The 55,423-nt window shown below is 71.9% G+C and carries 56 protein-coding genes (1 of these 56 running past the window's edge); 27 read left to right on the top strand and 29 right to left on the bottom strand.

Annotation, left to right across the window (positions count from 1 at the left end):
• Positions 1-2 precede the first annotated feature (2 nt).
• Positions 3-1,508, top strand: coding sequence for a tRNA (N6-isopentenyl adenosine(37)-C2)-methylthiotransferase MiaB (gene miaB / locus HN031_RS03925; protein ID WP_172266616.1), 1,506 nt, complete (start codon positions 3-5; stop codon positions 1,506-1,508).
• Positions 1,509-1,893: 385 nt separating this feature from the next.
• On the opposite strand, the gene HN031_RS03920 is transcribed toward miaB, so the two are convergent.
• The 10 genes from HN031_RS03920 to HN031_RS03875 all read right to left on the bottom strand — a co-directional run bounded on the left by HN031_RS03920 (position 1,894) and on the right by HN031_RS03875 (position 13,298).
• Positions 1,894-4,179: a PQQ-dependent sugar dehydrogenase gene (locus HN031_RS03920; protein WP_172266613.1), complete on the bottom strand. Its 2,286-nt coding sequence runs from the start codon at positions 4,177-4,179 to the stop codon at positions 1,894-1,896.
• Between the two features lie 122 nt (positions 4,180-4,301).
• Positions 4,302-5,003: a hypothetical protein gene (locus HN031_RS03915; RefSeq protein WP_216652043.1), complete on the bottom strand. Its 702-nt coding sequence runs from the start codon at positions 5,001-5,003 to the stop codon at positions 4,302-4,304.
• 55 nt (positions 5,004-5,058) lie between these two features.
• Positions 5,059-5,985, bottom strand: a complete 927-nt coding sequence (locus HN031_RS03910; RefSeq protein ID WP_172266607.1) for a sugar phosphate isomerase/epimerase — start codon at positions 5,983-5,985, stop codon at positions 5,059-5,061.
• Complete coding sequence (locus tag HN031_RS03905; RefSeq protein ID WP_172266604.1) at positions 5,982-7,145, bottom strand: dihydrodipicolinate synthase family protein; 1,164 nt, start codon at positions 7,143-7,145, stop codon at positions 5,982-5,984. Before HN031_RS03905 ends, HN031_RS03910 begins: the two co-directional genes overlap by 4 nt.
• Entirely contained in the window at positions 7,142-8,293 is a 1,152-nt protein-coding gene (locus HN031_RS03900; RefSeq protein WP_216652042.1) for a Gfo/Idh/MocA family protein, read from the bottom strand. The genes HN031_RS03905 and HN031_RS03900 overlap by 4 nt, the downstream gene beginning before the upstream one ends.
• A 43-nt stretch (positions 8,294-8,336) precedes the next feature.
• Positions 8,337-9,134 (bottom strand): ABC transporter ATP-binding protein, encoded by a 798-nt coding sequence (locus HN031_RS03895; RefSeq protein ID WP_172266601.1) that lies wholly within the window; start codon positions 9,132-9,134, stop codon positions 8,337-8,339.
• On the bottom strand, positions 9,124-9,903 hold the full coding sequence (locus tag HN031_RS03890) for an ABC transporter ATP-binding protein (protein ID WP_172266598.1): 780 nt from the start codon (positions 9,901-9,903) through the stop codon (positions 9,124-9,126). The genes HN031_RS03895 and HN031_RS03890 overlap by 11 nt, the downstream gene beginning before the upstream one ends.
• Positions 9,900-11,105, bottom strand: a complete 1,206-nt coding sequence (locus HN031_RS03885; RefSeq protein WP_367650642.1) for a branched-chain amino acid ABC transporter permease — start codon at positions 11,103-11,105, stop codon at positions 9,900-9,902. Before HN031_RS03885 ends, HN031_RS03890 begins: the two co-directional genes overlap by 4 nt.
• 10 nt (positions 11,106-11,115) lie before the next feature.
• Positions 11,116-11,994 carry a branched-chain amino acid ABC transporter permease gene (locus HN031_RS03880; protein WP_172266595.1) on the bottom strand — a complete coding sequence of 293 codons (879 nt, stop codon included), beginning with the start codon at positions 11,992-11,994 and terminating at the stop codon, positions 11,116-11,118.
• A gap of 74 nt (positions 11,995-12,068) precedes the next feature.
• On the bottom strand, positions 12,069-13,298 hold the full coding sequence (locus tag HN031_RS03875) for an amino acid ABC transporter substrate-binding protein (protein WP_216652041.1): 1,230 nt from the start codon (positions 13,296-13,298) through the stop codon (positions 12,069-12,071).
• A gap of 124 nt (positions 13,299-13,422) precedes the next feature.
• Here HN031_RS03875 and HN031_RS03870 point away from each other — a divergent pair, with 124 nt between their 5' ends.
• From HN031_RS03870 to HN031_RS03860, 3 genes are all read left to right on the top strand, one after another.
• Positions 13,423-14,457 carry a LacI family DNA-binding transcriptional regulator gene (locus tag HN031_RS03870; RefSeq protein WP_172266592.1) on the top strand — a complete coding sequence of 345 codons (1,035 nt, stop codon included), beginning with the start codon at positions 13,423-13,425 and terminating at the stop codon, positions 14,455-14,457.
• On the top strand, positions 14,454-15,545 hold the full coding sequence (locus HN031_RS03865) for a glycerate kinase (protein ID WP_172266589.1): 1,092 nt from the start codon (positions 14,454-14,456) through the stop codon (positions 15,543-15,545). The genes HN031_RS03870 and HN031_RS03865 overlap by 4 nt, the downstream gene beginning before the upstream one ends.
• 181 nt (positions 15,546-15,726) lie before the next feature.
• The gene (locus HN031_RS03860; protein ID WP_216652040.1) at positions 15,727-16,704 is read left to right on the top strand and encodes a type IV toxin-antitoxin system AbiEi family antitoxin domain-containing protein; all 978 of its coding nucleotides are present in this window, start codon (positions 15,727-15,729) and stop codon (positions 16,702-16,704) included.
• A 115-nt stretch (positions 16,705-16,819) separates the two neighbouring features.
• Here HN031_RS03860 and HN031_RS03855 read toward each other — a convergent pair whose 3' ends face one another.
• The 3 genes from HN031_RS03855 to HN031_RS03845 all read right to left on the bottom strand — a co-directional run bounded on the left by HN031_RS03855 (position 16,820) and on the right by HN031_RS03845 (position 17,926).
• Complete coding sequence (locus tag HN031_RS03855; protein ID WP_172266586.1) at positions 16,820-17,125, bottom strand: hypothetical protein; 306 nt, start codon at positions 17,123-17,125, stop codon at positions 16,820-16,822.
• An 82-nt stretch (positions 17,126-17,207) separates the two neighbouring features.
• Positions 17,208-17,675, bottom strand: coding sequence for an NUDIX domain-containing protein (locus HN031_RS03850; RefSeq protein ID WP_172266583.1), 468 nt, complete (start codon positions 17,673-17,675; stop codon positions 17,208-17,210).
• Positions 17,676-17,695: 20 nt separating this feature from the next.
• A complete protein-coding gene (locus HN031_RS03845; protein ID WP_172266580.1) occupies positions 17,696-17,926 on the bottom strand; it encodes an antitoxin in 231 nt (76 codons plus the stop codon).
• Positions 17,927-18,011: 85 nt separating this feature from the next.
• On the opposite strand from HN031_RS03845, the gene miaA reads away from it, so the two are divergent.
• Positions 18,012-18,923, top strand: coding sequence for a tRNA (adenosine(37)-N6)-dimethylallyltransferase MiaA (gene miaA / locus HN031_RS03840; RefSeq protein ID WP_172266577.1), 912 nt, complete (start codon positions 18,012-18,014; stop codon positions 18,921-18,923).
• Between the two features lie 7 nt (positions 18,924-18,930).
• Here miaA and HN031_RS03835 read toward each other — a convergent pair whose 3' ends face one another.
• Positions 18,931-19,545, bottom strand: a complete 615-nt coding sequence (locus tag HN031_RS03835; RefSeq protein ID WP_172266574.1) for an NAD(P)H-dependent oxidoreductase — start codon at positions 19,543-19,545, stop codon at positions 18,931-18,933.
• 71 nt (positions 19,546-19,616) lie between these two features.
• Here HN031_RS03835 and HN031_RS03830 point away from each other — a divergent pair, with 71 nt between their 5' ends.
• From HN031_RS03830 to hflX, 7 genes are all read left to right on the top strand, one after another.
• Complete coding sequence (locus HN031_RS03830; RefSeq protein ID WP_172266571.1) at positions 19,617-20,192, top strand: TetR/AcrR family transcriptional regulator; 576 nt, start codon at positions 19,617-19,619, stop codon at positions 20,190-20,192.
• 62 nt (positions 20,193-20,254) lie between these two features.
• The gene (locus HN031_RS03825; protein ID WP_172266568.1) at positions 20,255-20,773 is read left to right on the top strand and encodes a dihydrofolate reductase family protein; all 519 of its coding nucleotides are present in this window, start codon (positions 20,255-20,257) and stop codon (positions 20,771-20,773) included.
• Positions 20,774-20,879: 106 nt separating this feature from the next.
• Entirely contained in the window at positions 20,880-22,748 is a 1,869-nt protein-coding gene (ggt, locus tag HN031_RS03820; protein WP_172266565.1) for a gamma-glutamyltransferase, read from the top strand.
• An 88-nt stretch (positions 22,749-22,836) separates the two neighbouring features.
• Positions 22,837-23,646, top strand: a complete 810-nt coding sequence (dapF, locus tag HN031_RS03815; RefSeq protein WP_172266562.1) for a diaminopimelate epimerase — start codon at positions 22,837-22,839, stop codon at positions 23,644-23,646.
• A gap of 90 nt (positions 23,647-23,736) precedes the next feature.
• On the top strand, positions 23,737-24,513 hold the full coding sequence (locus HN031_RS03810) for an SDR family oxidoreductase (RefSeq protein ID WP_172266559.1): 777 nt from the start codon (positions 23,737-23,739) through the stop codon (positions 24,511-24,513).
• 141 nt (positions 24,514-24,654) lie between these two features.
• Positions 24,655-25,305, top strand: coding sequence for an NYN domain-containing protein (locus HN031_RS03805; RefSeq protein WP_172266556.1), 651 nt, complete (start codon positions 24,655-24,657; stop codon positions 25,303-25,305).
• Positions 25,306-25,380: 75 nt separating this feature from the next.
• The gene (gene hflX / locus HN031_RS03800; RefSeq protein ID WP_172266553.1) at positions 25,381-26,907 is read left to right on the top strand and encodes a GTPase HflX; all 1,527 of its coding nucleotides are present in this window, start codon (positions 25,381-25,383) and stop codon (positions 26,905-26,907) included.
• Between the two features lie 24 nt (positions 26,908-26,931).
• Here hflX and HN031_RS03795 read toward each other — a convergent pair whose 3' ends face one another.
• Positions 26,932-29,082 carry a M14 family zinc carboxypeptidase gene (locus HN031_RS03795; protein ID WP_172266550.1) on the bottom strand — a complete coding sequence of 717 codons (2,151 nt, stop codon included), beginning with the start codon at positions 29,080-29,082 and terminating at the stop codon, positions 26,932-26,934.
• Positions 29,083-29,272: 190 nt separating this feature from the next.
• Between HN031_RS03795 and secD the strand changes: the two genes are divergently transcribed.
• The 3 genes from secD (at position 29,273) to HN031_RS03785 (ending at position 33,903) form a co-directional block, all read left to right on the top strand.
• Entirely contained in the window at positions 29,273-31,558 is a 2,286-nt protein-coding gene (gene secD / locus HN031_RS03790) for a protein translocase subunit SecD (RefSeq protein ID WP_172266547.1), read from the top strand.
• A 138-nt stretch (positions 31,559-31,696) separates the two neighbouring features.
• Positions 31,697-31,828, top strand: coding sequence for a hypothetical protein (locus HN031_RS21825; protein ID WP_301539399.1), 132 nt, complete (start codon positions 31,697-31,699; stop codon positions 31,826-31,828).
• 68 nt (positions 31,829-31,896) lie between these two features.
• Positions 31,897-33,903, top strand: coding sequence for an ATP-dependent DNA helicase (locus HN031_RS03785; RefSeq protein WP_367650641.1), 2,007 nt, complete (start codon positions 31,897-31,899; stop codon positions 33,901-33,903).
• Between the two features lie 158 nt (positions 33,904-34,061).
• On the opposite strand, the gene HN031_RS03780 is transcribed toward HN031_RS03785, so the two are convergent.
• On the bottom strand, positions 34,062-34,793 hold the full coding sequence (locus HN031_RS03780; RefSeq protein ID WP_172266544.1) for a sulfotransferase family 2 domain-containing protein: 732 nt from the start codon (positions 34,791-34,793) through the stop codon (positions 34,062-34,064).
• Between the two features lie 37 nt (positions 34,794-34,830).
• A complete protein-coding gene (gene lexA / locus HN031_RS03775; RefSeq protein WP_172266541.1) occupies positions 34,831-35,553 on the bottom strand; it encodes a transcriptional repressor LexA in 723 nt (240 codons plus the stop codon).
• Between the two features lie 332 nt (positions 35,554-35,885).
• Between lexA and HN031_RS03770 the strand changes: the two genes are divergently transcribed.
• From HN031_RS03770 to HN031_RS03760, 3 genes are all read left to right on the top strand, one after another.
• Positions 35,886-36,239 carry a LysM peptidoglycan-binding domain-containing protein gene (locus tag HN031_RS03770; protein ID WP_172266538.1) on the top strand — a complete coding sequence of 118 codons (354 nt, stop codon included), beginning with the start codon at positions 35,886-35,888 and terminating at the stop codon, positions 36,237-36,239.
• Between the two features lie 256 nt (positions 36,240-36,495).
• A complete protein-coding gene (locus tag HN031_RS03765) occupies positions 36,496-37,083 on the top strand; it encodes a hypothetical protein (RefSeq protein ID WP_172266535.1) in 588 nt (195 codons plus the stop codon).
• A 266-nt stretch (positions 37,084-37,349) separates the two neighbouring features.
• Positions 37,350-37,847, top strand: coding sequence for a hypothetical protein (locus HN031_RS03760; protein ID WP_172266532.1), 498 nt, complete (start codon positions 37,350-37,352; stop codon positions 37,845-37,847).
• Positions 37,848-37,893: 46 nt separating this feature from the next.
• On the opposite strand, the gene HN031_RS03755 is transcribed toward HN031_RS03760, so the two are convergent.
• The gene (locus HN031_RS03755; RefSeq protein ID WP_172266529.1) at positions 37,894-38,226 is read right to left on the bottom strand and encodes a hypothetical protein; all 333 of its coding nucleotides are present in this window, start codon (positions 38,224-38,226) and stop codon (positions 37,894-37,896) included.
• Between the two features lie 347 nt (positions 38,227-38,573).
• Here HN031_RS03755 and nrdR point away from each other — a divergent pair, with 347 nt between their 5' ends.
• The 3 genes from nrdR (at position 38,574) to HN031_RS03740 (ending at position 42,667) form a co-directional block, all read left to right on the top strand.
• Complete coding sequence (gene nrdR / locus HN031_RS03750; RefSeq protein WP_172266526.1) at positions 38,574-39,050, top strand: transcriptional regulator NrdR; 477 nt, start codon at positions 38,574-38,576, stop codon at positions 39,048-39,050.
• Positions 39,051-39,186: 136 nt separating this feature from the next.
• Entirely contained in the window at positions 39,187-42,087 is a 2,901-nt protein-coding gene (locus HN031_RS03745) for a vitamin B12-dependent ribonucleotide reductase (protein WP_172266523.1), read from the top strand.
• 148 nt (positions 42,088-42,235) lie between these two features.
• On the top strand, positions 42,236-42,667 hold the full coding sequence (locus HN031_RS03740; protein WP_253943018.1) for an ATP-binding domain-containing protein: 432 nt from the start codon (positions 42,236-42,238) through the stop codon (positions 42,665-42,667).
• Positions 42,668-42,677: 10 nt separating this feature from the next.
• On the opposite strand, the gene HN031_RS03735 is transcribed toward HN031_RS03740, so the two are convergent.
• Positions 42,678-43,340 (bottom strand): endonuclease/exonuclease/phosphatase family protein, encoded by a 663-nt coding sequence (locus HN031_RS03735; RefSeq protein ID WP_172266517.1) that lies wholly within the window; start codon positions 43,338-43,340, stop codon positions 42,678-42,680.
• Positions 43,341-43,401: 61 nt separating this feature from the next.
• On the opposite strand from HN031_RS03735, the gene HN031_RS03730 reads away from it, so the two are divergent.
• Positions 43,402-44,226, top strand: a complete 825-nt coding sequence (locus HN031_RS03730; RefSeq protein WP_172266514.1) for a nuclease-related domain-containing protein — start codon at positions 43,402-43,404, stop codon at positions 44,224-44,226.
• An 11-nt stretch (positions 44,227-44,237) separates the two neighbouring features.
• Here HN031_RS03730 and HN031_RS03725 read toward each other — a convergent pair whose 3' ends face one another.
• Entirely contained in the window at positions 44,238-45,071 is an 834-nt protein-coding gene (locus HN031_RS03725; protein WP_172266511.1) for an alpha/beta hydrolase, read from the bottom strand.
• Between the two features lie 4 nt (positions 45,072-45,075).
• Complete coding sequence (locus HN031_RS03720) at positions 45,076-45,462, bottom strand: DUF2237 family protein (RefSeq protein WP_172266508.1); 387 nt, start codon at positions 45,460-45,462, stop codon at positions 45,076-45,078.
• Between the two features lie 100 nt (positions 45,463-45,562).
• Between HN031_RS03720 and HN031_RS03715 the strand changes: the two genes are divergently transcribed.
• Positions 45,563-46,543 (top strand): SPFH domain-containing protein, encoded by a 981-nt coding sequence (locus tag HN031_RS03715; protein WP_172266505.1) that lies wholly within the window; start codon positions 45,563-45,565, stop codon positions 46,541-46,543.
• Positions 46,544-46,556: 13 nt separating this feature from the next.
• Positions 46,557-46,814, top strand: coding sequence for a hypothetical protein (locus HN031_RS03710; protein WP_172266502.1), 258 nt, complete (start codon positions 46,557-46,559; stop codon positions 46,812-46,814).
• A 7-nt stretch (positions 46,815-46,821) separates the two neighbouring features.
• Here HN031_RS03710 and HN031_RS03705 read toward each other — a convergent pair whose 3' ends face one another.
• From HN031_RS03705 to HN031_RS03680, 6 genes are all read right to left on the bottom strand, one after another.
• Positions 46,822-47,412 (bottom strand): hypothetical protein, encoded by a 591-nt coding sequence (locus HN031_RS03705; protein WP_172266499.1) that lies wholly within the window; start codon positions 47,410-47,412, stop codon positions 46,822-46,824.
• Positions 47,412-48,308, bottom strand: a complete 897-nt coding sequence (locus tag HN031_RS03700; RefSeq protein ID WP_172266496.1) for a hypothetical protein — start codon at positions 48,306-48,308, stop codon at positions 47,412-47,414. The genes HN031_RS03705 and HN031_RS03700 overlap by 1 nt, the downstream gene beginning before the upstream one ends.
• Before the next feature lie 59 nt (positions 48,309-48,367).
• A complete protein-coding gene (locus HN031_RS03695; protein WP_172266493.1) occupies positions 48,368-49,237 on the bottom strand; it encodes an ATP-binding cassette domain-containing protein in 870 nt (289 codons plus the stop codon).
• Complete coding sequence (locus HN031_RS03690) at positions 49,234-50,058, bottom strand: zf-HC2 domain-containing protein (RefSeq protein WP_172266490.1); 825 nt, start codon at positions 50,056-50,058, stop codon at positions 49,234-49,236. Before HN031_RS03690 ends, HN031_RS03695 begins: the two co-directional genes overlap by 4 nt.
• A complete protein-coding gene (locus HN031_RS03685; RefSeq protein WP_172266489.1) occupies positions 50,055-50,627 on the bottom strand; it encodes an RNA polymerase sigma factor in 573 nt (190 codons plus the stop codon). Before HN031_RS03685 ends, HN031_RS03690 begins: the two co-directional genes overlap by 4 nt.
• A 90-nt stretch (positions 50,628-50,717) precedes the next feature.
• Positions 50,718-51,422: a hypothetical protein gene (locus HN031_RS03680; protein ID WP_172266487.1), complete on the bottom strand. Its 705-nt coding sequence runs from the start codon at positions 51,420-51,422 to the stop codon at positions 50,718-50,720.
• A gap of 135 nt (positions 51,423-51,557) precedes the next feature.
• Here HN031_RS03680 and HN031_RS03675 point away from each other — a divergent pair, with 135 nt between their 5' ends.
• On the top strand, positions 51,558-52,703 hold the full coding sequence (locus HN031_RS03675; RefSeq protein ID WP_172266485.1) for a sensor histidine kinase: 1,146 nt from the start codon (positions 51,558-51,560) through the stop codon (positions 52,701-52,703).
• Positions 52,700-53,362, top strand: coding sequence for a response regulator transcription factor (locus HN031_RS03670; protein ID WP_172266483.1), 663 nt, complete (start codon positions 52,700-52,702; stop codon positions 53,360-53,362). Before HN031_RS03675 ends, HN031_RS03670 begins: the two co-directional genes overlap by 4 nt.
• 31 nt (positions 53,363-53,393) lie before the next feature.
• Here HN031_RS03670 and HN031_RS03665 read toward each other — a convergent pair whose 3' ends face one another.
• Positions 53,394-54,038 (bottom strand): nucleoside/nucleotide kinase family protein, encoded by a 645-nt coding sequence (locus tag HN031_RS03665; RefSeq protein WP_367650640.1) that lies wholly within the window; start codon positions 54,036-54,038, stop codon positions 53,394-53,396.
• Positions 54,039-54,053: 15 nt separating this feature from the next.
• Positions 54,054-54,893: an oxidoreductase gene (locus tag HN031_RS03660; protein ID WP_172266481.1), complete on the bottom strand. Its 840-nt coding sequence runs from the start codon at positions 54,891-54,893 to the stop codon at positions 54,054-54,056.
• Between the two features lie 58 nt (positions 54,894-54,951).
• On the opposite strand from HN031_RS03660, the gene HN031_RS03655 reads away from it, so the two are divergent.
• On the top strand, positions 54,952-55,423 hold the 5' portion of the coding sequence (locus tag HN031_RS03655; protein ID WP_172266479.1) for a hypothetical protein. It continues 194 nt past the right edge of the window; only the first 472 of its 666 coding nucleotides appear in the window; it begins with the start codon at positions 54,952-54,954; its stop codon lies off the right edge, out of view.

Raw genomic sequence — 55,423 nt, 5'->3', positions numbered from 1 at the left:
TCATGAGCACCGCCACCGAGGCCCCCACGCGCACCTACCAGGTGAAGACGCACGGCTGCCAGATGAACGTCCACGACTCCGAGCGGCTGAGCGGGCTGCTGGAGGACGCGGGCTACGTCCGCGCGGGCACCGACCAGCAGGCCGACGTGGTCGTCTTCAACACGTGCGCGGTGCGGGAGAACGCCGACAACAAGCTCTACGGCAACCTCGGCCAGCTGGCGTCGGTCAAGGCGGTGACGCCCGGCATGCAGATCGCCGTCGGCGGCTGCCTGGCGCAGAAGGACCGCGAGACGATCACGACGAAGGCCCCGTGGGTCGACGTCGTCTTCGGCACCCACAACATCGGCTCGCTGCCGGTCCTGCTCGAGCGCGCGCGCGTGCAGGAGGAGGCCCAGGTCGAGATCCTGGAGTCGCTGTCGGTGTTCCCCTCGACGCTGCCGACCAAGCGCGAGTCGGCGTACGCCGCCTGGGTGTCGATCTCCGTCGGCTGCAACAACACCTGCACGTTCTGCATCGTCCCCGCGCTGCGCGGCAAGGAGAAGGACCGCCGCCCCGGCGAGATCCTCGCCGAGGTCGAGGCGCTGGTCGCCGAGGGCGTCACCGAGATCACCCTGCTCGGCCAGAACGTCAACGCCTACGGCGTCGAGTTCGGCGACCGCCAGGCGTTCTCCAAGCTGCTGCGCGCCTGCGGATCGGTCGAGGGCCTGGAGCGGGTGCGCTTCACCTCCCCGCACCCGGCTGAGTTCACCGACGACGTCATCGAGGCGATGGCCGAGACGCCCAACGTGATGCCGTCGCTGCACATGCCGCTGCAGTCGGGCTCGGACAAGGTGCTGCGCGACATGCGCCGGTCCTACCGCCGCTCGAAGTACCTCGGCATCATCCGGCGCGTCCGCGCCGCCATCCCCGACGCCGCGATCACCACCGACATCATCGTGGGGTTCCCCGGCGAGACCGAGGAGGACTTCCGGGCCACCCTCGACGTCGTCCGCGCCGCCCGCTTCTCCGCCGCCTTCACCTTCCAGTACTCCAAGCGCCCCGGCACCCCCGCCGCGGTCCTCGAGGACCAGGTGCCCCCGGACGTCGTCAAGGACCGCTACCTGCGCCTCGTCGAGGTCGTCGACGAGATCGCGTGGGCGGAGAGCAAGCGCCTCGTCGGCCGGACGCTCGAGCTGATGGTCGCCGAGGGCGAGGGCCGCAAGGACGCCGCGACCCACCGCCTCTCGGGCCGTGCCCGCGACAACCGGCTGGTGCACTTCGCCGCCGACTTCTCCGAGGTCGACGCCGACTCCGCGCGTCCCGGTGACATGGTGAGCGTCGACGTCACCTACGCCGCCCCCCACCACCTCGTCGCCGACGGCCCGGTCCGGTCCGTACGCCGCACGCGCGCCGGCGACGCCTGGGAGCGGCGTACGTCCGCCCCGCCCGCCGCCCCGGCCTCTGTGGGGCTCGGGATGCCGGCGATCGGCGTACCCGCGCCCCTGCCCCCCGCTCCTGCCTGCGGGTGAGGGTGGGGGTCGGGCCCTCGCCCACGGGGTGGCGGTGGCTGGAGTCCCCGGATATCCGGGGACCGCCGTGCCTACAGGTAGAGATCTCCACCTTTAAGTATGGATCTCGGGTGCAAAGCTCCGCTGCGAGGGCGCGAGGGGTCTCCTCGGGCCAGGCCGAGCCCCGGACGGTCGGGAGTCACCGGATATCCGGGGACTCCAGCAACAACGCGGAAGATCCGAGCCACCAGGTGACTTCGATCTTCCGCGATCCTCCGGAGCAGTCGTACGCCGGCGCCCGCCTGCCGGCCGTACGCCGGCCGCCCCCCGCCCCCGCCCCCACACCCCGAAGACCCCGACCACCAGCAGGTGGTCGGGGCCCTCGGTCGTGCGAGCCGGCTCCGCGTCAGCGGAGCAGGCGGCGGTACTGCCGGGCCACCTCGGACGCGGAGGCCGCGTCGTCGAGGAACATCAGGCCGTCCATGCGGCAGTTGCAGGGGTTGCGCTCGGTGCCGTCCTGCGGGAACGAGCCACCGATCTTGATGCCGCGCGGGTTGGTGGGCGAGGTGCCCGTCCCGTCGACGGCCCACGGGTCGTTGGGGTTGGTGTAGAACCCGTCGACCGCGCGCCCGTTGCGGTAGAGCGCCATCTTGCCCTTGGCGTAGTCGAACGTCGCCGCGAGGTGGACCCACTCACCGTCGGGCAGCAGCTGCTGCCACGGCGCCGAGGCCGCGAAGGTCTGCGACGCGCCGGTGTCGAGGCGGCGTCCCAGCGCGACGAGCTTGAGCTCGCCGTTGACCTGGATCAGCTCGAGGAGGGCGCGCACACCGTGCCCGTCGGAGTTGCCGGAGAGGATCCCGGCGAGGCCGATGGCGTTGTAGCCGGGCGTGGGGTTGGTGCCGTCCATCTTGAACCAGCCCATGACGGTGATGCCCTCGGCGCCGGCGAAGCGGGACAGCGAGGCCATGCCGTCGGCGTCGGCCTCGTAGATCCCGGCCTTCCACGGGGTGCCCGTGGGCGACTCCGCGGCGCTGTGCAGCTGCAGCGCGTTGTTGGAGCCCGGGTAGGCCCCGTCGTCGACGCGCATCTGGTCGCGACCGTTCACGAGGCGGATCAGCGTCCGGCTCGGGCCCTGGTCCTGCTCGTAGGAGTCGTCGGCCGCGAAGGGGTGCTCGAAGTCGTACGACGCCACGAGGTCGTCGGCGAGGGCGGGCTCGACGTCCTTCTCGACCGGCGCGCGCCGGGTGTCGACCACCTTCCAGATCTTCCCGTTGGCCTTGGCCAGCAGGTAGAGGCTGCGGTCGGAGTCGGTGCCGAAGCGGAGGTCGACGCGGCCGTCGCCGACGAAGTCCGACATCCGCATGCGGGTGCCCGAGGTGTCGTAGAGCTGGAGCTCGTGGACGGTCGCCTCGCGGTCGGACTCGTCGCGCAGCTCGCTGGCGGTGGCGTAGTAGACCTCGCCCTTGACCAGGTCGCCGAAGACGTACTTGCCCTTGAGGCCGTGCAGGTCGCCGCGGTGGACGTGCCCGCCGGAGATGGCGTGGCCGGAGTCGGCGTTGCAGCTCCAGTTGGCCGGCGTCTCGTGCGCGTAGGACGCGACCGGGAAGTCGTAGCCCTTGGCGGCCTGCTCGGCGGTCATCGGGTCGAGGCGGCACTGCGTGTCGTTCTGGTAGTCGAGGCGGGACTCGACGTCGGGCCAGCCGAAGTCGTCGCCGGCGTCGACCTCGTAGACGGCCTCGATGGCGCGCTGGCCGATGTGGCCGACGAACATGTCGTGCTTGCCTTCTGCGTCCCAGCTGAAGCGGTGGGGGTCGCGCATGCCGATCGCCCAGATCTCGCCGAGCGCTCCCGGCTCGCCGACCCAGGGGTTGGTGTCGGGGATGCCGTACGCGCCGTTGGGCGCGTCGGTGCCGGCGGGGTCGATGCGCAGGATCTTGCCGGACGGGTCGCCGAGCTGCTGCGGGATGTCGGTCTCCACGCCGTAGCCGCCGTCGCCGACGGCGAGGTAGAGCAGGCCGTAGTCGTCGTCACCGGGCTCGGCGGTGGGGTTGAAGTCGATCTGCTGGATGGCGTGGATCTGGCCGGCGAACCGGTAGCGGAAGAGCTCGCGGCTGGTGCCGGCGAAGGTGTCCGCCGACGGGTCGGTCGCGGTCCACTCGGTGACGACGCTCTGCACGCCGTTGGAGCGGAGCGGCTGGCCCGGGTAGGTCTGTGCGCCGGGAGCCGTCGGGTTCTCGGTGTGCGTCGTGTAGAACTTCCCGTTCTCGGCGAACTCCGGGTGGAAGGCCACGAATCCGAAGCCGGAGCCGAGGCCGCGCCAGGCGAGGAACTCGGGGAACCGCGCCTTGACGTCGAGGTAGACGGAGGGCTGGCGGTCCTGGAGGAAGTAGAGGTTGCCGTTGAGGTCGGGGACGTAGAGCCGGCCCGAGCCGTCGGGCAGCTCGCCGATGTGGTTGATCCGGTTGTGCCGGGTGCCGATGCGGACGTCGGTCCACGGGCCGTTGGGGGTCGACGCCGGCAGCTGGGCGTACTCCTCGAGCACGAGGCCGAGCGTCGAGGGGGAGGGGTCGGGCGGGATCGCGGGTGCGCCGCCACCGGTCGCGGTCGACGTGGACGGTGCGGTGAGTGGTGCCAGGGTCGCGGCGGCGACGGCGAGCGTCGACACGACGACCCGCCAGCGGGTGCTTCGCATGGGGTGTCCCTACTGTTGAGGTGGTTGGAGACAACTGCTGCCGCGGCTTCCTTGGCCGGGACCGTGGCAGCCCTCGTCGGTCCCCGGGATCAGACCGGGGACCGACGGGGATCAGGGGGCGGTCACGGCGTGGCGCTGCTCGCTGCCGTGCCGACCGCGCGGAAGTGGCGGGTGCGGCCGAAGTTGTCGAACGAGCCGAAGCCGACGCGACCACCGCTGAAGGTGCGGTCGGTGGCGGTCATGAGCGGCTCGTCGGCGCCGTCGACGAAGACGGCGATCGCGCCGGTCGTCGCGGAGTAGTCGACGCGTACGTCGTGCCAGTCGGCGTCGGTCACCGCGGGCGGTGCGCCCACGGAGCCGGTCCACTGGTCGTCGATGCGGCGGCGGTCGGCGTTGTCCACGACGAAGATCCCGTTGTGGGGATAGATCGTGTTGTCCTGCGAGAAGTGCGCGTAGTAGAAGCGCTTGGGGCCTTGGTAGTTCCAGATCACCACGACGTCGCGGTTGCTGACCGTGACCGACTCGTCGAGGCGCACATCGGCGGTGATGCTCACGTCGGCGAGCTCCGGACCCTTGGTGACGATGGCGTACTCGAACGGCCGCCGGGCGCCGTCATTGGGGTTGGTGCCCGCACGGGTGAGGACCAGCTGGTTGCCCCGGTAGTCCCAGAGCTCGTCGGTCAGCGGGTCCCAGTGCTGGGGCGTGGCCGGGGCGGTGACGTGGTGGTACGCCGGACCGCCGGGGTCGTCGTCGGGCGCGGCCGAGGCCGTGGCCGGCCAGAGGGCGAGCGCGCCCGCGAGCAGGGCGGTGGTGCTTCTTCGCATGTGCATGTGCTCCCTTTCCTGTTCCGAGTGAGTGCAGGGGACGTGCGGGCGGTGCCTACAGGTGCGGCTCCACGAGCTCGACGTAGCGACGCGCGAGCGTCTCGACGACGTCGCGGCCGGGGGCGGCCCACACGTCGGCGTTGAAGATCTCGACCTCGACGTCGCCGGTGTAGCCGGCGGCCGTGACGAGGGAGGTGAGGTGCGCGAAGTCGATGTGGCCGTCGCCCATCATCCCGCGTGACAGGAGGGCGTCCGGCGGCAGCGGGGTGATCCACTCGCAGACCTGGTAGGACGCGATGCGCCCGCCCGCGCGGGCGATCTGGTCCTCCACGCCGGGCTCCCACCACACGTGGAAGGTGTCGACCACGACGCCGACGGCCTCGGCGGGCAGCGGCTCGGCGATGTCGAGCGCCTGTGCCAGCGTCGAGACGACGCCGCGGTCGGCGGCGAAGATCGGGTGCATCGGCTCGATCGCCAGCCGGACGCCGACCTCGAGGGCGTGCGGCACCAGCGCCTCGACCGCGGCCGCCGCGCGGTCGCGCGCGGCACGCAGGTCGCGGTCGCCGGCCGGCAGCCCACCGGGCACCAGCACCAGGCAGGGCGCGCCGAGGGTGGCCGCCTCGTCCAGCGCGCGGCGGTTGTCGTCGTGGCGCTCGGAGCGTGACAGGTCGCCCGCCCCGGTGAAGAAGCCGCCCCGGCACACCGACGACACCCGCAGGCCGGCGTCGCGGATCCAGCGCGCTGCCGTCTCGACGCCGACCTCGGCGACCGGCTCGCGCCAGGTGCCGATCGCCGGGAGCCCGGCGGCGACGCAGCCGTCGACCGCCTCGCGCAGGCTCCAGCCGTCCACCGTCTTCTGGTTGAGGGAGAGCCGGGCCAGGCGCGGGTCGCCCGGGCGGGGCGTGTCCATGCGGGCGGGCGAGCCCGACGGGACGTCGAGCGCCGCGTCGATCCGCTGGCCGACCGCCTCGTCCGTCGTCATCGCGCCAGCCCCGCGCCCTCGAGCCACACGCGCATCCGGTGCGCCGCCAGCTCCGGGTCCGGCAGCAGCCGCGCCTCGTCGGCCAGCGTGAACAGCCGGCCGAGGTGCACCGCGCTGCGTGCCGACTGCAGGCCGCCCACCATGGTGAACCCGGGCTGGTGCCCGCAGAGCCACGACAGGAACGCGATCCCCGTCTTGTAGTAGTAGGTGGGGGCCTCGAAGACGTGCCGCGAGAGCGGCAGCGTCGGCGCCATCTCGGCGTCGTACGTCGCCAGGTCGCCGTCGTCGAGCGCCGTCAGCGCCGCCGACGCGGCGGGGGCGATCGCGGCGAAGGCGCCGAGCAGCGCGTCGGAGTGGTGGGTGCCGTCGCCGCGGATGAGCTCGGGGTAGTTGAAGTCGTCGCCGGTGTAGAGCCGGACGCCCGCGGGTAGCGCGGCGCGCAGGCCCGTCTCGTGGTCCGCCGAGAGCAGCGACACCTTGACGCCGTCGACCTTGTCCGCGTGGGCGCGGACCAGGTCGAGGAACGTCGCGGTGGCCGCCTCGACGTCGGCCGAGCCCCAGTAGCCCCGCAGCTGCGGGTCGAACGCCTCGCCCAGCCAGTGCAGGACCACCGGCTCGCGGACCCGCTCGAGCAGCTCGGCGTAGACCGACAGGTAGTCGTCGGGACCGGCTGCCACGGCGGCCAGCTGGCGCGAGGCCATGAGGATGACCTGGGAGCCGGTCGACTCGACGAACTCGACCTGCTCGGCGTACGCCGCCCGCACCTCGTCGACCGTGGTGACCGCGCCGACGTGGTCGGTGCCGGCGCCCGAGGCGATCCGGGCGTCGTACTCGCGGGCCTGCTCGGCGCTGCGGCGCACGAGCTCCTGCACCGCGGGCCAGTCCAGCCCCATGTTGCGCTGTGCGGTGTCCATCGCCTCGGCGACGCCGAAGCCGTAGCGGAACAGCTCGCGGCGGAAGGCCAGGGTGGAGTCCCAGTCGACGACCGCGGCGGCGCCCGGGACGTTCTCGCCGCGGGGGTCGGCGACGACGTGGGCGGCCGCGAACGCGACGCGCTCGGCGTAGGGGCCCGGGTGGTCCTTCCACTGCCGCGGCTCGCTGAGGGTGACGGTGTGCCACCCGCCGTCGGCGAGCGGGACGTCGACGCTCGCAGGGCTCATCGCAGCGCCACCCGCCGGCCCTCGGCCGACGACGTCAGGCCGGCGTCGACGAGCTCGAGCCCGCGCACGCCGGCGGAGAAGTCGTAGGCGTGCGGCCGACCAGCGTGCACGTCGAGCAGGAACTGCTCCCACTGCGCCCGGAACCCGTTGCGGAACACCTGGTTGTCGGGGATCTCGCGCCACTGGCCGCGGAAGTCCTCCGTGGTGGGCAGGTCGGGGTTCCACACCGGCATCGGGGTCGACTCGCGCGGCTGGATGCGGCAGTTGAACAGCCCGGCGACCGCCGAGCCGTGCGTGCCGTCGACCTGGAACTCCACGAGCTCCTTGCGCTCGACGCGCACCGCCCACGACGAGTTGACCTGGGCGATGATGCCGCCGGCCAGCTCGAAGATCGCGTACGCCGCGTCGTCGGCCGTGGCGTCGTAGCGCTCGCCGTTCTCGTCCCACCGCTCGGGGATGTGGGTGACCGCCTTGGCGGTGACGGCCTCGACGGCGCCGAAGAGGTTCTCCAGCACGTAGTTCCAGTGGCAGAACATGTCGAGGACCATGCCGCCGCCGTCCTGGGCGCGGTAGTTCCAGCTGGGCCGCTGGGCGGGGAGGTAGTCGCCCTCGAAGACCCAGTAGCCGAACTCGCCGCGGACCGAGAGGATCCGGCCGAAGTAGCCGGAGTCGACCAACCGCTTGAGCTTCATCAGGCCGGGCAGGTAGAGCTTGTCGTGCACGACCCCGTTGATGATGCCGTGGCGCTCGGCGGCGTCGACGAGCTCCTGGCCCTCGGCGACGGTCTCGGCGATCGGCTTCTCGGTGAAGACGTGCTTGCCGGCGGCGGCGGCCTTGAGGATGGCCTTCTTGCGCTCGCTGGTGACCTGCGAGTCGAAGTAGATCGGGGCCGGGTCCTCGGCCAGCGCGGTGTCGAGGTCGGTCGACCAGTCGGCGATCTGGTGCTGGTCGGCGAGCCGGGCCAGCTTGTCGGCGTTGCGGCCGAGCAGGACCGGCTCGACCTGCAGGCGGGTCCCGTCCGGAAGCGCGATGCCGCCGTCGTCGCGGATGGCGAGGATCGAGCGCAGCAGGTGCTGGCGGTAGCCCATGCGGCCGGTGACGCCGTTCATGAGGATGCGGTAGGTCGGGTCGGAGGTGCGGTCAGGCATGGCGGGTCCTCACGTCGTGCGGTCGACTGGTCGGTGGTGCTGGTCAGGTGGTGGGCGCGGCCGCAGGACGGCCACCCAGGTAGAGCGCGGCCAGCTGCGGGTCGCGCAGCAGCTCGTCGGCCGGGCCGGAGATGTGCACCCGGCCCAGGTCGAGCACGCAGCCGAGGTCGGCGGTCTCCAGCGCCCGGCGTGCGTTCTGCTCCACGAGGAGCACCGCGGTGCCGGCGTCGCGCATCCGCACGACCTGCTCAAAGACGGTGCCGGTCGCCTTGGGGTCCAGCCCCATCGACGGCTCGTCGAGCAGCACGACCCGCGGGCTCACCATCAGCGAGCGCGCGAACTCGACCTGCTTCTGCTGCCCGCCGGACAGCGCCCCGGCGAGGGCGTTCCAGCGGTCGGCGACGACCGGGAAGAGCGACTTGACGAAGTCGATGCGGTCGGCGACCTCGCTCTTGTCCTTGACGGAGTAGGCGCCGAGGCGGACGTTCTCCTCGACCGTCATCTCCTTGAAGACGCTGTGCCCCTGCAGGACGTGGGAGAGCCCGGCGGTCAGCATCTGCTGCGGCGAGTTCTTCGTGACGTCCTTGCCGGCGACCTTGATCGTGCCGGAGCGCGGGGTGAGCATGCCGCTCGCGACCTTGAGGACCGTGGACTTGCCGGCGCCGTTGGGTCCGACGAGGCACACGACGGTGGCCGGCGGGACCTTCACGGTGAGGCCGCGCAGGACGAGCGCGGCGCGGCCGTAGCCGGCCTCGATGTCGGTGAGCTCGAGGAGGTACTCCTGCTCCGGGGCGCCGGGGGCGTCGGCAGGTGCTGCTCGGTGTGCCGGTTCAGATGCCAAGGTAGGCCTCCAGGACTCGGGGGTCGCTCTGCACGACCGTCGGGGTGCCCTCGCAGATCGGGCGGCCGCGGTCGAAGACCACGACGTGGTCGGAGAGGCTCATCACCAGCTCCATGTTGTGCTCGACGACGATGAACGTCTTGCCCTCGGCGTTGAGCGAGCGGACCAGGTTGGCGATCCGGTCGATGAGCGCCGGGTTCACGCCGCCGGCGGGCTCGTCGAGCATGATCGTGTCGGGGTCGCCCATCAGCACGCCGGCGAGCTCGAGCAGCTTCTGCTGGCCGTAGGAGATGTCACGGGCCAGGGAGTGCTCGAGGTGCTCGATGCCCACCCGGGCCAGCAGGCCGCGGGCGCGGTCGAGCTCCTCGGGGTCGCGGGACGACGCGAGCTGGCGGCGCAGCGACGTCGAGCGGACGGCGACGAGCATGTTCTCCATCACCGTCATCCGCGGGAAGACCCGGCACAGCTGGAAGCTGCGCCCGATGCCGGCCCGCGCGATCCGGTGCGGCGCCTTGCCGGTGATGTCGGAGCCGAGGTAGCTCACCGAGCCAGAGTCGGGCTTGATCATCCCGGTGACGCAGTTGAAGAACGTCGTCTTGCCCGAGCCGTTGGGCCCGATGAGCGCGTTGACCTTGCCGTGGTGGAAGGTCACGCTCGCGCCGTCGACCGCGTGCACGCCGCCGAAGGACTTCTTGAGGTCGACGGTCGCCAGGTTGGGCGTCGTCGGGGTGGCGGCGGCCGGGCCGGTGGCCTCGCTGGTGGCGGTCATCGGCGGGCTCCTTCCGTGACGGTGGGGCTGTCGTTGTCGGTGGCTGCGCCCGTCGTCGTCCCCGCGTTCGAGTCGGACACGTCGGTGCCGTCGTCGGTCCGGGACTGCTGGTCGGCTCGCGCCGCCGCCGGGTCCGACGTACGCCGCTGCTCGGCGAGGTCGGCGGCGCTGACCTCGCGGATCGAGGTGCGCTGCGGCCGGAAGCGGTCGACGAGGCTGGTGGCCGCCGGGATGATGCCGTCGGGCATGAACAGCACGACCAGGCCGAGGAGGATGCCCATGGCGACGAGGTGGAACTGGCTGTCGCCGTACTGGTTCTTGAAGTACTCGACGGCGTAGCCCACGATCACCGCCCCGAGGAACGGGCCGAACAGGCTGCGGATGCCGCCGAGCAGGCTCATCAGCACCATGTAGGAGCCGACCAGGATCGAGAACTGGAAGATCGGGTCGAGGAAGCCGAACCACAGGGCGTACATCCCGCCACCGAGTGCGGTGAAGAACGCTGAGACGACGAACGCGATGAGCTTGTAGGTGAAGGTCGGCACGCCGAGGGCCTGCGCCTTGTCCTCGTCCTCGCGGATCGCCTTGAGGCCCATGCCGAAGCGGGAGCGGTCGATGAGCCACCACACCAGCAGCGCCACGGCGAGCAGGGCAGCGTGGAGGTAGAAGAAGCGCTCGTGCTGCTCGGGACGGAGCACCTCGGGTCCGAACGGACGCGGCACGCGCAGGCCGTTGGAGCCGCCGGTGAAGGAGCCCCACGACTGGAAGACGAGCAGCAGGATCAGCACCAGCGCGATCGAGACGATCACGAAGGACGCACCGCGGACGCGGAGGCTGGCGATGCCGATGGGCACGGCCATAGCGGCGACGAGCAGGCCGGCGAGCAGCATGCCGATCCACGGGTTGACGTCGGTGTGGATGATCAGCAGCCCGGTGGCGTAGGCGCCGAGGCCGGAGTACGCCGCGTGGCCGAGGGAGATGTAGCCGGTGAAGCCGCCGACGAAGTTCCACGAGGTGGCGAGCACGGCGTAGCTCATGATCACCACGCCCACCGAGAGGATGAACGGGTTGGCAGCGACCGACGGGAAGGACAGCACCGCGGCTGCGAGCACGACGAGCGCGACGGCGTTGAGGACCATCGACCCGCGGCTGCGGGAGTCCGTCACGGGCTGCGGAGCGGGCTGCCGGTCAGGGGTGGACACCGTCGTGGTGTCAGAAGCGCTGGGCAAGACGACCTCCGAAGAATCCCTGCGGTCGCACCATCAAGGTGGCGAACAACGCGATGTAGAAGAACGTCTGGGCCCACGTCGTCCCGAGCGGGATCTGCAGGAGCGCCTGCCCCATGCCGAGCACCATCGCGGCGATGGCCGCTCCCGGGATGCTGCCCAGCCCGCCGACGACGATGATCGCCATCAGGGGACCGATCCAGTGCCAGTGGAGCGAGGGGTAGAACGTGGAGTCCAGGGCGAGCGCGGTGCCGCCGATGGCGGCGGTCGCGAGGCCGAGCCCGAAGCCGTAGCCGGCGACCCGCTCGGTGTTGATCCCGATCAGCCGGGCGGCCTCGGGGTGCTGGATGGTGGCCCGCAGGGCCTGGCCGAACTGCGTCTTCTTCATCAGCAGGAACAGCGCCGCCAGCGAGACGACCGCGAGGCCGAAGGCGATCAGCTTGACGACCGCGACGTTGGCGCCGGCGATCTCGAAGTTCGCCCCGCCGTAGTCCAGGCGGATGCGGCGCTGGGTGCCGCTGAAGACGAAGCCGAGGGTGCCCTCGATCACCAGGGCGATCGAGAAGGTGAGCAGCACCGACATCATCGTCAGCGTCGCCGGCCGGAGCCGGCTGATCAGCGCCCGCTGCATGAAGACGCCCATCCCGAAGAAGAGGGGGACGGTCACCAGGAGGGACAGGAGCGGGTCGAGACCGGTCTGGTCGGTGAACCACCAGGCGAGGTAGGCCGCGAGGATGAGGAACGCCGAGTGGGCGATCATCACCACGCGCATCACGCCGAAGTAGAGGGTGAGGCCGGCTGCCAGGAGGGCGTAGAGCCCACCCAGCAGGATGCCCAGCACCAGGCTCTGCACGAACAGGGACATCGAGGTCGCCTAACGGTAGGAAACGTGTCGGGGGTCAGTCGTCGAGGGGACGGCAGTCGAGGGGGCGGGGTCCGTCACCACTGGGGCTTCTCGACGATGAGGTCGGCCTCCTTGGCCTCCTCGGGCAGGACGATGCGGATCTCGCCGTCGACGTACTGCTGGATCAGGTGCGCACCCTGCGGCCGTCCCTCGGCGTCCCACGTGAGCGGGCCGACGACCGTGTCGACCTCGTTCTCTCGCAGCCAGTCGATGAGCTGGCCCTGGCACTCCGGGTCGGGGTCGGCGCAGCCGACGGCCTCGACCGCCGCGGCGACGACCTGGCCCGTGGTCCAGGCGTTGGCCTCGTCCTCGGCCGGCGGGGTGCCGTTCTGCTCGGTGTAGAAGTCGACGAACTCCTTGTTGGTGGGGAAGTCCGCCTCGGGCGTGTAGCCGGTGGGCGACAGGATGCCCTCGGTCTCCTCGCCGATCGCCTCGGGGAACTCGGGGTTGGTCGGCGCGGTGGAGAAGGCGGCCATCGTCGGCTGGTAGTCGAGCTGCTGGAGGGCCACGATCATGTTGACCGCGTCCTGGTACTGCGTGCCGCCGACGACGACGTCGGCATCGCTGTCGGCGATCTTGGCCGCGATGGACCCGAAGTCGGTGGTGTTGGGCGGGTAGACCTCGTCGACCACGGTCTCGACGCCCATCTCCTCGAGGCGGGTCTTGAGCCCGTAGGCGGTGCCCATGGCGAACGGGTCGTCCATGGCGGCGTAGGCCGCGGTCCTGGGCCGCTGGTCCTCGGGCATGGCCTCGATGGCGTCGGCGAGGTAGTTGTAGTGGTCGTCGGCGATGGCCGGGGCGGCGTAGAAGAGGTTGTCGAAGCCCTGCGTGAAGACCTCCTCGGCGGCGCCGGCCGGCTCGACGAAGAGGAAGCCGTAGTCCTGCGCGACCTGCGCGGCGGGGACGACGAGGCGGGTGGAGAACGGTCCGAAGACGAGGTCGACGCCGTCGGAGTTGATGAGCTTCTCGTAGTCGGCGGCGACGCGGTCGGCGTTGGACTGGTCGTCGAGGATGGTGAGCTCGACGTCGCGGCCCAGCAGGCCGCCGTTCTCGTTGACGTAGTCGGCCCACGCCTCGTAGCCGCGCTGCACGCCCTTGCCCGGCTCGGAGAAGTCGCCGGTGAGCGGGAGCGAGATGCCGATCTTGATCGGACCGGTGCCGTCCTCGCCGGAGTCGCTGTCGGCGCCCGAGCTCATGCAAGCGGTCAGCGCGAGGCAGGAGGCGATGGCGAGCCCGGCCGTGCGGTAGGGGGTCTTGACCTTCATGTCACTCCTCGTGTCCAATGCGTAAGCGCTTTCGTAAGCGCTTTCGGCTACTGTATTCACGAGTGGCAGGATGTGGCAAGGGTCACATTCGGGAACGTCCGGAAGTGGACGCGAGGAGGGCTGGATGCCGAAGGGGCCGGTGACGAGTCCGCGGCTGCAGGACGTGGCGGAGGCGGCCGGGGTCTCCATCGCGACCGCCTCGCGCAGCCTGTCCGGGGCCACCGGGGTCAGCGCACCGGTCGCCGAGCGGGTCCGCGAGACCGCCCGGACGATGGGCTACGTCGTCAACCTCCACGCGCGCAGCCTGGCCGGCGGCTCCACCCGCTCGGTGGGCCTGCTGGTGCACGAGATCGGCGACCCCTACTTCTCCGAGATCGCCAGTGGCGTGCTCGGCGTGGGCGCCCGCGAGGGCCTCACCGTGCAGATCTGCCACACCGGTCGCGACCCCGAGCGCGAGCTCGCCCAGCTCCGGATGCTCATCGCCAACCGGGTCGGCGCGATCATCATCGCGGGCTCGGGGATGGTCGACCCCGCCCTGCAGGCACCGGCCAAGGTCGAGCTGCAGGCGTTCCGGCGCTCGGGCGGCCGCGTCGCGGTGATCGGTCGCCACCACCTCGGCGTCGACGCCGTCCTGCCCGACAACACCGAGGGCGCCCGGTCCGTCGCCCAGCACCTGCTCGACCTCGGCCACCGGCGGATCGCCGTGGCGGCCGGGTCCCGCGGGCTCACGACCGTGGCCGACCGGATCTCCGGCGTTGAGGAGGCCTTCGCCGCCGCGGGCCTCGACGTCGGCGACGTCCCGGTCGTGGAGGCCGACTTCACCCGAGCCGGCGGCAAGGTCGCCGCCGACGAGGTGCTCAGCGCCCACCCCGGCGTCACCGCCGTGCTGGCGCTCAACGACGACATGGCCATCGGCGTCCTCTCCGCCCTGCGCGCCCGCGGCGTGTCCGTGCCCGGGCAGGTGTCGGTGACGGGCTTCGACGACGTCGCCGTCGCCGGTGACCTCGCCCCGTCGCTCACCACGGTCCGCCTGCCGATGTCGGAGATGGGCGAGCAGGCCCTCCTGCTCGCGCTGAAGGACCCCGGGGCCCGGCCGCGTCGCCGCCAGGTGGGCGCGGAGCTGGTGGTCCGCGGGTCGTCCGGACGGCCGCCGTCGTGAGCGGGGCGGACCCGACCGGGCCGCGGGTGCTCCTCGCGCCCGACAAGTTCAAGGGCTCCCTGCCCGCCCACGAGGTGGCGCGGGCGCTCGCCGAGGGCGTACGCCGGGTGCGTCCCGACGCGGTGCTCGACTCCCTGCCCGTGGCGGACGGGGGCGACGGCACGCTCGACGCGGCCGTCGCGAGCGGCTTCGAGCGGGTCGAGGTGGTCGTCGACGGACCCACCGGCGAGCCGGTGGCGACGTCGTACGCCCGCCGTGGCTCGACCGCGGTCGTCGAGATGGCCGACGCGTGCGGGCTCGTACGCCTGCCCGGCGGGGTGCTGGCGCCGATGACCGCCTCCAGCCGCGGCCTCGGCCACGTGGTCGCGGCCGCCCTCGACGCCGGGTGCCGCGACCTCGTGGTCGGCATCGGCGGGAGCGCGAGCACCGACGGTGGCGTCGGGATGCTGACCGCCCTCGGTGCGTCCGTGGACGGGGACCGCCTCGACCTCACCGGGCTGCACCCGGCCCTGGCCGAGGCGCGGGTGGTGGCCGCCTGCGACGTCGACAACCCGCTGACCGGCCGAGACGGCGCTGCCGCGGTCTACGGACCGCAGAAGGGCGCCGACCCCGCGCAGGTCGCCACCCTCGACGAACGGCTCGCCCGCTGGGCCGACCTGGTCGCCGCCGCCACCGGGGCCGACCGGCGCGACGAGCCGGGCGCGGGCGCCGCCGGCGGCGTCGGCTTCGGCCTCGTGGCCGTCCTGGGCGCCGAGCTGCGCCCCGGCATCGCGCTCATGCTCGACCTGCTGGGCTTCGCCGACCGGGTGGCCGGCAGCCGGCTCGTGGTGACCGGCGAGGGCTCGCTCGACGAGCAGAGCCTGCGCGGCAAGGCGCCCGTCGGCGTCTCGTCCGCTGCCGCCCGGGCCGGCGCCCCCGTCGTCGCCGTGTGCGGCCGCAACCTGCTCACCGGGCACCAGCTGGCCGCGGCGGGCATCGTCGCGGCGTACGCCCTCACTGACGTCGAGCCCGACGTGTCCGTGTGCCTGGCCGAGCCGGCCCGCCTGCTCGCGGACCTCGGGGAGCGGATCGCGCGGGAGCACCTTTGAGGGGGGCGGTTCCGCTGGCTCTGGCTGCCGCTGCCTCTGGAGTCCCCGGATATCCGGGGACTCCCGCCACAGCGCGGAAGATCCGAGCCACCGGCTGACCCGGATCTTCCGCGATCTGCTCCTCCACAGATGACCGCGGAGGGGTCGCGGCCCGTGCCGTCGGCGACCCATCGTGGACGGTGTGGAGCACATCGCGGAGATCCTGCAGAGCCAGCACGGCGTCATCTCCCGCGCGCAGGCGCTGCAGGCGGGCCTGCAGCCGCACGACGTACGCCGGCTGGTGCGGCGCCGCGAGCTCGCCACGCTCCTCCCGGGGGTGTACGTCGACCACACCGGGCCGCCGGCCTGGCTCGAGCGCGCCTGGGGCGCGGTGCTCGCGTGCTCCGGGCCGGCAGACCGGGCCGGGCACGTCGTCGGGGCGGCGCTGGCGGGGGAGTCGGCCATGCGCGCGGCCGACGGCCCGGGCCGGCCGGGCGGCGACCTCGGTCTGATCACCGTCGCCATCCCTGCCGAGCGTCGGGTGGTGGCACCTCCGGGGGTCGTCGTCGTCCGCACGTCCCACCTCGACGATCGCGTGCGGTGGAACCTCGGCCCGCCCCGGATGCGCTACGAGGAGGCGGCGCTCGACGTCGCGCTGGCCACGCGAGGTGAGTTCGGGGCCATCGCCGCGGTCTCGCGAGCCGTGCAGAGCCGGCACACGACGGCGGTGCAGATGCTCGATGCCCTGGCGACCCGCAGCCGGGCGTCGCGGCGCTACTTCCTCGAGGACGTGCTGCGCGACGTCGGCGCCGGCACCTGCTCGGTGCTCGAGCACGGCTTCCTCGTCCTGGTCCAACGACCGCACCGGCTGCCCGAGGGGCAGAGGCAGCACCGGGTGGCGACGGCGACGGGGATCGTCTACCGCGACATCCGCTACGGCGAGCGGCTCTTCGAGCTCGACGGCCGGCTCTGGCACGACACCGCGGACCAGCGCGACCGCGACTTCGAGCGGGACCTCGACGCCGCGGTGGCCGGGCAGGGAACCGTGCGCCTCACGTGGGGCCAGGTCTACGACCGCCCCTGCTCGACGGCGGCCAAGATCGGTCGGATCCTCGGCGACGCCGGCTGGCCGCGCGCCCGGCCGTGCGGGCCGGGCTGTGCCGTGGCCGCCGTCGCGTGAGGTGAGGATCGCGGAAGATCCGAGTCACTGGATGGCTCGGATCTTCCGCGATCCGCCGGGAGTCCCCGGATATCCGGGGACTCCAGAGATCGAGCAGCCGGCCGACAGCCCCCGCTCAGGCCGGCGGCTCCGGCGACCCGTCCTCGGCCTCCTGCCCGGCGTCGGGGGTGTCCTCGGCCGAGGCCTTGTCGGTGGTGTCCGGCTCCTCGTCGCTGTCCCCATCCGGCTCCTGCTGCTTGTCGTCCGGCTCGGCGACCTCCTCGGGCAGCACGTCGTCGACGGCCGGGTTGTCGTCGGGGTCGAGGTCGCGGCCCAGCCCGTTGTCGGCCGGGTCGTCCTTGAGCGCGTCCACGCCGCCCGGCACCAGCTGGGGGTCCTCCGTGTACGGCGTCGGCATCGGGCTCAGCTCGTCCTTGCTCATCCATTCCCTCCCTGGGTGTGCTGTCGTTCGATAGTGCCCACGGTCGCCAGTGGGCGGCCACCCCCGTGGGGCGGGTCGGGCGTCATGCGGGCGTCGCGTCCCACCCGAAGGTGAGGTAGCCGACCCCGGAGAAGAGGTGGGCCAGGGCGTGCGCCTCGTGCGGGACCGTCGGCTCCGGCAGCGCGTCGAGCGGCCACCACCGCACCTCCGCCGCCTTCTCCGGCTCGACGACGCGCGGCTCGCCGGTCCACGACCGGGCGGTGAAGAACCAGTCGACCCGCTCGTCGATCGCGTCCGCGTGCTGGCTGCGCTGCATGGTGAAGGCGAACGCGAGGTCGACGTCGGTGATGCCGAGCTCCTCGACCGCCTCGCGGCGCGCGGCGTCGTACGCCGTCTCGCCCCGCTCGACGTGGCCGGCTGCGGCTGCTGCCCAGTGCCCGTCCATGTAGGGCGTCCCCCGGCGCAGCTGCAGCAGCACCTCCGTGCCGCCCTCGCCCTCACGCAGGAGGTAGACGTAGGACGCCGGGACGAGGGCGAAGCGTTCGGTCACCGCCCCAACCTAGGGTCCGGTCAGGGGGCGGTGGTCGTCGGCCCGGCCGGCGGGATGTCGTCGTTCCTGCCGTCGAGCGAGTCGAGCGCGTCGCGGGCCTTGCCGGTGGCCTTGTCGATCTTGTCGGCGTGCTTGCCGCCGGTCTTCTCGTTGACCATCGTGCCGGCCTTGTCGATGCCCTGGGCGATCTTGTCGCCGTGCTGGTCGACCGTCTCGGTGAGCTTGGCCTTCGCCTTGTCCAGGAAACCCATGGTTCCTCCTCGGGGAGCGCCGGCCCACCCCGACGGGCGAGCACTCCGGCTCCTCGGATCGTAGCCGGGCTGGGACAATGGCCCCATGCCTCGTCCGGTCGTCGCCCTCGTCGGGGCCACGGCGTCGGGCAAGACCGGTCTGAGCCTCGACCTCGCCGAGCGGCTCGGGGGAGAGGTCGTCAACACCGACGCCATGCAGGTCTACCGCGGCATGGACATCGGCACCGCCAAGCTGCCCGCGGCCGAGCGCCGCGGCATCCCGCACCACCTCCTCGACGCGCTGGAGGTGACCGAGCCCGCCACTGTCGCGCTCTTCCAGGGGTGGGCGCGCGAGGCGATCACGGACATCCGCGGCCGCGACGCCACCCCGGTCCTGGTCGGCGGCTCGGCGCTCTACACCCGCGCCATCGTCGACCGGTTCGAGTTCCCGGGCACCGACGAGTCGTTGCGCCGCGAGCTCGAGGTCGAGCTCGAGCGCGTCGGGAGCGCGGCACTGCACGAGCGGCTGGCCGGCGTGGACCCCGAGGCAGCCGCGCAGATCCAGCCCGACAACGGCCGCCGTGTCGTCCGCGCGCTGGAGGTGGTCGCACTGACCGGCCGCCCCTACACCGCCAGCCTCCCGCGCCTGGAGTACGACGACCCGCTGACCGTCCAGGTCGGTGTCGACATCGACCGGCCGACGCTCGACGAGCGGATCGCGCGGCGCGTGGACGAGATGTTCGCAGGGGGCTTCGTGGAGGAGGTCGAGGCCCTGCTGGCGCGCGGGCTGGCCGAGGGCCGCACCGCCCCGCGGGCGATCGGCTACCGCGAGGTCGTGGGGTTCCTCGCCGGCGACCGGACGCTGGCCGAGGCGGTGGAGCAGACGAAGGCCGCGACGCGGCGCTTCGCCCGGCGCCAGGACTCGTGGTTCCGCAAGGACCCGCGCATCGTGTGGGTCTCGCACGACGACCCCGACCGGGTGGAGAAGGCGGTCGGGGCGGCCGAGGCGCTCGGCTGAACGGGCCTCACCCGGCGGCGGCGAGCTCCGGGCGTGCGGCGGCGGGTCGGGCGGGACGGGCCGCGTCGAGCGCGCCCAGGTCGGCGGCGTCGCGGATCCACGTCGCGAGCTGGTCCTCGGTGCGGTTGCGCACGTCGGCGTAGCGGGTGAGCCTCGTCGGCTTGATCCCGCAGAACTCCATCGTCCGGCCGCGGACCTGCTTGACGGTGGTGTCGCCGACGAGCGGGAGGTACCACCGCGGCGAGTCCGAGGTGACCGCGAGCCGACCGGTGCGCCCGGCGAGGAGGCCCTCGGGCATGCCGTTCTCCTTGTAGCGGAAGGCCCACCCGCGCTCGAGCGTGCGGTCGAAGAACCCCTTGAGCAGCGCGGGCACCGAGCCCCACCACACCGGCGTGAAGACGGCGACGTGGTCGGCCCACTCGAGGAGCTCCTGGGCGCGCGCGAGGTCGGGCTCGAGGTCCTGCGGGGTGCGGTAGCCGGTGCGCAGGGTGAGGTCGAAGTCGAGGTCGCGCAGCACCAGCGTGACGGCGGTGTCGCCGGCCCCGGTGGCGTACGACGCCGCGAGCTGGGCGGTGAGCGAGGACGGGTCGGGGTGGGCGTCGATGACGAGGACGGTGGCCATGGGAGAGCTCCGATCAATGTGGACGATGTCAAGAATGTGGACAACGTCCACATTGGAGTACGATGTTGCCCATGTCAAGATCTGCGGGCGGCTACCACCACGGCAATCTCCAGGCCGCGCTCGAGGACGCTGCGCTCGACCTGCTCGAGACCACGTCGGCGGCGAAGATCAGCCTCCGCGAGGTGGCGCGCCGCGCCGGCGTGAGCCACAACGCGCCCTACCACCACTTCGGCGACCGGGCTGCGCTGCTCGGGGCGCTCGGCGTCCGCGGGATGGCGGCGCTGCTCGCGGCCCAGGAGGAGGCGGTCGCCGGGGTCGACGGCACCGTCGCCAGGGTGCGGGCGCTCGGACTGGCCTACGTGCGCTACGCCGCCTCGCACCCGCAGGCCTTCTCGCTCGTCTTCGACCCGGACTACTGCGCCGCGGACGAGCCGAGCGCCGAGATGGCGCCGCTCATCCGGCGCAACGAGGAGCTGCTGGGCGGCCTGGTCGGCGAGCTGGTGCGGGAGCCGGGCCACGAGGGCCGCGACCCGGTGGCGCTGTCGGCTGCGCTCTGGTCCACGGTGCACGGGATGGCGCAGCTCATCATGCTCGGGCACCTGCCGCTGGAGGCTGCCGAGCCGGCGCTCCAGGCGCTCGTCCAGTAGCCCTGCGTCGGTCGCCGACGCAGGTCGAGCGCGCTGTCGGTGAGCGGTGCCATGGTGGTGGGATGGCGACGATCTACTACACCGGCTGCACGCCCGACGGCTTCATTGCGACCGACGACCACTCGCTCGACTGGCTGACGTCGCGCGACATCGACATGGACGGCCCCATGGCCTATCCCCGCTTCCGCGAGCAGCTGGGTGCGTGCGTCATGGGGGCCACGACCTGGCAGTGGATCCTCGACCACGACGAGGAGCCGTGGGGGCCGCTGCCCACGTGGGTGATGACGCACCGCACCTTCCCGGCGGCGCCCGACAGCGTGCGGTTCGACCGCGACGACGTGCGCCGGGTGCACGCCGAGATGACCGAGGCCGCGCAGGGCAAGGACATCTGGGTCGTCGGCGGCGGCGACCTGGTCGGGCAGCTCCACGACGCCGGTCTGCTCGACGAGGTCTGGCTCCAGTACGCCCCCGTCACCCTCGGCAGCGGCGCGCCGGTGCTGCCGCGCCACGTCGAGCTGCGCCTGGAGGAGATCGCCCGCAACCGTGACTTCATGTGCGGTCGCTACACCGTCGTGCGCTGATCGCCGGCGCGTGGTGACGAGGGCGTCGGCCGACCCACCCCGGCGGTCGTGGACAAGCGCCCCTCGCGGCGCAAGGGTGGAAGGACTCGTCACTCGGGAGGTCCCCATGCACAGCCACGCCCGTCGGCTCACCACCGTCCTGTCCACCACCAGCGGCCTCGCGCTGGCGGCCGGCCTCCTCGTCGCGCCCAGCGCCTCGACGGCCGCGTCCACCGCGCCCGCCAGCCAGCCCGGCAGCGCCCTCGAGCGCCCGACCGTCAAGGACCCCACGGCCGTGGGCAAGGGCGGCGCGATCAGCACCGTCGACCCCGAGGCCAGCGCGGTCGGCCTCAAGGTGCTCAAGGCCGGGGGCAACGCGGTCGACGCGGCCGTCGCTGCGGCCGCGACCCTCGGCGTCACCGAGCCCTACAGCGCCGGCATCGGCGGTGGCGGCTACTTCGTCTACTACAACGCCAAGTCGGGCAAGGTCCGCACGCTCGACGGCCGCGAGACCGCGCCGATGAAGATGCCGCAGGACGCCTTCATCGACCCCGCGACCGGCAAGCCCTACACGTTCACCCCCGACCTCGTCACCAGCGGCGCCAGCGTCGGCACCCCCGGCACGCTGGCCACCTGGGACAAGGCGCTGGCCAACTGGGGCACCCTGTCGCTGGCCGACGCGCTCGCCCCGGCCACCAAGGTCGCGCGCCGCGGCTTCAGGGTCGACGAGACGTTCCGCCAGCAGACCCTCGACAACGAGGTCCGCTTCGCCGCCTTTAAGGACAGCCGCAAGCTGTTCCTGCCCCAGGGCGACGCCCCGAAGGTCGGCTCGGTCTTCCGCAACCCCGACCTCGCCGAGACCTACGACCTCATCGCCCAGCGCGGCACCCGGGCCTTCTACCGCGGCGCGCTGGCCCGGCTGATGTCGGAGGTGGTCCGCAAGCCGCGGACGACGAAGAACACCGACCTGCCCGTGCCGCCCGGCTGGCTCACCGCCCGCGACCTGCGCGACTACAAGGTCCGCTCGCAGAAGGCCACCCGCACGACCTACCGCGGCCACGACGTCTACGGCATGGCGCCGTCGTCGTCCGGCGGCACCACCGTCGGCGAGGCGCTCAACATCCTCGAGCGCTACGACCTGTCGGCGATGACGCCCGAGCAGGCGCTGCACCACTACCTCGAGGCCAGCGCCCTGGCGTTCGCCGACCGCGGCAAGTACGTCGGTGACCCGGCCTTCGTCGACGTCCCAGTCAAGCGGCTGCTCGACGACCGGTTCGCCGCCGAGCGCGCGTGCCGCCTCGACCCGACCAAGGCAGCGACCAAGCCGGTCGCGGCCGGCGACGTGACGTCCTACGACGGCGTGTGCACTCCGGCCACCGCCAAGGGCACCGAGGACGCCGACACCGAGAACATCTCGACCACCAACCTCACCGTCGCCGACCAGTTCGGCAACGTCGTCGAGTACACCCTCACCATCGAGCAGACCGGCGGCTCCGGCATGGTCGTGCCGGGCCACGGCTTCCTGCTCAACAACGAGCTCACCGACTTCTCGACCGTCTACGACGCCGCCGACCCCAACCGGATCCAGCCCGGCAAGCGCCCGCGCAGCTCCATGTCGCCGACGATCGTGCTCAAGGACGGCAAGCCGTTCCTGGCCCTCGGCTCGCCCGGTGGCTCGACGATCATCACCACGGTCCTGCAGATGCTCGTCAACCGCATCGACCTCGGGATGAGCATCGAGGAGGCGATCGCGGCCCCGCGCGCCACCCAGCGCAACACCGCCAGCGTCACCGCCGAGCCCGCGTTCATCAGCGCCTACGGCACGGCGCTCACGGCCCTCGGCCACACGTTGGTGCCGGCGGGTGACGCCTTCACCAGCGCGGCCGAGATCGGCGCCGCGACGGCGATCGAGCTCGGGCCGCAGAAGCAGATGACCGCGGTCGCCGAGCCGAGCCGCCGCGGCAAGGGCTCGGCCAAGGTGGTCGACCCCCGCTGACGCGCCGCTGGACGGTCGCGGGGCGGACTCCGGTCCAGCGCCCCGCGACCGTTCGCTGCGTCTGCGGCCGGGCTGCCACACTGGACGGGTGAGCTATCCCTTCCTCAAGGGCCACGGCACCGAGAACGACTTCGTGGTCCTGCCCGACCCCGACGGCTCCCTGCACGGCTACGTCGACGGGGAGATGCCGGCCGAGCGGGTCCGCGCGCTGTGCGACCGCCGCGCCGGGCTGGGCGGCGACGGCGTGCTGCGCGCGGTGCGCCGCGACGGGGGCTGGTTCATGGACTACCGCAACGCCGACGGCTCGGTCAGCGAGATGTGCGGCAACGGCATCCGCGTCTTCGCCCGCTACCTCCACGACCACCAGGGCGAGGCCTTCCCGATGAGGATCCAGACCCGCGACGGCGTCAAGGTGCTCGACCGCAGCGCCCACGGCGACGGGCGCGACCTGACCGCCGACATGGGTGCCCCTGAGGTGCTGGGCGACACGAAGGTGTCGGTGGGCGACCGCGCGTGGCCGGCGCAGCACGTCTCGATGGGCAACCCCCACGCGGTGGCCTTCGTCGACGACCTCGCCGACGCCGGGCACCTCCTCGAGCCGCCCGGCCACGACGCCTCGGTCTACCCCGACGGCGTCAACGTCGAGTTCGTCGTGCGCCGTGGCGAGCACCACGTCGCCATGCGCGTCCACGAGCGCGGGTCCGGCGAGACCCGGTCGTGCGGGACCGGCGCCTGCGCGGTGGCGGTCGCCGCCTCGCTCGCGGACGGCGCACCCCGCGGTACGACGTACCGCGTCGACGTGCCCGGCGGCACGCTGCACGTGGAGTGGACCGAGGACGACCGCGTGCTGCTCACCGGCCCCGCGGTGCTGGTGGCCGAGGGCACCACGGACCTCTGAGGCGAGCAGCGTCGACCGAGGCAGGGCACGCCCGTGCACCGTCGTAGCCGCCGCGGGAGCCCGGACCCGGCTGGCATAGCATCCGGCGACATGGACATCACCGGATCCTCCGCCATCGTCACCGGCGGCGCCAGCGGCATCGGTGCCGCGGTCGCCCGCGCCCTCGCCGCGAGGGGTGCGACCGTCGTCGTCGCCGACCTGAACGCCGAGAAGGGCGAGGCCCTCGCCGACGAGATCAGCGGTGTCTTCGCGGCCGTCGACGTCACCAGGACCGACCAGGTCGCCGCCGCCGTGGAGGCCGCCGGCGAGATCGCGCCGCTGCGCGCCTGCGTGAACTCCGCCGGCATCGGGTGGGCCCAGCGCACCATCGGTCGCGACGGGATGCTGGAGTCGGCCCACGACCTCGACGCGTTCCGCAAGGTCGTCGAGATCAACCTTATCGGCACCTTCGACATGACCCGCCAGGCCGCGACAGTGATGAGCCGCAACGAGCCCGACGCCGACGGCCAGCGCGGTGCGATCGTCAACCTCGCCTCCGTCGCCGCGTTCGACGGCCAGATCGGCCAGGCGTCCTACTCCGCGTCCAAGGGCGGCGTCGTCGGCATGACCCTCCCGGTCGCGCGCGACCTCTCCGCCGCCGGCATCCGCCTCAACACCATCGCGCCCGGTCTCATCGACACCCCGATCTACGACGCGTTCCCCGACCCCGACGCGTTCAAGGCCAACCTCGGCCAGAACGTGCTGTTCCCCAAGCGCCTCGGCCGCGCCGAGGAGCTGGCCAGCATGGTCGTGGAGTGCCTGACCAACTCCTACATGAACGGCGAGACCATCCGCGTCGACGGCGGCATCCGGATGCCTCCCAAGTGATGGCCGACTGATCACCTGAGCCCCACGAGCCCCGTGGTCTAGGCCGAACGTCCTCAATTCGGTCAATCGGCCGACGCGCGCCGCGGCGCGGGTGGAGGGTGGCTGGAAGGACAGCACTCATCCAGCCTGTGGGGGGCAACGATGACCAGCATGGTGGAGCCGCGCCGAGCGGTGGAGGACCACGCGACCACGCCCGGCCCGGAGGGCGATCTCACCTCGCTCGTGCGCCGCTGGATGGCGGTGGGCAGCAAGCAGGAGCGCGTACGCCGCCCGGCCGAGGAGGCTGCGCCCGCACCCGCGCCGCTCGCGCAGCGCCCGACCGGTGACGAGACCGAGCAGGCCTCGCGCGTCGCACTGCTCATCGACGCGCGCCGGGTGTCGGCCGACGTCGCGACCGGGCTGCTGGCCCGGCTGGGGGAGCGGGGCTCGGTCAACGTGTGCCGTGCCTACGCCGACTGGGGCCGGGCCGACCTCGGCGACTGGGTCGGTCGGCTGCGGCGCGAGGGACTGCACTCGTTCCACCACGTCTCCCAGGACGAGCAGGCGCTGGTGGCGATGACGATCGACGCGGTCGACATCGCGCGCGACGCCGCCGTCGACGAGGTGGTCATCGCCGGCGACCTCACGTCGGCGCTGCCGCTGGTCCACCGGCTGCACGCCGCGGGCGTCCGCGTCGTGGCGGTCGGGGCCGCGGACACCCCGCACGACGTGCGCGCCGCGTGCCACGAGTTCATCGACCTCGCCGTGGTCGACGGCGTCCGGCGGACCGCCGAGGGCCGGCACCGGGCCTGAGACGGGCGGTCGCCGACCCGGTCCGCGCCTAAGTCATTCGCACAGGCGCGCGGCGCGACCTACCCTTGGAGGCATATGACGAACGCACCTGACTTCAACCTGCGCGACGCGCTCGACGCCACCCGCGCCTGGGACGACGAGACCATCGAGCTCGACGACCAGCTGCTCGAGGACGACGACTTCGAGTCCGGCTACGCCGACGACACGGCGTACGACGACGAGGGCGACCCCGAGGAGCTGACGATCGGCGCGCAGGAGCTCGCCGAGCGCCACGCCCTGCGCCGGGTCGCCAGCCTGCGCACCGAGCTCGAGGACATCACCGAGGTCGAGTACCGCCAGCTCCGCCTGGAGAAGGTCGTGCTCGTCGGCGTGTGGACCGGTGGCAGCGTCACCGACGCGGAGAACTCGATGGCCGAGCTCGCGCTGCTCGCCGAGACCGCCGGCTCCGAGGTGCTCGAGGCCGTCTTCCAGCGCCGCCAGTCGCCCGACCCGGCGACCTTCATCGGTCGCGGCAAGGTCGAGGCGATCCGCGAGATCGTCCAGGCGACCGGCGCCGACACCGTCATCTGCGACGGCGAGCTCGCGCCCAGCCAGCTGCGCAACCTCGAGGACCGGATCAAGGTCAAGGTCGTCGACCGGACCGCGCTGATCCTCGACATCTTCGCCCAGCACGCCAAGAGCAAGGAGGGCCAGGCGCAAGTCGAGCTGGCCCAGCTGCAGTACATGAAGCAGCGCCTCCGCGGCTGGGGCGGCAACCTGTCGCGCCAGGCCGGTGGCCGCGCCGCGGGCGGTGAGGGCATCGGTGGCCGCGGTCCCGGTGAGACCAAGATCGAGACCGACCGCCGCCGGATCAACACCAAGATCTCCAAGCTCCGTCGCGAGCTCAAGGAGATGCGCGGCACCCGCGAGGTCAAGCGCCAGTCGCGCCGCCGCAACCACATCCCCAGCGTGGCGATCGCCGGCTACACCAACGCCGGCAAGTCCTCGCTGCTCAACCGGCTGACCGACGCCGGCGTGCTGGTGGAGGACGCGCTCTTTGCGACGCTCGACCCGACCACGCGTCGTACGACGACCAGCGACGGCCGCATCTACACGATGTCCGACACCGTCGGCTTCGTCCGCCACCTCCCGCACGGGCTCGTCGAGGCGTTCCGCTCGACGCTGGAGGAGGTCGCCGACTCCGACCTGCTGCTCCACGTCGTCGACGGCTCGCACCCCGACCCCGAGGGCCAGATCGCCGCGGTGCGCCAGGTGCTCGCCGAGATCGGCGCCAACAAGGTCCCCGAGATCATCGTGATCAACAAGGTCGATGCCGCCGACCCGCTGGTCATCAGCCGGCTGCGGGCCCGCGAGCCGCACAGCGTCGTGGTCAGCGCCAAGACCGGCGACGGCATCGACGAGGCGCTCCGCACGATCGAGTCCGAGCTGCCGCGCCCGCAGGTCGAGTTCGACGTGCTGCTGCCCTACGACCGCGGCGACCTGGTCAACCGGATCCACCAGGAGGCCGAGATCGGCTCGCTGGAGCACACCGGCGACGGCACCCACGTGGTGGGCCGGGCCAACGCGGACCTCGCCGGCGAGCTGGAGGCGTACGCCCGCTGACGCAGCGGGCGCACGCCACCCACCTCAGCGCTTGGCGCTCCCCGGCCGGCAGATGTCGCCGACCCCGGCGAGCTCGCCGCGGTCCACGACCACCTCGCGGGTGCCGAAGACCCGACCGCGACGGTCGGCGCAGGAGACGATCCACGACTCCTTGACGCCGGTCTCGATCGGCGGGGTCGGGCTCTCGAAGGTCACCTGCCCGGACCAGTCGTTGGCCGCCGAGCCGCCGGCGTAGTTGTCGGCCACGATGGTGTAGGTCCCCGGCTGCGGGTCGGGGATCCGGATCACCTCGGGGTTGGCGAGCGTCGCGCCCGAGCCGACCGGCGTACCGTCGGGGCCGAGCAGGGTGAAGTCCCAGTCGAAGTCCTCGGGGTCGGTCGACGGCCACGAGATCGACACCACGGCGAAGCCGTTGTCGGCCTGCGGCAGCCCCTGCACCTCGAAGGTCGTCGACTCGCCGCTGCCGACCGCGGGCACGCCCGGCGGGTTGACCAGCGTGAGCGGAGCCTGCGGCGGTGCCTGCGGGAGGCGCCCGTAGCGCCCCGCCACCAGCGGGCGCGTCGAGGGGTTCACGTCGATCACGAACCGGCCGCCGCGGTCGGTGGCGTACTCGTTGACGAGCGTGTCCGCGTAGAGGATCGGCTCACCCAGGGTGCCGTCGACTTGGATGACCGGCGACGTCGGCGAGACCACGCTCTTGGAGACCGTGATCGTGCGTCCGGCCGGCGCCTTCCCGCTGATCCGGGAGTGCAGGGCGTCGTCGGCGGCCGCCTCGGCCGCCACCCAGTAGGCCTCCTGGTTGCCGCCGAGCCCGGCACTGTCGGCCGGTGCCTCGCCGAGGTACTCCCCGACGACGGCCTCCTCGTAGGCCGGGTGGAAGCCCTCGTCGCCGATCTCGAAGGTGTAGCCGAGCCCGCCCGTGATCCAGTAGCTCCAGTCCTCGGTCGAGCCGGAGGTGTCGTAGAGCTGGTACGACGCCTGGCTGGTGTAGGCGTTCTGCGCGGCCATCGCGTCGCCGAGCGCCTTGAGCTCCGGCTCGTCGGGGGCCAGGCCGGTGGCGGCGATGGCCGGGGGTCGCAGCACGAGGTTGCTGTAGGTGTGGTTGGAGATCATGACGGTCACCGCGCGCTCGGAGATGAGCTGTCGCACCGAGTCGGTCTCCGGCTCGCTGCCGGGCGCGTCGCCGCGGAACGTGTCGCTGGACCAGACCGGGCTGGCGCCGCCGCCGCCCCAGAAGCCGGGGTAGTTGCGGTTGAGGTCGGTCCCGCGCAGGCGGCCGGCGGGGTTGTCGTCGCAGGTGCCGCCGAGGTACTGCGCGGGCGTGGCGGCGGAGATCGAGCAGTTCTTGCGCTTCATCTCGTAGTCGAACTGGCTGAGGTCGCCGAGCGGCTCCGCGCCGCGGGAGATCTTGAAGCCGTCGACGTTGACCACGGGCACGACGATGACCCGTGACTCCGACAGCACCCGCCGGGCGCGGTCGCGGACCGCGCGGTCGCTGGAGTAGTAGGACTGCAGCAGGTCGAAGCCGAACTCCATCGTGTGCTCGGCGCTCGGCCACTCGCGCGCGTGGTGGGCGCCCATGAGGAGGAAGACCGGCTTGCCGTCGCGCACGTCGGCGGCGCCGACGCTGATCTCGAGCCCGCGGACGCGCTCGCCGAGGACCGTCGGGTTCGCGAGGGTGAGCGGCTTGGTGAGGGTGGGGTAGAGCCGCGCGAGGCGGTTCATGTCGCGGAGGTAGTCGTCGTAGGTGCGGTAGGCCGTGCGCCCGCTCGGCAGGGCCGACCGCGTCACGCGGGCGTCGTACGCCCTGTCGGCCTTGCGGTTGGTCTCGGTGAGGGCCTCGAGGTCGTCGACGGTGACGGTCCACGTGAAGCCGGCGTCCCGCAGCGCCTGCGCGTCCTTGTCGTCGTGGAGGACGACCTCGATGCCGCGCTCGGTGGCGTGCTCGGTGACGTCGAGGCCGAGCTCGATGACCTGGTTGCGGTCCTCGACCCCGGGTGCGCGCACCATCACGATCTGGGTGGTGTCGTCGGAGGCGGTGCGGACGATCTCGCGCCTGCCGTCGTCCGGTGCTGCCGTGCCGGCTGCCACTCCGGCGCCGGCGGCCAGGCTGGCGGCCACCAGGCCGCCCACCGCCACCAGCCTGGTGCTGCTCAGTCTCGTGCGTCTGTACATGTGCCCTCCCGAGAGCGCGGCCGGGGGTCGGTCGCAGTGCCGCCCACACAACACCCGCCGCCGCCCGGTGTCGAGAGTCCCGGGAGAGGGATCGCTCGTGGAACGGGGCGGAACCTTCGGGCGCGGCCACCCGTTGACGTTCTCGTGCCCGGATTCGGGTGATCAACGCTCGTGGTGGAGGATGACGCGCATGTCACGTGGTGTCTGGGTCCGTTTCATCCTCGTGCTCGGCCTCCTGGCCGGGTGCGCGCTGCTCGCGATCAACGTCAAGCCCAACCTCGGCCTCGACCTCCGGGGCGGCGCGCAGTTCGTCTTCGAGGCAGAGGGCACCGAGCAGACCCCCGCCACCGCAGAGAACGTCGACAAGACCCTGCAGGTGCTCCGCGGCCGCGTCGACGCCCTCGGTGTCGCCGAGTCGACCCTCGTGCGTCAGGGTGAGAACCGCATCCTCGTCGAGCTCCCCGGCGTCACGAACGACGAGGAGGCGCAGGAGGCCGAGGACCGGATCGGCACCACCGCCAAGCTGACGATCCACGAGGTCATCGCCACCGCCGAGCCCGACGCCGAGCCGAGCAAGAACAAGAACCTCGTGCTCCCCTCCGACCAGGGCGACACCCTCGAGGTCGGTCCCACGGTCATCCAGGGCGAGGAGATCACCGGCGCGAGCGCGGTGCAGCGCGAGCAGAGCGTCGACTGGGTCGTCGCGATCGACTTCAACGGCAAGGGTGGCGACACCTGGGCCGACATCACCGGGACGGCCGCCTGCAACCCGTCCGGCGACCCCAAGCGCCGCATCGCGATCGTGCTCGACGGCGAGATCATCTCCTCGCCCGAGGTCAACACCGGCGTCGGCTGCGACGTCGGCATCCGTGGCGGCTCCACCGACATCACCGGCAGCTACACGCCTACCGAGGCCAAGGACCTCGCCGCCCTCATCCAGGGCGGCGCGCTCCCGCTCGAGCTGACCGCCATCTCCGACCGACTCGTCGGCCCCTCGCTCGGCGAGGAGGCGATCGACGCCTCGATCGAGGCCGGCATCATCGGCCTGCTGCTCACCGGCCTCTTCATCGTGGTCGTCTACCGCCTCGTCGGCCTGATGGCGACCATCGCGCTGGGGTCGTACGCCCTGCTCGCCTACGCCATGCTCGTCGGGCTCGGGTCCACGCTGACGCTGCCCGGCCTCGCCGGATTCGTGCTCGCCATCGGCATGGCGATCGACGCCAACGTCCTCGTCTTCGAGCGAGCGCGGGAGGAGTACGCCGCGTACCCCTCCGCGGGCCTGCGTCGGGCACTGGCGGTCGGCTTCAACAAGGCGTGGACCGCGATCATCGACTCCAACGTCACGACGCTCCTCGCGGCCGGCCTCCTGTTCTTCCTCGGCTCCGGCCCGATCAAGGGCTTCGGTGTCACGCTGTCCATCGGTGTCGTCGCGTCCATGGTCTCCGCGCTGATCATCGCCCGGGTCCTCTGCGACCTGGCCGTGGCCAACAAGCCGGTCAACCGCAAGCCGGCCATCAGCGGCCTCGGCGACATCGGCAAGGTGCGCACCTGGCTGGACCGCAAGGACCCCGACATCATGAGCAGCCGCCGGACCTGGCTCGGCGTGTCGGCGGTCGCGCTGGTCATCGCGGTGACCGGCATCGCGACCCAGGGCCTCAACCTCGGCGTGGAGTTCACCGGCGGGCGCCAGCTCGACTACTCCGTCAGCGAGTCGGTCACCATCGAGCAGGCCCGCACGGCCGTGGCCGACGCCGGCTTCCCCGAGGCCGTCGTGCAGACCGCCGACACCGCCGACTTCACCGTCCGCACCGGGGAGATCTCCAACGAGGAGGAGCAGCGGATCGAGGACGAGCTGGCAGCGATCGGCGGCGAGGTCACCAAGGTCGACGACCAGCAGATCGGCGCGTCGCTCGGTGAGGAGCTGCGCAACAACGCCCTCATCGCCTTCGGCGTGGCCTTCCTGGCCCAGCTGCTCTACCTCGCCATCCGCTTCAAGTGGACCTTCGGCGTCTCCGCCGTGGTCGCCATGGCGCACGACGTCGTGCTGGTGGTCGGCCTCTTCGCCTGGCTGCACAAGCCGATCGACGGCATCTTCCTGGCGGCGGCGATGACCATCGTCGGTCTGTCGGTCAACGACACCGTCGTCGTCTTCGACCGCGTGCGTGAGCGCTGGTACGGCTCCAAGCCGGAGGACGACTTCCGCACGCTCGCCAACAAGGCGGCCGTCGAGACCATCCCCCGCACGGTCAACACCGGTCTCGGCTCGATGTTCATCCTCGCCGCGCTCGCCGTCCTCGGCGGCGACTCGCTGCAGGACTTCGCCATCGCGCTGCTCGTCGGGCTCATCGTCGGCACGTACTCCTCGATCTTCATGGCCACCCCGCTCCTCACCTACATGCAGGAGAAGTGGCCGCTCAGCCGGGTGAAGAAGGAGAAGGTCGAGCGGACGCCGGAGGACTCGGGCGCCGTCGTCTGACGCGCTCGTCCTGCGTGTGCCTCCTTCGGTTTCCCCGCATATGCGGGGAAACCCGAACTTCTGCAGGCGTGCACGCCCCCAGAAGTTCGAGACTCGCTGGGGAGGTCCGACCTTGCCGGGGCGGCGTAGGCTCGTCCCATGTTCTGGCTCCTGGTCATCATCGTCCTGGGCGTGATCGCCTACCGCTACCGGGTCAAGATCATGGCCAAGGTCCTCGGCCAGCCCGAGAGCCGCATCCAGCGGCAGATCGGCCGCAAGAAGGACTACTGACGCCCACCCGGCGGCGCGTTGTGGATGACGTACGCCGCCCTGTCGGCGCCGCCGCGTAGGGTTCTCTGGTGCCCGAGACCGCCACTCCCACCGCGCCCGCCGGCACGCCCGTCACGGCGGTCCTGTCGGCCGCGGTCACGGCCCTCGGCGGACAGCAGCGCGACGGCCAGGTCGAGATGGCGAGCGAGGTCGCCGACGCCATGCACGACGGTCGGCACCTGCTCGTCCAGGCCGGCACCGGCACCGGCAAGTCACTCGGCTACCTCGTGCCCGCGATGCTCCACGACAAGCGCGTCGTGGTCGCCACCGCGACCCTCGCCCTCCAGCACCAGCTCGTCGAGCGCGACCTCCCGCGCCTGGTCGAGGCGGTCAAGGACGTGCCGGGGGTCGACACGTCGTACGCCGTGTTGAAGGGCCGCTCCAACTACGCCTGCCTCCACCGGATCCGCGCCGGGGTGCCCGACGAACAGGGCGCCCTCGTCGACATGCCCGTCGGCTCGATGGCCGAGAAGGTCCTCGAGCTGCGCGCCTGGGCGGAGGAGGAGACCGAGAACGGCGGCACCGGCGAGCGCGACAACGCGCCCCGCCACACCGACCGCGAGTGGCGCCAGGTCTCGGTCAACCACCGCGAGTGCCTCGGCGCCGCGAAGTGCCCCTTCGGCCAGGAGTGCTTCGCCGAGCTCGCCCGTGAGAAGGCGCAGCGCAGCCACCTGATCGTCACCAACCACTCCCTCCTCGCGATCGACGCGATCGAGGACGTGCCGATGATCCCCGACTACGACACGGTCGTCATCGACGAGGCCCACGAGCTCACCGCGCGCGTCACCCAGGCCGCCACCGACGAGCTCGGCGTCTCCGACATCGAGCGGGCCGCCCGCCGCGCGAGCCGCTGGACCGAGTCCGCCGCCGGCGACCCGGCCGGCGACCTCGAGGACGCCGCCGCCCAGCTCGCTGAGGCGTTCGAGGCCACCCCGCCCGGCCGCATCGACCACGTCTCCACCCAGCTCGCCGACGCCCTCGTGCTGGTGCGCGACGCCGCGCGCGGCGTGCTGTCGGCCTTCCCGCGCGAGTCCGGCGGGGAGGGCGAGGGCGATGCCGGCCGGACCCAGGCCAAGGGCATGGTGCAGGAGGTCTTCGTCAATGCCGAGCGGATGGCCGCCGGCTCCCAGGCCGACGTGCTCTGGCTCGGCGAGGCCCGCGACCGGTTCCCGGCCCGCCTCCACATCGCACCGCTGCAGGTGTGGGGCCCGATGCGCGACAAGCTGCTCACCGACAAGACCGTCGTCTTCACCAGCGCGACGCTCATGCTCGGCGGCGAGTTCGGCGCGGTCGCCACCTCGCTGGGCCTCAAGCCCACCGAGCGCGTCGGCTCGCAGATCGCGTCCACCGACGAGGACACGGCGCTGCCGTGGAAGGGCATCGACGTCGGTTCGCCCTTCGACTACGGCCAGCAGTCCATCCTCTACGTTGCCCGCCACCTGCCCCAGCCCGGCCGCGACGGCCTCGGTCCCGCGCAGCTCGACGAGATCTGTGACCTCGTCGACGCCGCCGACGGCCGTACCCTCGGCCTCTTCTCCTCGCGCCGTGCCGCCGAGGTGGCGGCCGAGGCGGTGCGAGCGCGGCTGCCGCACCTCACCACGCTCGCGCAGGGCGACGCCCAGCTGCCGGAGCTCGCCAAGCAGTTCGTCGAGGACCCGCACACCTGCCTGTTCGGCACCCTGTCGCTGTGGCAGGGCCTCGACGTCCCTGGCGACACCTGCCAGCTCGTGATCATCGACCGGATCCCGTTCCCGCGTCCCGACGACCCGCTGATGTCGGCGCGGCAGAAGGCCGCGGACCAGGCCGGCGGCAACGGCTTCATGCAGGTCGCCGCGACCCACGCCGCGCTCCTGCTCGCCCAGGGCGCCGGGCGGCTGATCCGCACCACGACCGACCGCGGCATCGTCGCCGTCCTCGACCCCCGCCTGGAGACCGCCCGCTACGGCCGGTTCCTCAAGGCGTCGCTCCCGCCGATGTGGTCGACGACCGACCCCGGCCTCGTGCGCCAGGCGCTCAAGCGGCTCGGCCAGTCCTGATCGTCTCGCTCGTCCAACCTGCGCCGTGCGCGGGCGGCGTACGTCATGGCGCGGGGTCGCTCCGGCCGCCGTCGCCCATGACGTACGCCGACAGCGTCATGGCGCGCGGTCGACGGGACGACCAGCGGCCATGACGTCCGGCCGTGACGGCGTACGGATCAAGCCGGCTCGTAGCCGAACACCTGGTAGTCCCGGCGGTACATCCGCGCCACCAGTTCGCGCAGCTCGGCGGACGCCTGCCGGTCCCGCCCGCCGGGCGCCGTCTGGTTCTGCGGCCGGGTCGGCACGGCGGGCGCACCGATGCGCTCGCACACCTCGGCGAAGTCCCGGTCGAACGTCTCGAGGCGGCCGACGAAGTCCACCCGGTTGAGGTCGATCATCCGGCTCTGCAGCGTCAGGTGCTGGTCGGTGCCCGGCACCGCCGACAGGTCCTGCGCGGCGGTCCAGCGGGCGAACTCCTCGACCGTCTGCATCCGCTCGTGGGTCGCGGGATCGAAGTCGTAGTAGTTGTGGTCGACCACCTTGTCGTGCCACGCGGAGACGAAGCGGTCGAGCGGGTCGCGCACGAACGCGAAGGCGAGGTAGTCGGCGAACGCCGCCAGCGGGTAGTGCACCCGCATCGCGTGGTCGACGTCGAGGGCCACGCCGTGCGCCTCGCAGTGGTGGCGGATCGTGCGGGTCGCGACCTTGGCGACCCGGTACCAGACGAACCGGTGGCTGTGGCTGATCGTGAGGTTGTACGCCAGCGGGCTGAGCCAGCCGGATCGCTCGCCCGCGGTCGCGAGCCGGGCGAGCTCCGCCTCGGCGGCCGGGGTCAGTCGGCGCCGGTTGCCCGGGCGCGTCCGGAACAGCCCGGCGTCCGGGATGGCGTCAGGACCGGTGGGCGACATCGGCGCGAGGCTACACGGCCCCGCGCGCGACGTACGGTCAGAGGCTGCGGAGCACCGCGGTGACGACGCCGAGGATCGTGGCGTTGTCGCCGGGGATCGGGTCGTAGGCGTCGTTGTGGGGGAGCAGCCACACGTGGCCGTCCTTGCGCTGGAACGTCTTCACGGTGGCCTCGCCGTCGATCATCGCGGCGACGATCTGGCCGTTGGTCGCGGTCTGCTCCTGGCGGATGACGACGTAGTCGCCATTGCAGATCGCGGCGTCGACCATCGAGTCACCGGAGACCTCGAGCAGGAAGAGCGTGCCGTCGCCGACGAGCTGCTTGGGCAGCGGGAAGACGTCGGTGACCTGCTCCTCGGCGAGGATCGGGCCACCGGCGGCGATGCGGCCGACGACCGGGATGTTGACGGCGGTCGGGGCGAGGTCGCCGATGCCGGTCTCGTCGACGCTCGACTCCTCACCGCTGGAGATCGAGCGACGCGCGGCCATCACCTCGGGCAGGAAGACCTCGAGGGCGCGCGGCCGGTTGGGGTCGCGCTTGAGGAAGCCCTTGCCCTCGAGGACGCGCAGCTGGTGGGCGACACTCGAGGACGACGTCAGGCCGACGGCCTGGCCGATCTCGCGCATGCTCGGCGGGTAGCCCTTGGTCTCGATCGAGTCCTTGATGGTGGCGAGCACGCGCTGCTGGCGCGGGGTCAGTCCGGTGGCGTCGGGAGGGCCGTCGGGCATCTCGACGACGTTGTGGTCCTCGTTCTTGGCCATCTCGGTCAGGTCCTCCCGGGCGTGGTGGCCACCTCACGGACGACCGGGATCGGTCGGAGGTAGCGGGTGCTGCCACCGTAGACCTCCCGGGCCGGCGGGATCAAACACCTGTTCGAACTCCGCGTGTCGCGACCGGTTGCTTGCGCCCCAGCGCGACGCGCCGAACGGCTGTTCGAACAGACCCTTGATTTGTTCGAACACGTGCTCTAACGTCGTACACATGTTCGATCGAACGTCTGATCGACACCCAGTGGCCCAGGCCATTGTCGGTGGCTCCGACTAGACATTCCTTCGACACCCACGACCGGCTGATTCTTCCCCAGGAGGCCACCATGAGCACCCTCAGCCTTGCCCCCGTTTTCGCCGCAGCTCCGACCCGCGCCCGCTCGTCGGTGCGACTGACGCGACGCGGCCGGCTGGTGGTCTTCCTGACCTCGCTGTTCCTCGTCCTCGCCGTCGCCTTCGTGCTCGCCGGTGGTGCCGTCGGCACCGACGAGGCCGGCCAGGCCGCTCCGACCGAGATCGTCCAGGTCACCCCGGGCGACACCCTGTGGGGGATTGCCAGCGACCTCGCGACCGACGGCGACGTCCGGTCGATGATGACCGAGATCGAGCGGCTCAACGCCCTCGACTCCGCCAGCCTCTCGGCTGGCCAGAAGCTCCGCGTCCCGGTCGTCACCGACTGACGCAGAGGCCTCCACCAGCCGCTTCGACCCCGGCTGGTGGACCAAGGGGAAGGCGAGGGGCGGGCCTGGTGGCCCGCCCCTCGGCGCCATTTGCGGGGGCTTGCGTTGTAGGTGGCGGCACATGGCTTCTGGCGTTCGTGGGTGGCGGCACATCGCGCGCGATGCACGTAGGTGGCGGCACATTGCTTGCGCGGCCGCCTGTTCGATGTCGTCCGCCGCCACCCTCAGGCGTCTCTCCACAGGTTTGTCCCCGGGGGTGGTTGACCGGTCGCCCGAATGGGTAGTTTCAGGGCTGCTGACGTTGTTCTCGGGAAGGCACCTCATGCACGTACGCCGCGCGCTCGCCGTCGCTCTGGCCGTTCCCCTGCTCCTCACCGGGTGCTCGGAGGACGAGCCGGAGCCGAGGATGCCCGACCCGCCGCCCACGTCGACGTCTCCGACGGACGAGCCGACGCAGACGGAGACCGCTGAGGCGGAGAGTGCGGAGGACTTCATCCGGAGGTGGGTCAAGGCCGGGGACGAGATGCAGGTGACGGGGGAGACGGACGAGTACCGATCCCTCGTCGGTGAAACCTGCAAAGCGTGCGCCGGGTTCCTTGAATCGGTCGAGGACGTGTACGGCGGCGGCGGTTCCGTGAAGTTTGGCGGATCTACGATCAATCGCATCGCGATGCGCGAGAAGAAGCCGCCCACTTACGCGGTCACTAAGACACTGCCCGAGACCATCATCGAACGTGATCGCGATGCCGAGCCGGAGGTTCTCGCCGCTGGAAGGACGACCTTGCTGGTAATCCTGAAGAGGACAGCCGACAGCTGGCTGGTCACCTATTACGGAATTCTTTGATGGGTCGCCTCCTTGCGCTGATCCTTCTGGCGCTGTGCTGCTCGCTCAGCACGCAGAGTCCTGCTCGAGCGGAGTCTTGCTTGTCGGTTGGCCTGGATGGGGTTTCGGCAGAGTGCGTCTGGACCTACGCCGACTACTCAGCCAGTTCCAGTTCCGGCGACGGCCACACCTGGGTCGTCACCATCCAGTGCGGCAACGGCGGCATCTGCGCTGAGCAGGTCGAGTGCAACGAAGGCGGATCCGAGGGCTTCGTCCACGACGTCTACATGGACGGCACGGACGTCGGCGACGTGTGCGTACCGGCCGAGGAGGTCGACGAGGTCAACATCACCCAGCTCATCATCCGCGAGTTCAAGAGCATCAAGTGGCCGGCCTCGAGGCTCGTCGTCCAGCCTCCCGGCGGCAAGACGCTGGTGAACTTCGAGACCAACTTCTACACGCTCGACAACGCGGCGATCACCCAGGTCCGCACCATCGCCCGGCAAGCCGTCTCGATCCGCGCGGTGCCGACGAGCTACACGTTCCAGTTCGGCGACGGGTCGAGCACCACGACGGCCAGTCCGGGCCGGCCGCATCCTGACCTCGACGTCACGCACGTCTACACGCAGAAGGCGACCGTCGCTGTCAGCCTCGACACGACCTACACGGGGGAGTACCGCATCGGGGACGGCGACTGGGTTGCCATCCCCGAGACCTTGACCGTTGCCGGGGCCGCCTCCGACCTCCAGATCGTCGAGGCCCTCCCGCAGCTCGTCATCCGCTGAACAACACGGAAGTTCCGAGTCACCACGTGACTCAGATCTTCCACGATCAGCGCGCCGCGCGCTTCCCGCCGACCGGCCGGGGCTCAGACGGCGTGTCCGGCGGCTGGGTGATACCGAGCGCCCGCATCAGGCGCGCGACCAGCAGCAGCCCTACGAACAGGCAGGCGATCGCGCCGAGGCACGCCAGTCCCATGAGCAGCCAGGTGGAGCCGTCGCCGCCGTCGCGCGCCGCCGTACCGAAGTCGATGGCGGCGTAGACGAGGTAGCCCCACGCGACCACGCAGACGGTGATCGCGGCGCAGATGAGGAGCGCCGTCCTGTTCAGCGCCCGGGGCGGGCTGGCGCCTCTGCGCGAGCCTGCTCTCTTCCCCGTGGACACGGGGTCCATTGTGGCCGATGTGGCCTGAGTGGGTGGTCGAAACAGGCCACCCGACAGGCCCGACACGCCGCTCCGCGACCGGCCAGCAGAGCACTGACCTGCGGTTTTGCGCGAGGTCGGAAATTGATCCGACGAGGTTCGGCATTCGCTTGCCAAGCGTTGTGGTCGGCGCGTACGGTTACCACTACATCTAGTAGTTACACCGCTGTAGTTATCCACATCTGGTGCACAGGTCGCTCGCGGCTACGCACAGGCACAGGCTAGATGTCCACAGGAAGATCCACAGGCGCCACCCTGTTGTACAGGGTGTACGAGGCGCGCCCTGAGCTCGCGAGAGGAGGACCACCATGCACTGTCCCTACTGCAAGAACGAGGACACCAAGGTCCTCGACTCCCGCGTCGCCGACGACGGTGGTTCGATCCGCCGGCGTCGCACCTGTGCGGCGTGCGACCGTCGCTTCACCACGGTCGAGAAGATGCAGCTCACGGTGCTCAAGCGCTCCGGCGCCACCGAGCCGTTCAACCGCGACAAGGCGATCGCCGGCGTCCGCAAGGCCTGCAAGGGCCGCCCGGTCACCGACGCCCAGCTCGCCTGCCTCGGCCAGGAGGTCGAGGACGCCCTGCGCCTCAGCGGGCAGGCCGAGTTCGACGCCAACGAGGTCGGGCTCGCGATCCTGGCCCCGCTGCGCGCGCTCGACGAGGTGGCCTACCTCCGCTTCGCGAGCGTCTACCGCGCGTTCGAGTCGGCTGACGACTTCGACGCCGAGATCAAGATGCTGCGGCTCGAGCGAGCCGCGGACGATCAGCCCGTCCAGACGGGCTGACCCCAGACGGCCCGGCAGGTAGTGGGGAAGCTGCCTGCCGGGCTCACCACCCTTCCCCGAGCCACGCCCCGCGGACCAGGTCCGCCACCAGCACGACCCACCCACCACCTGCAACAACGAGCGGATCGAGGAACGCATGACCGAGACGGTGAGCACCCGCAAGGGAGCGGCGAAGGGCAAGGGCCTCAAGCTGGAGCGCGTCTTCAGCACCGAGGGCACCCACCCCTACGACGCCATCACCTGGGAGCGTCGCGACGTCGTCCAGCAGAACTGGAAGACCGGCGAGACCGTCTTCGAGCAGCGTGGCGTGGAGTTCCCCGACTTCTGGTCGGTCAACGCCTCGACGATCGTGACCACCAAGTACTTCCGCGGCGCCGTCGGCACCGACGCCCGCGAGTGGAGCCTCAAGCAGCTCATCGACCGGGTCGTGAAGACGTACACCAAGGCCGGCCTCGACAACGGCTACTTCGCCGGCGACGCCGACGCCGAGACGTTCGAGCACGAGCTGACCTGGCTGCTGGTCAACCAGTACTTCTCCTTCAACTCCCCGGTGTGGTTCAACGTCGGCACGCCGTCGCCGCAGCAGGTCAGCGCCTGCTTCATCCTCAGCGTCGACGACTCGATGGACTCGATCCTCAACTGGTACAAGGAGGAGGGCTTCATCTTCAAGGGCGGCTCCGGTGCCGGCCTCAACCTCTCCCGCATCCGCTCGTCCAAGGAGCTGCTCTCCAGCGGCGGTACGGCCTCGGGTCCGGTCTCCTTCATGCGCGGCGCCGACGCGTCCGCGGGCACCATCAAGTCGGGCGGCGCCACGCGTCGGGCGGCCAAGATGGTCGTCCTCGACGTCGACCACCCCGACATCGAGGAGTTCGTGATGACGAAGGCGCGCGAGGAGGACAAGATCCGCGCGCTGCGTGACGCCGGCTTCGACATGGACCTCGGCGGCGCCGACATCACCTCCGTGCAGTACCAGAACGCCAACAACTCGGTCCGCGTCACCGACGAGTTCATGCGTGCGGTCGAGGACGGCACCGACTTCGGCCTGCGTGCCCGCGGCACCGGCGAGGTCATCGAGACCGTCGACGCCCGCGACCTGTTCCGCAAGATCAGCCAGGCCGCGTGGGAGTGCGCCGACCCGGGCCTGCAGTACGACGACACGATCAACGACTGGCACACCAACCCGGAGACCGGCCGCATCACCGCGTCCAACCCGTGCTCGGAGTACATGTCGCTCGACAACTCGTCGTGCAACCTCGCCAGCCTCAACCTGCTGAAGTTCCTCAAGGACGACGACACCTTCGACGCGGCCCTGTTCGCCAAGGCCGTCGAGTTCATCATCACCGCGATGGACATCTCGATCTGCTTCGCCGACTTCCCGACCGAGGCCATCGGCGACACGACCCGCGACTACCGCCAGCTCGGCATCGGCTACGCCAACCTCGGCGCGCTGCTCATGGCGATGGGCCTCGGCTACGACTCCGAGGGCGGCCGCTCGATGGCTGCCGCGATCACCTCGCTCATGACCGGTACGTCCTACAAGCGCAGCGCCGAGCTCGCCGGGATCGTCGGCCCCTACGCCGGCTACGCCCGCAACGCCGAGGCCCACAAGCGCGTGATGCGCAAGCACCAGGCGGCCAACGACGTCGTCCGTGTCCTGCACACCGAGGACGGCCGCGTGCACAAGCTCGCGACGCAGGCCTGGGCCGACGTCATCAAGACCGGTGAGAGGAACGGCTTCCGCAACGCGCAGGCCTCCGTCCTCGCGCCGACCGGCACCATCGGCTTCATGATGGATTGCGACACCACCGGCATCGAGCCCGACTTCTCGCTGGTGAAGTTCAAGAAGCTCGTCGGCGGCGGCTCCATGCAGATCGTCAACCAGACGATCCCGCGGGCCCTCAAGAAGCTGGGCTATCAGCAGGAGCAGATCGAGGCGATCGTCGCCTACATCGCCGAGCACGGCCACGTGGTCGACGCCCCGGGCCTCAAGTCCGAGCACTACGAGATCTTCGACACCGCGATGGGCGCCCGCTCGCTCAAGCCGATGGGCCACGTGCGGATGATGGCTGCCGCGCAGCCTTTCCTGTCCGGCGCGATCTCCAAGACGGTCAACCTGCCGGAGAACGCCACGGTCGAGGAGATCGAGGACGTCTACCTCCAGTCGTGGAAGCTGGGCCTCAAGGCCACCGCGATCTACCGCGACAACTGCAAGGTCGGTCAGCCGCTCTCCGACGGTGGCGGCAAGGCCAAGAAGGACGCTGCCGACAAGGCCGACGCCGCTGCCGCGGCCGAGACCAAGGTCGTGGAGAAGGTCGTCTACGCCCCGGTCCGCAAGCGCCTGCCGAAGTCGCGCACCGCGCGCACCACGTCGTTCACCGTCGGCGGTGCCGAGGGCTACATGACCTCCGGCGCCCACGACGACGGCACCCTCGGCGAGGTCTTCCTCAAGCTCGGCAAGCAGGGCTCGACCCTGGCCGGCGTGATGGACGCCTTCTCGATCGCGGTGTCGGTCGGCCTGCAGTACGGCGTCCCGCTGGAGACGTACGTCTCGAAGTTCACCAACCTGCGCTTCGAGCCCGCCGGCCTCACCGACGACCCGGACGTGCGGATGTCGCAGTCGATCATGGACTACATCTTCCGCCGCCTCGCCCTGGACTACCTGTCCTTCGAGGACCGCTCCGCCCTCGGCATCTACTCCGCCGAGGAGCGCCAGCGCCACCTCGAGACCGGCTCCTACGAGCCGCTCGTGGAGGAGACGGGCTCTGCGGCGGAGCTCCTCGAGGCATCACCCTCGTCGTCCTCTGCCTCGGTGATCGAGGCCGAGGAGATCGAGACCAAGGACACCCACGGATCCGAGGCCCGCGAGGTCCCGGCCCACGTGACCACCGGTGCGCCGCACACCACCGCTGAGCTCTTTGAGAAGCTCACCGGCACCGCGGTCGACTCCCCGCTCTGCATGACGTGCGGGACGAAGATGCGCCCGGCTGGCTCCTGCTACGTGTGCGAGGGCTGCGGAAGCACCAGCGGCTGCAGCTGACCTGGCCGCGTGGTTGAAGACGGGGTCTACGCACATGGGACGGTCCGCCTCACTCTCGAGTTTCATAAATCGGTCGACTGTAGTCGGGCTGATCCTCCGCAACACCCGCCAGATCCATGAGTCGTTCGGCCCGTTGGCGCCGAGCCGAATGTACTCCCGCGGTGGCAACGGCCCGACGGTCCGCTTCGTCGGGACGAGCCAGGACGACGCGCTCGAGGCGGCCGACGACGCCGTCGACGGGCTCCTCGAGTCCGGCTGGGAGCCCCGCAACGTCGCGCTGCTCACCACTGGCCACCGCCACCCGGTCCAGGTCGAGCGCACCGCCTTCCACGACCAGGAGGGCTACTGGCGCACCTACTGGGACGACGACGTCTTCTACGGCCACGTCCTCGGCTGCAAGGGTCTCGAGCGCCGAGCGGTCGTGCTGTGCCTCAACGAGGACGGTTCCCGCGACCGGGCCCGCGAGCGGCTCTACGTCGGGATGTCGCGGGCCACCGACGAGCTCGTCGTCGTGGGCGACCCCGAGACCGTACGTCGGGTGGCGGGCAACGACGTGGCGCGGAGGCTCGGCATCGGCTGACGGGGTCTGGCTAGAGGTCCGCCTCGACCACGTAGGCGTCGTGGTCCGAGAGGCGCTTGCCGTCCCACTCCGCCACGACTCGCCGCGCGGTTCCGGCCACGCCCGCAGGCACGGCGACGTGGTCGATGCTGAGCAGGCCGTCGATGGCGTGGGGGAGGTCGCTCGTCGGCACGGCCAGGCCGAGCTGCTCGACCGCGGACAGCACGGCCTGTCGGCCGCCGATGGAGCCGGCGTACTCCCTCCCCGTCAAGGCGTGGTTCCAGTCGCCGCCCCAAACCAGGGAGTCGACGGCGCGGAGCCGGAGCGGCAGGTCGTCGACGGCGTTCCGCGTCTTGTCGACGTGGGGCTCACCGTCCCACGGCGGGCGTGACGCGCACCCCTTCCACGGCAGGATCGAGCTGACGTACGTCGTCGCACCGATGCACACCTGGGCGCTGGCCGGGTGCGGGTCCGGGCTGGACGTCATCGGCAGTCGGCTCGCGACGCCCGCCCACCGCCGGCGCGGTGCCATCAGCGCCTGCGACAGGTGCAACGCGTAGCCGGGGAGGCTCGTGCGCTCGTTCACCTCGGTGAGCAACCAGACGTCGCAGTCGGCGTCGACCATCAGCGCCAGATGGTGGTCGGTCCAGCGGCCGGCGAGGTTCCAGGTCCCGATGCGCACGGGCGGCATCATGGCCGATTCGTCTGCGCGGGACGGCGACTTTGCCTAACCTCCATGGCCGGGGGTGACCGACATGGCAGCAGGAGAGTCCGCGTACGACGTCGCGCGGAGGCAGCGCGAGAAGGCCGAGCGACTGCAGCGATCCGCGGCGCTCTGGGAGCAGGGCGCCGAGGGTGAGGTGGCGGTCGCACGGGCGCTCGAGGCGCTGCCCGACGGATGGTTCGGCCTCCACGACCTGGCGTGGCCGGGTCGACCGAAGGCCAACATCGACCATATCGTCGTCGGCCCCGGGGGAGTGTTCGTCGTCGACGCCAAGAACTGGACGGGTCGCATCGAGGTCCGCGACCAGGTGCTGATGCAGAACGGGCGGCGGCGCGAGCCGGCGGTGGCGTCCGCGGCGGAAGCAGCCCTTGCGCTGCAGTACATCGTGCCGGTCTCGCACCTCTCTACGAGCGTCCTGTGCTTCGTGCGCGACGAGCCGCTGACAGGCTGGGCTCGGGACGTCATGGTGTGCTCGACCGCCACCCTCACGGCCATGCTGACCTCCCGACCCGCGGTGCTGAGCCCGGACGATGTCAGGGCTTGCGTCGAGGCGGTCAGGGTGGGCACCGCGACGCGGACCGCGCCACCTCTCGTGACCCGCCGCCCGACGAGCAGCCGGCACACGACGAAGAAGCGAAGCAGGCCGGTCGTCGCCCTCGTCGGCACGCTCGCCCTGCTCGTAGCGGTCTGGAGCGGCGGTCTCCAGCACGCGGGCGGCTGGGTCGGCCAGCGCTTCGTCGAGGTGATGGCGCCCGACGAGCCGCCCAAGCCGGCGCCGACGAAGCCCACGAAGCCCACGAAGCAAGAGCGCAAGCAGAAAGAGCAGAAGGCGAAGCAACCGAACCAGCCACGGTGATCCGCGCGACCTCACCCCACCTCCCGCGCAAGCCGCTCGACAGCCTCAGCCACCCGCGACCCGAACATGACCGCGTCGTTGTGGTCCGCACCTCGCAGCACCACCCGCTCGACGAGGGACGGCACGCCGTCGGCGACCCGCGCGCTGAGCTCGCTCGGCACCACGCTGTCGCGGTCGCCGTAGATGACGGTGAGTGGAACGTTGCTTGCAGCGAGCGGGTCGAGCACGGGGAAGCGGTCGCGGAGCAGGGTGCGCACGGGCAGCCACCGGTAGTGGTGGCTACCGACGTCGGCGAGCTCGGTGAACGGCGACCGCAGCACGATCCCGGCCGGCCGGTGCCGCTGCTGCAGGCCGGCGACCACGCCGGTCCCGAGCGACTCCCCGAAGAAGATGGTGCGGTCGAGGGGATGGCCGAGGTCGGTCAGTGCGCGCACCGCGGCGTCGGCGTCCGCTGCCAAGCCCTTCTCGGTCGGGCTGCCGGGGTTGCCGCCGTAGCCGCGGTAGTCGACCATTAGCACGTTGAGCCCTCTGTCGGAGAGGTGGCGCGCGAGGCCGGTCCGTCCGGCGCGGTTGCCGCCGTTGCCCGGCGCCATCAGCACGGCCATGCCGGTGTCGCCCGCGGCGTCGGCCGGGAGGTACCACGCACCCAGCTCCAGCCCGTCGGACGTCCGCAGCGTCACGTCGCGGGCGCCGGGGAGCGCCTCGGCCGCGGGCGCGACGTCGGTCGCGTCGGGGAAGTAGATCAGCTGCCGCTGCAGGCCACACACGGCAGTGAGGGCGAGCCCGGCGACGAGCAGCACGACGGCGAGCGCCACGAGGATCCTCCTGCCGGGACGGCGGGCCATCGGCTCACAGTGCGCTGAGGTCCGGGGGCACGTCCACCGAGTGCGCCTGCAGCACCTCGAGGGGTACGACGTCCAGCGCGCGCTCGGAGGTCGCCGACAGCACGACCGGCGCGGCCACCCCGGCGTCGTACGCCTGCAGCCAACGGACGGCGACCACGCACCACCGGTCGCCCGGCACCAGGCCGGGGAAGTGCCACTCGGGACGCGGGGTGGCGAGGTCGTTGCCCACCAGGGCCTGGTGGGTCAGGAACTCCTCGGTCATGACCGCGCAGATCGCGTGCAGGCCGACGTCCTGCGGGCCGACCGTGCACGTGCCGTCGCGGTGGAAGCCGGTGAGGGGGTCGGTGCCGCAGGGGTCCAGCTCGCCGCCGAGGACGTTGCGCTCCGTCATGGGGAGATCATCGCGCGCACGTCCCAGCGGACCGGGGCCGGCGGGCGGAGCGGCGACAAATGTGATATCTATTTGCCATCACATTCCAGGAGGGGGAGACATGAGCGAGGACCAGCAGGTGCAGGACACGAGCCACACCGACGAGTCGGAGGGCGGGGCGCCCGCAGGTCGACCGGTCGGGCACGACGGCACCCGCGTCGACGTCACCGAGCGCACGGCCTGGTCCATCGACGGCTTCGCCGGGCTCGTCGTCTCGCTGGCGCTCCTCGTCGTCGGCACGTGGCTGTTCGTGCTCGGCGTCATCGACGCCGACGCGGGCCGCGGCGGCGCCGGCCAGATGGTCGGTGGCGCGCTCCTCGGCCTCCTCGGGCTGATCCTCTCCGCGTCGCTGACCATCGTGGCGCCGGGCCAGACCCGGGTCGTGCAGTTCTTCGGCCGCTACGTCGGCACGGTGCGCAAGCCCGGCCTGCGGATGCTTGTCCCGCTCACTACGCGGCGCAACGTCTCGGTGCGGGTGCACAACTTCGAGACCAACGAACTCAAGGTCAACGACGCCGACGGCAACCCGATCAACATCGCCGCGATCGTGGTCTGGCAGGTCGCCGACACCGCGCGGGCGACGTTCGCGGTCGAGGACTACGAGGACTTCGTGGCCGTGCAGGCCGAGTCGGCGCTGCGTCACGTGGCGATGAGCCACCCCTACGACAACGCGGTCACCGAGGTCACCCTCCGCGGCGACACCGAGGTCATCTCCGCCGAGCTGGCGGCCGAGGTGGCGGCGCGCATCGCGCTGGCCGGGCTCGAGGTGATCGAGGTGCGGATCTCCGCGCTTGCGTACGCCCCCGAGATCGCGCAGGCGATGCTGCAGCGCCAGCAGGCCTCGGCCGTCATCGCGGCCCGCGAGAAGATCGTCGACGGCGCGGTCGGCATGGTCGAGAGCGCGCTGGCCCAGCTCGAGCGCAAGGACATCGTCGAGCTGGACGCCGAGCGCAAGGCGGCCATGGTGTCCAACCTGTTGGTGGTGCTGTGCTCCGAGCGGGGCACGACCCCGGTGGTCAACGCCGGGTCGCTCTACACCTGAGCGGCATCGGGTCATGGGCAGCGATTCGAGCACCGAGTCGGGCGAGGAGCCGGAGGCCCAGCCGCGGGGTCAGGAGCGCAAAGCGGTCCTGCTGCGCCTCGACCCCGCGGTGCACTCCGCCCTGCAGCGGTGGGCGGCCGATGAGCTGCGCAGCGTCAACGCGCAGGTCGAGATGGTGCTGCGCGACGCGCTCCGCAAGGCCGGCCGCGCCCCCCGCGACGCCGGCCCGGTCCCCAAGCGCGGTCGTCCGCCCAAGAACCCGGAGGAGTGAGAGCCAGTCAGGCGCGGATGCCCGGCCGCAGCGCGACGGCCCACGCTGTGGCGCCTGCCGCGGCGACGACCCACCAGAACGCCCACGTCGACGCGGTCAAGCCGCCCATCGGGTAGGCCGACTCCCACCCGAGGAACCCACTCACCACCACCGGCGACATGACGGCCAGCGCCGCGACGGAGGCGAGCAGGGAGCCGGGGCTCTCCACCTGTCGCCGCGAGGCCAGGGCCGCGGCGCCGGAGGCCAGGACGAGGGCGGCGGCGCCCACGGACCACCACGCCCACCGGTCGAGCGGCAGGTCGCCCGGTCGCACGAGGACGACGGCGACCCACACGACGAGGGGGACGGCAGCCGCGACGAGTCGCGTCGTACGCCGCCACCCGGCGCCGCGCGGGGTGACCGCGACGACGGTGGTCGCGCGCTCGTCGAAGGCGAACCCGGCGCCCGCGGCGCAGCAGGCGAGCAGGGCCGGCAGCAGGACGACCGCCGTCGACGGCCAGCGGGCCAGCGCCCCGGCGGCCGCCAGGGCGGCGCCGCAGCAGCCCAGCAACGCGGACCACGCGACGCCGTGCCGGAGGTACCACCACCGTGGCGCCATCACTCCACCCGGAACGGGACCGGCTCGGAGACGCGGTTGTCGGACGGCCCCGTGGTCATCGACAGCACGAGGCAGGCGACGCCGACCACGACGGTGCCGAGGATCGCGGTGCGCAACTGCGGGGTGCGGGCGGTCCGGTCGTGCCAGACGGCGACGAGGGCGGCTGCGGCGCACAGGCTGAGGACGTAGCCGAGGTAGGCCGCCGGGTTGCCGGCCATCAGCTCCTGGGTGCCGTCCTCCAGCGTGCCCGAGTGCCACATGGCCCACGGCACCCACAGGCGCAGCTCGGACCCGGCGCCGTACGCGATGGGGACGGAGCCGGCGAAGCTGAGCAGGACCGCAGCCACGGCCACGACCGCGGGCGCACCCGGGAAGCGGAGCCACCGACCGGTCAGGACGCCCAGCAGGGCGCCGCCGAGGCAGGCCACGGGTCCGCTGGCGAGGAGGATGCTCCAGACCTGCCAGTCGGGCAGCGTGGCGAACCACCACTCCTGATCCGCCACCCCGACCGACTGGGCGATGACCACCTCGGCCACCACGAACAGCAGCCCGACGGCGAACGGGATCAGGCACACGGAGACGAGCGCCACGGTGCGCTGCGCCTCGGTGCGGGGTGCCGTGCCGACGGCCTCGACCGCTGCCTCGGTGGATCGGGTCTGCCGGGCCATCGCGACCAGGCTGGTCAGCCCGACGAAGAAGGCCGGGATCAGCGGGATCGGCAGCAGGTCCGTGTAGGCCGGGTCCTCGTTGGTCGCGACCATGAGCGCAAGGACACCGAAGGCCAATGCGACCCCGACCAGGAAGATCGGGTTGCGGAGCAGGCGTCGAGCCTCGATCCCGGCCATGCTGCCGAGGCTGGCGGTGCGGGTGGTGGGCAGGGCAAGGCTGTCGGCCATGGTGACTCCTGGGGTGGTGACGGCGAGTGGACGGGCTCGAGCAGCGCTCGAGGGAAGGCTCAGGCGGGCACGTGCGCGGCTCGGGCGTCGACGCCGAGCATGAGGAGGTAGGCGTCCTCGAGCGTGGGCTCGGCCGGGTCGGCGCCCGGGGGTGGCGTGCCGCCGACGACGTGGTGGCGACCGGTGCCGGTGCGCCAGCTGACGAGCGCGTCGGGTCCCGGCTCGTCGCAGGTCCAGACCCGGCCGACGGCGGTGGCGACGAGGTCGGTGACCGTCCCGTCGAAGCGGACGGTGCCACTGGCGAGGACGACGACGCGCTCGCACAGCGCGGCCACGTCCTCGGTCTGGTGCGTGGAGAGCAGGACGGCGCAGCCGCCGGCGATGACGGACAGGGTGCGCCGCAGGTCGGCGCGTTGCGTCGGGTCGAGCCCCGTGGTCGGCTCGTCGAGCACGAGGATCCGCGGGTCACCGAGCAGCGCCTGAGCCAGTGCGACGCGGCGCCGCTGGCCGCCGGACAGCCTGGCGACGCGCTTCGTCGCGAGGTCGCCGAGGCCGACCAGCTCGAGCACGCGGCGTACCTCGGCGTGACGACGGCGGCGGTCGTTCCACTCCTTGAGCACGGCGACGTACTCCACGAACCCGAAGGCCGTCATGTCGGCGGGGTAGCCCAGCTCCTGGGGCAGGTAGCCCAGCTGGCGGCGGATCGCGGTCACCTCGGCCTGCGAGCCGTGCGGATCCCGGTCGAGCAGCCGGACCTCGCCACCGTCGGCGGCGATCGAGGTGGCGACGATGCGTAGCAGCGTGGTCTTGCCGGCGCCGTTGGGGCCGAGCAGCCCGGTGATCCCGCGGTCGAAGGACAGGTCGACCGCGTCGAGGGCGCGGGTGCCGCCGTAGGCCTTGGTGACTCCGGTGAGCTCGACGGTGTTCACAGCACGGCTCCGATGCGCCGGTCCAGGCGGGACCTGACGAGGAGGACGGCGGCCGCGACGACCGCGAGGGACAGGTAGGCGAGCTGCTGGGGCGCCTCGACCGGCCAGGTGGCGGGGAACCCGCGCAGGGAGAAGACGACGAGGGCGCTCCACGCGAGGACGACGACTGCGACACCGGCGCGGGGGCCCACGAAGCTCGACAGGGCCAGCAGGACAGGTACGAGCGCGAGCGCCGGCCCGAGCCACGCCGCGGCCAGCCACGCGGGTCCGGGGAGGAGGAGGCCGAGGGCGGCGGTGACCGGCAGGACCGAGACGAGGACGGCGAGGGTGCGGACGAGGATCAGCCGGGTCCGCCCGTAGGGAGCCGTCACGACGAGCGACTCGAGCGGGTCGTTCTGGGGGCCGTAGGCCGCGGCCACCCCGATGGCCGGCACGAGCGGAGCCACCAGCAGGAACGGCGCCAGCATCATCCCCCCCGAGACGACTGTCGCGAGGGTGGCGAACGACAGGGCCAGGAACGCCGCGACCAGCCACGCCGTGCGCAGCGAGGTGGCCGCCGCGAGCAGCACGGCGGTGGGCTCGGGGACGCCGCAGCGGCGGGCCAGCCGGACCGGCAGCGGCAGCGGCGGCGACTCGACCGTGGCGCGGACGCCCGCCCACCCGCGGGCGAGCAGCTGCGGGTCGACGAGCGGCGTCGTGGACACGCGGCAGTCGGCGCACCGTCCCAGGTGCTGCTCGACGGAGGCGCCGACGATCGCGTCCAGGCGGCCGTCGACGTACGCCGCGAGCAGGTCGTCGTGGACGTGCCAGGTGGTCGTCATCGCCATTCCTCCTGTGCCAGGGCGAGGGATCCCCGCAGCTGGGCCTTGGCCCGATGCAGGCGCGTCTTCACCGTGTTCTCCCGGACGCCGAGCAGCCGGCCGGCCTCCTTGATGGTCAGCCCGTCCAGCACGCACGCCTGGACGACGGAGCGGAAATCGGGGGACAGCCCGGCGAGCGCCCCGGCCAGGTCGCCGTACTCCACCCCGAGCAGCACCTGGTCCTCGGCCGCGGGGACCTGCCCCCGGCCGACGGTGTCCCACTCGGGGAGGAGCACGACGTCCTTGCGCGACCGGAGCCGCGACACCATCCGTCGGAAGGCGATGCCCCATAGCCAGCCCGCGACCTCCCCTGTGCCGCGGTAGCGCCGGGCGTCCCTCCACACCGTGACGAAGGTGTCCTGCACGACGTCGAGGACGACGTCGGAGTCGTGGCAGCGGCGCATCAGCCGCGCGACGAGCCAGGCCGCGTGGCGGCCGTAGAGCTCCTCGAGCGCTGCGGTGTCACCGTCGGCCACGAGCGCCACCAGGACGGCGTCGTCCTGGTCCGCGGGTGCCGCGCTGCTGCCCATACCAGCACTGTCGCACCGGACGGGCCACATGGTTCCCGTCCGGGTCGACGAGTGTCCGCTGGTGGTGCGCGCGGTCCGATCGGCCCTGCGCTACGCGCGCCGGGTCGCCCCGACCGGCGCCGTACCCCTGACCGTCGTCCGTGCCGGGCGCCGTGCGGGATCGCGCCACAGCGACCACCCGATGAGCCCCCAGGCCAGCATCATCGGCCACATGCCGGTCGCCTGCGTCGCCACCGACACCAGCGCGACGCTGAGAGGCAGGTTGAGCAGGACCGCCCATGCCGCCGGCCGTGGTCGGAAGCCCGACCGCACCAGGCCCAGGCCCAGCAGCGCGTTGCCGAAGATCCCCACGAGCATCGCCAGCAGCACGACGAGGTACCCCTCGTCGACCACGCCGAGCCAGTAGACGACGAGCTGCCCCGCGCACATGACCGCGAGGCTGGTCAGCGTCAGGCGCCAGCCCCAGCGCTCGATCCGGCCCAGCCGCCCCGGACGTCGGCTGAGTGCCGCGACCGCACACGCCAGGACCGCGAGCACCGCCAGCAGGTTGAACTTGCCGTAGGTCAGGTAGACGGTCGAGGCGCCCGCGAAGTCGAGCAGCCGCGGACCGACGGCGTCCATCGCGGGCTCGGCCCACCAGGCCGCCATCGGGTTCTCGAGGTCGCTGCGGCCGTCCGGTGTCCTCATGCGGGCCAGCGAGTTCAGGGGGGCCAGGGGGACGCTGGCCACCGCGAGCACGACGGCGGCCAGACCGCAGCGCCGTACGGTCGTGTCTGACAGGTCGGGACGCTTCATCGGGGTGACCTCCTCGTCGGGTGCGGGCTTCGGACGCTAGGCGCGTGAGCACGCCCCGCGCGTCGGCCCCGAGGCGACCGCATCTCCACCCCAGGGTTGACCCCGGGGCGGCCACTGCGGGGCTAACCTCCCAGGATGGACTGGCCCCGCTGGTCGATCAGCCGCGAGGACTGGCTGCTACCCGCCGCGCTCGCGGTCGTCGGCGCGGTCGAGGTGCTGAGCGTCAGCGGACTGGCAGCGGCGCCGGCGATCGCGTACGTCCTCGTGCCCTGCGTCCTGCTCCTGGGACGCCGGCACCTGCCGCTCCTCTTCGCCACGGGCGCCGCCGCGGTCGTGACGCTGGGGGCGGCGCCGCTCGGGATCGAGGGGGACGCGCTGACGTCTCCGCTGCCCATCCTGTTCGCCGCGTGCTTCGCGCTCGGACGCTACGAGCCGTCGGTGTGGCGAGGTGCCGCAGCGGTCGCCGCGCTGGACGTTGCGCGCCACGTGGCCGGCGGTCTCGCGATCCCGGCGCTGGGGGACGTGCTCTGGGTGGCGGCGCTGACGTTCGTCCCCTGGTTCTTCGGGCGCCTCGTGCTCGCCCACGTCCACCAGCGTGACCTCCTCGCCGACCAAGCCGTCCGGCTGGTCGAGGAGCAGCGGCACGTCGCCGAGCACGCCGTCGCCGCCGAGCGCCGCCGCATCGCCCGCGAGCTCCACGACGTGATCGCCCACTCGATCAGCGTGATGGTGGTGCAGGCGGGGGCGGCCCAGTCACTCCTCGGACGCGACGAGCGGGCGGTCGACGCGTCGCTCGAGGAGATCCAACGGGCGGGCCGGGAAGCGCTGGCCGAGACCGGCCGGCTGCTCGGGCTCCTGCGTGACGAGGACGACTCGGACGTGTCGCCGCAACCCGCTGCTGCCGACCTCCCGAGCCTCGTCGACGCCTACCGCGGCTCGGGGCTCGACGTGGCGCTCGCGATGGAGGGAAGCACGGACGGACTGCCGGCCGGCGTCGACCTCTCGCTCTACCGGATCGTCGAGGAGGGGCTCACGAACGCGCTCAAGCACGCGCCGGGCGCTCGCGTGCAGGTCTGCTACCGGCGCTCGGCAGGCGGCGTCGAGGTGGCGCTCACGAGCACCTCCGGAGGCACTCCGGTGCTGGTCCCGGGCGGCCACGGGCACGGGCTCGTGGGGATGCGCGAACGCGTCGCGGTCTTCGGCGGTTCGCTGTCCGCAGGCCCCGCTCCGGGTGGCGGCTTCTCCGTCCGAGCTGCACTGCCTCTTGAGGAGTCGGTGTGACGAGCGTGGTGGTCGTGGACGACCAGGAGATGGTCCGCGCCGGCCTCCGGGTCATGCTCGAGTCACGCGGCGTCACCGTCGCCGGGGAGGCCGCCGACGGACGAGCCGGCATCGAGGCCGTACGACGACTGGGCCCCGACGTGTGCCTGATGGACATCCGGATGCCGGTCCTCGACGGCATCGAGGCGACGCGGCTCCTCGTGGCCGAGGGCAGCCCGACCCGCGTGCTGGTGCTGACGACGTACGACCTCGACGAGCTCGTCCACGCCGCCCTGCGGCACGGTGCGGCGGGCTTTCTGCTCAAGACCACCCCCGCGGCCCGGCTGGTCGAGGGCGTGGACACCGTGGCTCGCGGCGAGGCGCTGCTCGCGCCGGAGCTGACCCGGCGGCTGATCGAGCAGCACGTCGCGCGTCCGGCGCCGGGCAGCGCGGACCGTCTCACGGCTGGACTGACCCGACGCGAGCGCGAGGTCCTCGTGCTGGTCGGCGAGGGTCGTTCGAACGACGAGATCGGGGCGACGCTGTTCGTGTCCCGCGCGACGGTGAAGTCGCACGTCAACCGTGTCTTCGCCAAGCTCGGCATCACGAGCAGGGTGCAGGCCGTGGTCCTGTGCTACGAGCACGGTCTCGTGGTGCCCGGGCAGCGGACGGAGCCGTAGCCCTCGGTCGACCGGCGCGCCCCGGCGGCCGTCAGAAGCGGTCGAGCGGCACGACGACGTCCGCGGCGTCCCGCGTCGCCGCGACCAGCGCGGCGTTCGGCTCGTCGACGGCCTCGACCCACGCCCGAGCGGCGTCGGGCGACTTGCCGAACTGCTCGTGGCGGCGGACCAGCCGGTCGCGTCGTACGTCGGGGTCGACGTCGACGAACCACGCCTCGGCGAGCAGGGGGCGTACGCGCCCCCAACCGCTGACGGCCAGCAGGAGGTAGTTGCCCTCGGTCACCACCAGCCGCACGGACGGCTCGATCGCGATCGCCGCGGCGATGGGCTGCTCGAGGTCGCGCTCGAACCCCGGGACGTAGAGCGTGCGTCCGCGCTGGTCGTGCAGCCGCACGAGCGCAGCGGTGTAGCCGTCGACGTCGAAGGTATCCGGCGCTCCTTTGCGGTCACGACGGCCGAGCCGCTCGAGCTGGACGTCGGCGAGGTGGAAGCCGTCCATCGGCAGGTGGCCGACGGCGTCGGGCCCCAGGTGTGATCGCAGCGAGTCGAGCAACAGCGAGGCCAGCGTGGACTTGCCGGCACCGGGCGGCCCGGTGATGCCGAGCACGACCCGATCCGGCCGGTCCACCAGGCCCGCGGCCCGGTCGACCAGCGCGGGCAGGGACGGCTCGGGCACGGACGGCGCCGGCACCTAGCGCACCCCGAACGTCCGCCCCACGACCTGGTCGAACACCCGGTCCGGCAGCAGGTCGCGCGAGGTGGTGATCAGCCGGGCGCCCTTGCCGACCGGGTAGCGGGCGGCCGGTCGCCGCGTGGTCGCAGCCTTGACGATCTTGTCCGCCACCTCCTCGGGCGTCGAGGCGCGGCCGGGCCTGTCGAACTCGGTGAGCACCTCGTGCGCCTTGCGGGCGTGGGTGGCGTACGCCCCGGACCCCGAGCGCTCGAGCAGGGAGTCGCGGGCGATCTCGTTCCACTCGGTGAGGATCGGGCCCGGCTCGATGAGCACGACCTGGATGCCGAAGGGCCGCAGCTCCATGCGCAGGCTGTCGCTGAAGCCCTCCACCGCGAACTTGGTCGCGTGGTACCAGGCGCCGAACGGCTCGTAGAACTTCCCGCCGATCGAGGAGATGTTGACGATCCGGCCCGAGCGTCGCGCGCGCATGTGTGGCGTGACGAGCTGGACCAGGCGGGCGAGGCCGAAGACGTTGACCTCGAACTGCCGCCGCGCTTCCTCGATCGGCACGTCCTCGACGGCGCCGTACGACCCGTAGCCGGCGTTGTTGACCAGGACGTCGATGCGTCCCTGCTGCTCGATGATGCGGGCGATGCCGGCGACCATCGAGTCGTCGTCGGTGACGTCCATGGCGAAGGTGTGTGCGCCTGCCTCGGCGAGCGGGGCCATCCGGTCGACGCGGCGGGCGACGGCGTACACCGTGAAGCCCCGGTCCAGGAGGGCGAGGGCGGTGCTCTCGCCGATCCCGGACGAGCCTCCGGTCACCAGGGCGACGGGGGCCCCGACACGTGTGTCCATGCCGCGAGCGTAGTGCGGTATCGCGACTAGCCTGCCTGTCGAGGAAGGGAGGTGCCTCGTGCGAGGAGCAGTCCTGGGTGCCGCGCTGGTCGTCGCCCTCGCCGCGTGCGGCGGCGAGCCGGAGCAGAGGGCCGAGCCGGAGCCGACGCCCAGCGCCGGCCCCGCCACCACCGAGGCCGTCGACGAGCCGCTGCCCTGCGTCCCGGGTGCCGAGCCGTTCACCGGCCCGGCCGCCGACGAGTTCGGCGCCGAGCAGGTGATGGCGGCCTACTGCATGCTCGCCGACCTCGCCTTCGCGCAGGAGCGGACGTCGCTCGCGCTGCCGGTGCCCGAGCAGGACGAGCGCGACCTCCGCAGCGTGCGCGCCGTCCTGACGACGTCCGCGCTGGAGCGGTGGCGCGAGCGCGCGGACGTCGACGGCCTCACGCTCCACGACGTACGCCGGGTGCCGCGCGGCTACCAGCGCGCGGACGACGGCCCCTTCGTCTACGGGACCACCGTCGGACCGGCGACCGCGCGGCGCGAGGGTG

Origin of the sequence: Nocardioides sp. zg-1308, assembly GCF_013155375.1 — a bacterium.
GTDB classification, from domain to species: Bacteria; Actinomycetota; Actinomycetes; order Propionibacteriales; family Nocardioidaceae; genus Nocardioides; species Nocardioides renjunii.
Note: the sequence above shows the minus strand (reverse complement) of the source record. Positions and strands in the feature narration are given on the sequence as shown.

Coding starts and splice junctions, on each gene's coding strand:
- HN031_RS03660 (WP_172266481.1), bottom strand. CDS start 54,893: ATGGACACACGTGTCGGGGCCCCCGTCGCCCTGGTGACCGGAGGCTCG.
- HN031_RS03720 (WP_172266508.1), bottom strand. CDS start 45,462: ATGACGGAGCGCAACGTCCTCGGCGGCGAGCTGGACCCCTGCGGCACC.
- miaB (WP_172266616.1), top strand. CDS start 3: ATGAGCACCGCCACCGAGGCCCCCACGCGCACCTACCAGGTGAAGACG.
- HN031_RS03675 (WP_172266485.1), top strand. CDS start 51,558: ATGGACTGGCCCCGCTGGTCGATCAGCCGCGAGGACTGGCTGCTACCC.
- HN031_RS03760 (WP_172266532.1), top strand. CDS start 37,350: ATGGACGGCACGGACGTCGGCGACGTGTGCGTACCGGCCGAGGAGGTC.
- HN031_RS03740 (WP_253943018.1), top strand. CDS start 42,236: ATGTACTCCCGCGGTGGCAACGGCCCGACGGTCCGCTTCGTCGGGACG.
- nrdR (WP_172266526.1), top strand. CDS start 38,574: ATGCACTGTCCCTACTGCAAGAACGAGGACACCAAGGTCCTCGACTCC.
- ggt (WP_172266565.1), top strand. CDS start 20,880: ATGCACAGCCACGCCCGTCGGCTCACCACCGTCCTGTCCACCACCAGC.
- HN031_RS03700 (WP_172266496.1), bottom strand. CDS start 48,308: ATGGCCGACAGCCTTGCCCTGCCCACCACCCGCACCGCCAGCCTCGGC.
- HN031_RS03730 (WP_172266514.1), top strand. CDS start 43,402: ATGGCAGCAGGAGAGTCCGCGTACGACGTCGCGCGGAGGCAGCGCGAG.
- HN031_RS03715 (WP_172266505.1), top strand. CDS start 45,563: ATGAGCGAGGACCAGCAGGTGCAGGACACGAGCCACACCGACGAGTCG.
- HN031_RS03845 (WP_172266580.1), bottom strand. CDS start 17,926: ATGGGTTTCCTGGACAAGGCGAAGGCCAAGCTCACCGAGACGGTCGAC.
- HN031_RS03905 (WP_172266604.1), bottom strand. CDS start 7,145: ATGAGCCCTGCGAGCGTCGACGTCCCGCTCGCCGACGGCGGGTGGCAC.
- HN031_RS03915 (WP_216652043.1), bottom strand. CDS start 5,003: ATGCGAAGAAGCACCACCGCCCTGCTCGCGGGCGCGCTCGCCCTCTGG.
- HN031_RS03685 (WP_172266489.1), bottom strand. CDS start 50,627: ATGGGCAGCAGCGCGGCACCCGCGGACCAGGACGACGCCGTCCTGGTG.
- HN031_RS03875 (WP_216652041.1), bottom strand. CDS start 13,298: ATGAAGGTCAAGACCCCCTACCGCACGGCCGGGCTCGCCATCGCCTCC.
- HN031_RS03705 (WP_172266499.1), bottom strand. CDS start 47,412: ATGGCGCCACGGTGGTGGTACCTCCGGCACGGCGTCGCGTGGTCCGCG.
- secD (WP_172266547.1), top strand. CDS start 29,273: ATGTCACGTGGTGTCTGGGTCCGTTTCATCCTCGTGCTCGGCCTCCTG.
- HN031_RS03830 (WP_172266571.1), top strand. CDS start 19,617: ATGTCAAGATCTGCGGGCGGCTACCACCACGGCAATCTCCAGGCCGCG.
- HN031_RS03880 (WP_172266595.1), bottom strand. CDS start 11,994: ATGTCCCTGTTCGTGCAGAGCCTGGTGCTGGGCATCCTGCTGGGTGGG.
- HN031_RS03855 (WP_172266586.1), bottom strand. CDS start 17,125: ATGAGCAAGGACGAGCTGAGCCCGATGCCGACGCCGTACACGGAGGAC.
- HN031_RS03835 (WP_172266574.1), bottom strand. CDS start 19,545: ATGGCCACCGTCCTCGTCATCGACGCCCACCCCGACCCGTCCTCGCTC.
- HN031_RS03810 (WP_172266559.1), top strand. CDS start 23,737: ATGGACATCACCGGATCCTCCGCCATCGTCACCGGCGGCGCCAGCGGC.
- miaA (WP_172266577.1), top strand. CDS start 18,012: ATGCCTCGTCCGGTCGTCGCCCTCGTCGGGGCCACGGCGTCGGGCAAG.
- lexA (WP_172266541.1), bottom strand. CDS start 35,553: ATGGCCAAGAACGAGGACCACAACGTCGTCGAGATGCCCGACGGCCCT.
- HN031_RS03825 (WP_172266568.1), top strand. CDS start 20,255: ATGGCGACGATCTACTACACCGGCTGCACGCCCGACGGCTTCATTGCG.
- HN031_RS03780 (WP_172266544.1), bottom strand. CDS start 34,793: ATGTCGCCCACCGGTCCTGACGCCATCCCGGACGCCGGGCTGTTCCGG.
- HN031_RS03690 (WP_172266490.1), bottom strand. CDS start 50,058: ATGACGACCACCTGGCACGTCCACGACGACCTGCTCGCGGCGTACGTC.
- HN031_RS03735 (WP_172266517.1), bottom strand. CDS start 43,340: ATGATGCCGCCCGTGCGCATCGGGACCTGGAACCTCGCCGGCCGCTGG.
- HN031_RS03870 (WP_172266592.1), top strand. CDS start 13,423: ATGCCGAAGGGGCCGGTGACGAGTCCGCGGCTGCAGGACGTGGCGGAG.
- HN031_RS03770 (WP_172266538.1), top strand. CDS start 35,886: ATGAGCACCCTCAGCCTTGCCCCCGTTTTCGCCGCAGCTCCGACCCGC.
- HN031_RS03805 (WP_172266556.1), top strand. CDS start 24,655: ATGACCAGCATGGTGGAGCCGCGCCGAGCGGTGGAGGACCACGCGACC.
- HN031_RS03890 (WP_172266598.1), bottom strand. CDS start 9,903: ATGACCGCCACCAGCGAGGCCACCGGCCCGGCCGCCGCCACCCCGACG.
- HN031_RS03710 (WP_172266502.1), top strand. CDS start 46,557: ATGGGCAGCGATTCGAGCACCGAGTCGGGCGAGGAGCCGGAGGCCCAG.
- HN031_RS03900 (WP_216652042.1), bottom strand. CDS start 8,293: ATGCCTGACCGCACCTCCGACCCGACCTACCGCATCCTCATGAACGGC.
- HN031_RS03910 (WP_172266607.1), bottom strand. CDS start 5,985: ATGACGACGGACGAGGCGGTCGGCCAGCGGATCGACGCGGCGCTCGAC.
- HN031_RS03745 (WP_172266523.1), top strand. CDS start 39,187: ATGACCGAGACGGTGAGCACCCGCAAGGGAGCGGCGAAGGGCAAGGGC.
- HN031_RS03725 (WP_172266511.1), bottom strand. CDS start 45,071: ATGGCCCGCCGTCCCGGCAGGAGGATCCTCGTGGCGCTCGCCGTCGTG.
- HN031_RS03795 (WP_172266550.1), bottom strand. CDS start 29,082: ATGTACAGACGCACGAGACTGAGCAGCACCAGGCTGGTGGCGGTGGGC.
- HN031_RS03680 (WP_172266487.1), bottom strand. CDS start 51,422: ATGAAGCGTCCCGACCTGTCAGACACGACCGTACGGCGCTGCGGTCTG.
- HN031_RS03920 (WP_172266613.1), bottom strand. CDS start 4,179: ATGCGAAGCACCCGCTGGCGGGTCGTCGTGTCGACGCTCGCCGTCGCC.
- HN031_RS21825 (WP_301539399.1), top strand. CDS start 31,697: ATGTTCTGGCTCCTGGTCATCATCGTCCTGGGCGTGATCGCCTACCGC.
- hflX (WP_172266553.1), top strand. CDS start 25,381: ATGACGAACGCACCTGACTTCAACCTGCGCGACGCGCTCGACGCCACC.